Raw genomic sequence first — 44,777 nt, forward strand, 5'->3', positions numbered from 1 at the left:
GGTGCTGGACCGGTACCTGCACCACCTGCGGCCGCCCCCTGCCCCGCCCTCGGAGCAGCCGCAGACAGCCCACAACCTAACGAAGCACTACTAGGAACGGCCGGCCGATTCCAGGCCGGTGTCCGCGCCGTCCGGCTCGGCCGGCTCGACGACCGACGTCTGCCGCGGGGCGGCGGCCGCGCTACGACCCCATGCCGTGCCCGCGAGCACGAGGAGCGCGCCCAGCAGCCCCAGCCATCCCGGCCGATCCCCGGCGAGTGCGATTCCGAAAACGGCGGCCCACACCGGCTCGGTGCCGAGGAGCAGGCTGACCCGGGAGGGCGACGTCCGGCGTACGGCCCACATCTGCACGAAGAACGCGAACAGGGTGCAGAACGCCGACAGGTAGAGCAGCCCGAGCCAGTCCCCCGCGCCGAAGTCCGCCGCGGCCGCCCACGGGGTGCTGCCGGTACCGGGGGCCGCGAACAACAGCGCGAACACCATGACCGCGCTGCCCAGTTGAGCCGTGGTCATCGACAGCGCGTCCGCACCCTGCACCGACCGCATGCGCGACATCGCCAGGACGTGCACGGTGCGGGCCACGGCCGCGCCCAGCATCAGCAGATCACCGAGGGACGGTGCGCTGAACCCGGCGCCCTGGGTGAGCAGCAGGACACCCAGCACCGAGAGCCCCGCGGCCGCGGCGAACGACCGGGAGGGCCGGGTGCCGGTGAGCCGGCTCTCCGCGAGCGGCGTGAAGATCATGGTGAGGCTGATGATGAGCCCGGCGTTGGTCGCGGAGGTGTGCACGACGCCGTACGTCTCCAGGAGGAAGATCCCCGACAGGATCAGCCCGAGAACGCCGGCGCCCCGCATCTGCGTTCCGTCGAGCGCCCGCAGCTTGCGCCACCCGGTGACGACCAGGACCGGCAGCACCACCCCGAATCGCAGGAGGAGCACGGCCAGGACGGTCTGGGTCGTGGTGATGTCCTTGGCGGCGAGATAGCTGGAGCCCCACACCACCGCGACCAGCAGGACGGGCAGATCGGTCAGCCAGGCGCGGCGGGCCGCGTTGACGGTCATGGGGGACTCCTAGGGCGGCGGACGATGAGGCGTGGGGTGGGAGCGGCGGCTCAGCGCGCGGTGCAGGCGATCACCAGGACGTCGCGGTGAGCGGCGAGTTCAGGGTCCACCGGCCGCACCGGGGTCACCGAGTGCGGCGTGCGGCGGTCGTGGCCCGGCAGGTCACAGGGCTGGGACAGGGTATCCGTGAGCAGGTGTTCGCCCTCGCCGGTGTGGTGCCTCAGCCGACGGAGCTGGTCGAGCGGCCGGTGTTCGGATCCGCCGCGGGGGACGACCGGCGCGCGGCGGCGGTGGTCGCCCGAGGGCCGGACAGCAGATACGTCAGCGCGAAGCCCGCCCCGACCACCACCGCTCCCCCGGCCGCGTCCAGCACCCAGTGGTTGGCCGTCACGACGATCGCGGTGCCGGTGAGCAGTGGGTGCAGCAGGCCGAGGGCCTTCATCCACCACCGGGGTGCCAGCACGGCGATCACGACGCCGCACCACAGCGACCAGCCGAAGTGCAGGGACGGCATGGCCGCGTACTGGTTGGTGACGTCCGTGAGGGTGCCGTAGTCGGGGCGGGAGAAGTCCTGGACGCCGTGGACGGTGTCGATGAAGCCGAGCGTCGGCATCAGGCGCGGCGGGGCGAGCGGGTAGAGCCAGAAGCCGGCCAGGGCTAGCACGGTGGCGAAGCCGAGGGCGGAGCGGGCCCAGCGGTACTCGGCGGGGCGGCGCCAGTACAGGACGGCGAGGACGGCCAGCGGGACGAAGAAGTGGAACGACTCGTAGTAGAAGTCGAAGAAGGCCCGCAGCCAGTCGGTCCGCACCACGGCGTGGTTGGCCCAGTGCTCGATGTCGAGGCGCAGGGCGCGCTCCAGGCCGAGGATCTGCCAGGCGTGCTCCTCGGCCTCGGCCCGGCCTGCCGAGACGCTGCCGCCGGTGGCGGCGAGCCGGACCTGGGAGTAGGCGGCGTAGGCGACCCGGAGGAGGAGAAGCTCCAGGAGGAGGTTCGGCCGGGTGAGGGCCCGGCGCAGGAAGGGCAGCAGCGGCACGTGCCGGAAGCGGGCCGGGGCGTCGGGCGCGTACTCGGCCGGGATCGGGGACCGGTAGTACGGCGAGGCGCGGGACAGGAACGGGACGGCCACGGCGGCGGCCAGAGCGGCGAGCAGGACGAGTTCGGCGCGCAGCGGGTCCAGCACCGCCATGTCGGGGAGCAGCAGCCTGGTCGGCAGGGTCATGACCAGGATGACGGCGACCGGCCACACGTACCGGTCACGGGCGCGTCTGCCGACGCGGCCGACGACCGCGAGCAGCACCCACAGCAGCTGGTGCTGCCAGGCCGTGGGGGCGACGACGATGGCGGCGCAGCCGGTGACCGCGACGGCGAGGAGGAGCTGACCGTCGGCGACGTAGCGCACGGCGCGGCGCAGGGCGAGTACGGCGACGGCCGCGCCGAGGGCCAGGAAGAGCGCGACCTCCAGGGGGCCGTGCAGGCCGAGCCGCAGCAGGGCGCCGTGCAGGGACTGGTTGCCGAGGTCGTCGGCCCGGCCGCCGAGGCCGGCGCCGGCCAGGTGGTGGACCCAGTAGACGGAGGAGTCGTGCGGCATCGCCGCCCAGGCGAGCGCGGTGCAGGCGGCGAAGGTGACGCCGCCGGAGAGCGCGGCGCGTCCGCGGCCGGTGCACCACAGCAGGGGTGCGAAGAGCAGCAGGGTGGGCTGGAGCGCCGCCGCGACCCCGATGAGCAGCCCGCTGGTCCGCTGGCCGTGGGCGACGAAGCAGCCCAGCAGGACGAGCAGGACCGGGATGATGCTGGTCTGGCCGAGCCACAGGGTGTTGCGGACCGGCAGGGACAGCATGAGCAGGCCGATGGCGACGGGGGCGGCCAGCAGCGCCGTGCGACGGCCGACGGGCTGGGGCAGGGCGCGGGCGGCGATCAGGCCGAGGGCGGCGACCAGCAGCAGCGTGCCGAAGGTCCAGCCCCAGCCGAGGGCCTGTTCGGCCGAACGGGTGAGGGGCTTGAGGACGAGCCCGTTGAAGGGGGTGCCGGTGAAGCGGGTCGAGTCGTAGAGGGAGCCGTTCACGTGCAGGACGCCGTTCGGCCCGACCCAGGTCTCCAGGGCCGTCAGCCGCTCCCCGCGCGGGGAGCCGAGGACGACGGCCACCTGCCGTGCGGCGAGGACGGCGACGATCAGCCACAGTCCGGGGCAGGCCAGGCGCAGGCGTGCGTGAGGTCTGCCGACGGCGGTCGCTCCGAAGGCTTCCGTCGGTCGTCCGCCGCGCTCCGCATTCGTCACGCCTGGTCGGCCTTCTACGGTGTATGACCCTGTATGACTCTTACGCCCCCTTCATCCGGTTGATGATAGTGCGCGGGTCGCGCGGCCGCCTCCTCTGGACGCGAGAAGGATCACATCAAGATCACGTGGGAACCGTTCGCGAACGGGAAGGCGTGCCTGCACAGCCGGTGTTTAGATGCACCCTGCAACGAAAGGCATACCGCCCGTGAGCGGGCACTCTCCGCCTATCGTCGCCTTTTCGGCCCGTTCGACAGCGCCGCCGCGCGGACCGCGTTCCTGTCCCCGATGAAAGGTAGGCGAGCGAGTCTTGTGACTGCCTCAGTCATTGCTCCCACGTCCGCGCTCAAGAGCCGCACGGCGAAGGCCCAGGACCCCACCGTCACCGACCCCGCGCTCGTCAAGCGCGCCGTGAAGGCGGCCGCGCTGGGCAACGCGATGGAATGGTTCGACTTCGGTGTCTACAGCTACATCGCGGTCACCCTGGGCAAGGTCTTCTTCCCGTCGGGGAACCCCACCGCGCAGTTGCTCTCCACGTTCGGCGCCTTCGCCGCGGCCTTCCTGGTCCGCCCCCTCGGCGGCATGGTCTTCGGCCCGCTCGGCGACCGCGTCGGCCGCCAGAAGGTCCTCGCGCTCACCATGATCATGATGGCCGCGGGCACCTTCGCGATCGGTCTGATCCCGTCGTACGCGACGATCGGTGTCGGCGCGCCGATCCTGCTCCTCGTGGCCCGCCTCGTGCAGGGCTTCTCCACCGGCGGCGAGTACGCGGGCGCCTCCACCTTCATCGCCGAGTACGCCCCCGACAAGCGGCGCGGCTTCCTCGGCAGCTGGCTGGAGTTCGGCACCCTCGCCGGCTACATCGGCGGCGCGGGCCTGGTCACCCTGATGACCGCCCTGCTCTCCGCCGACGACCTGACCTCCTGGGGCTGGCGCCTCCCGTTCCTGATCGCGGGCCCGATGGGCATCATCGGTCTCTACCTGCGGATGCGCCTGGAGGAGACCCCGGCGTTCGCGGCCGAGGCCGAAAAGGCCGAGCACAACCGGCCCAAGGTGCCGCTGCGCGAGATGATCACCGGCCAGTGGCGCGCGCTGCTGCTCTGCGTCGGCCTGGTGCTGGTCTTCAACGTCACCGACTACATGCTGCTGTCGTACATGCCGACCTACCTGACCGGTCAGCTCCACTACGACGAGACGCACGGCCTGCTCGTCGTCCTCGCTGTGATGGCGCTGATGATGGTCGCCCAGCCGTTCATGGGCGCGTTGACCGACCGCGTCGGCCGCCGCCCGGTGATCGCCGCCGGCTGCGCGGGCTTCCTGCTGCTGTCCGTCCCGGCCCTGCTGCTGATCCGCGAGGGCAGCCTGCTCGCCGTCGGACTCGGTATGGGCGCGCTGGGCATGCTGCTGGTGTGCTTCACGGCGGCGATGCCCTCGGCGCTCCCGGCGCTCTTCCCGACCCGGGTCCGCTACGGCTCGCTGTCGATCGGCTTCAACGTGTCCGTGTCGCTGTTCGGCGGTACGACCCCGCTGGTGGTGACAGCCCTGATCGGCGCGACCGGGGACATGATGATGCCCGCGTACTACATGATGGCCGCGGCCGTGATCGGCGGTTTCGCGGTGTGGCGCATGGCGGAGTCCGCCGGGCGTCCGCTGCCGGGCTCGGCACCGTCCGTGACCGAATAAGACACGCCGGGTGAAATCCCCCTGGCAGCGGCCCGCCGCACCAACTATCTTCGACCACGCCAGTAGTTAGGGAAGCTAACTATGCGTACGAAAGGTAGTGGCGCATGAGCGAGTCGCACGTCTGGGACGAGGTCGACGCCTACTTCACCACCCACCTCGCGCCGGACGACGAAGACCTGGCGGCGGCGCTGCGCGACAGCGACGCCGCCGGGCTTCCGCACATCAACGTCGCCGGGAACCAGGGCAAGCTCCTCCAGCTCCTCGCCCAGATCCAGGGCGCCCGCCACATCCTGGAGATCGGCACGCTCGGCGGCTACAGCACCATCTGGCTGGGCCGCGCCCTGCCCGCCGACGGGCGGCTGGTCTCCCTCGAGTACGACCCCGTGCACGCCGAGGTCGCCGTCCGCAACATCGCCCGCGCGGGCCTCGACAAGCTGGTCGAGGTGCGGGTCGGCCCGGCCCTGGAGTCGCTGCCCAAGCTGGCCGACGAGAACCCGCCCCCGTTCGACCTGGTCTTCATCGACGCCGACAAGGCCAACAACCCGCACTACGTCGAGTGGGCCGTGAAGCTCACCAGCACGGGCAGCCTCATCGTCCTCGACAACGTCGTCCGCGGCGGCCGGGTGACCGACGCCGGGAGCACGGCGGCGGACGTGGTGGGCACCCGCGCCGCGATCGAGCTGATCGGCAGCCATCCGAGGCTGAGCGGGACGGCGATCCAGACGGTCGGCACGAAGGGGTACGACGGGTTCGCGCTGGCGCGGGTGCTGGCCTGAGCCGGATGAGATCGGCGGTCGCTGTCAGACCTCGTGGTAGAAGCCCACGTTGACGCTGCGCGGGGCGGTGCGGTCCTGGATGATGATCTCGCCGCTGCCGCCCCGGGGAAGCGGGACGGTGCCCCCGTAGGCGAGGGGCTGGGCGTACTCCCCGACCGTCAGCCGGACTTCGGAGGACGGGTCGGGCTGGGAGCCGCGCAGCCAGGTCAGCTGCCAGGTCCCGTCGGGGCCGCACAGGAACTCCAGATGGACACGGGAGACGAACAGCCAGTCGTCCGGCGTCGAGAGCCGGCACACCGACTTGTCGCGGCCCACCCGCAGCACGGCACCCGGCTCGCTGGGCGCGTCGGCCATGAGCATGCCGGCCGTGGCACCCTCCTCCGCCGGGGACACGGCGGCCATGGTGAGTTCGAGCACGTGCGCTCCTCCTGAGACGTCCTGGTGGGTCTGCCGGAGCCTGCGTGTCAGACAGGTCCTGGGCCCGCCGCATGATAGAACGCCCGACCGCGCGCTGTCCGGCACAATGGCCTCATGACCGAGCGAAAGCCACCCGGCGTCGACTTCGAGTCCTGGGTCGACAAGCAGATCCGAGACGCGGAGACCCGCGGCGAGTTCGAACGGTTGCCGGGGGCGGGCAAGCCGCTGCCGGCCGACGTGGACTCCACCTACGACGAACTGTGGTGGATCAAGCGGAAGATGGCCCGCGAGGGCTTCTCCGTCCTGCCGCCGGCGCTGGCGCTGCGCAAGGAGGCCGAGGACGCACTCCTCGCGGCCCTCGCGGCGCCCTCGGAGAGGATCGCGCGGAAGATCATCACGGAGGTCAACGACAAGATCCGCGAGATGATGTTCAAGCCGCCGCCCGGCCCCCCGCTCGGAAAGAAGCCGTACGACGTCGAGGACGTCGTACGGCAGTGGCGGGAGCGCCGGACGGACCGGTGAGCGTCTCTCACGCGTGCAGGAGCCGCTCCGCCAGCTCGCGGTAGTCCTTCAGGGCCAGCCGGAGCTGCTCGGTGTCGGAACTCGACACCGGTTTGCCCTCGCCGCCCTCGACGGACTGCCAGGAGTGGCGCAGGGTACGGCGACGCTGCGCCACGGCCTCGGTGAACCGGGCCGCGATCTCCTCCAGCACATGGTCGGCCTCCTCGACGGAGGCCCGGGGCCCGTCGACGAACCCGGCGACCGCGTGCTGCAACTGCAGGCCGAGCTTGTCGGACTCGTCGTGGGGGAAGAGGTGGGCGTGCGTGCCCTCCCGGGTGGCGCCCTCCCGGGTGGCGCCCTCCCGGGTGGTGCCCTCCCGGGTGGTGCCCTCCCGGGGAGTGCCAAGGGGGCCGGTGTCCTTGGGGACGGTGAGCTTGTTCGTGGCGCTCGTGGCGCTCGTGGCGGTGGCGCTTGCGCCGGTCGCGCGCTCGGTGCCGGCTCCGCGCTGGGTGCCGGTGCCGTGGCCGGTGCCCAGGGCGCTCTCGCCTCGGGCGTCGGGGGCGGCGGCGGTGTTCTCGCCGGGCGGTCGGGTCACGTCGGACATTTCCTCAACTCTCCTTCGCCTGACGTCGGTTGAGCGCCCACGGCATGTGCCCGCCGCGGGTGTTCGCGGCCTTGCGGCCGCCGTTCTGTCCGGCACGGCGGTGTCCGTCCTCGTGCTGTCCGCCCTCGTGCCGTCCGGCGCCACCGTCGTGGCGGCCCGGCCGTACCAGTTCCTCGAACAGGGCGCGGGCCGCCACCATGGCCTCCCGCATGTCTTCCGTACCGGTGCCGCCGTCGCGGGCGTCCGTCTCGCGCAGATGTGCCGCACGGTGCACGCGGCGGTAGCCGTCGACGTGGTGAGCGTGGTGCACGGACAGCGCCGCGAGCTGTTCCTCGTACTGGCCGCCGTCCGGGAAGCCCCGGGCGCCGGCGAGTTCGGCGAGCAGCCGGTCCGCCTCGGCGACCGCCTCCCGCGGCGAGTCGACGAACCGCTCCTGGGCGGCCGTCCAGCGCGCCTCGTACCGCTCGCGCTGCGCCGGCTCCAACGACCGCTCGCGCAGGTCGCCGTGGCGGTGCACACGCTCGGTGAGCTCGCGCTCGGCGGCCTTGGCGTCGCCGTCGTGGCGGGCGACGGCCCGGTCGTACTCGGGTCCGAAGCGCCGCTTCAGGTTCGGGCCGCGACGAGGCCCGCGGGCGCGCAGGGTCATGGCCGCCGCGATGATGACGACGACCGCCGCGATCACGATCAGAGCAATGATCAGGCCAGTGGACATGGATGCCTTCCGGGTTCTCGGCCCAACCGGCCCTCCTCGCGGACCGGTTCGCCACATCGGGTAGCCCGGAAACCCGCCCCCAAACGGCACACGGCGGTCACACGAAATCCGGTTGCGGGCGCGGTACGGCACTGGCCGAGAATGCGCTCATGACCTGGACCGTGACCCCGGAGCCGTACGACTCCCCCGTCGCCGCCGCTCTGTGGCGGGCGTACTACACCGAGGTCAGCGACCGCTGGTACCTGCTGCACGAGGGCCGCCGGACCGACCCGGAGGAGCTGGAGCGGGAGATCGCCGCCCAGCCGGGTGCCGATCTCGCGCCGCCGCACGGTCGGTTGCTGGTCGCCCGGTACGACGGTGAGCCGGCCGGCACCGCGGGCGTACGGCGGTACGACGGCACGACCGCCGAGCTCAAGCGGGTCTTCCTGCGCCCGCCGATGCGTGGCAGGGGCGGCGCCCCGCTCCTGGTCCGGGCCGCCGAGGACGCCGCCCGCGCGCTCGGCGCCGCACGGCTGATCCTCGACACCCGAGGCGACCTCGTCGAGGCCCGGGCCCTCTACGCCCGGCTCGGCTACACGGAGACCGAGCCGCACAACGACGACAAGTACGCCGAACACTGGTTCGCGAAATCCCTCACCTGAACCACCGCACGTACGTCTCCCGTTTCAGGCCATCGTTTCAGGTCATCCACTCCGCCCGCCGCTCCTCGTAGGGCCGGTCGTCGTACGGCCGCTCGCGCCGGGACCCGCACAGTTCGCCGTTCAACTCCCGCACGAGTCGGACCAGATCCGTCGGCCGGTCGGGACCCCACCAGTCGCCGAGCAGCTCGGCGAGGGACTCCTCGCGGACCTGGGCCAGCCGCTCGGCGACTTCCCGCCCCCGGTCCGTCAGGACCAGGCCGAGGCCCTCCCGCACGGCGAGCCGCCGCTCCTCGACCTGGCGGGCGGCCTCGATGACCACGGTCAGCGGCACCGGCATGCTGTCGGCCAGCACGGCGGGCTCCACTTCGCCGTATCTGCGGATCCGCAGCAGCAGCCAGCTCGCCGCGGGCTGGAGGTCGTAGCCCGCCCGGTCGGTGATCTTCCGGTAGATCTCGCGCCGCCCCGCGCGGGTGCCGAGCACCGACAGCGCGCGGCACACCTCGTCGTACGAGGTCCGCTGGACGGGGTTGCTGGCCAGGGTCTCGGTGACGTCGGGCGCGGTGACCGAGCCGCGCAGCCGGTCCTCCTTGAGGAACCAGGCCAGCACGAAGCCGAGGAGCGCGACCGGGGCGGCGTACAGGAAGACGTCCGTGATGGAGACGGCGTAGGCGTGCAGGGCCGGTGGCCGCAGGCCGGGCGGCAGGGCGGCGATGCCGCGCGGGTCGGCCTCCAGCGCGTCCACGGAGATGCCGGGCGGCAGCCGCGCGCCCCGGAAGGCGTCGGTGAGCTGCTCGCCGAGCCGGCCCGCGAAGATCGTGCCGAAGACGGCGACGCCGAAGGAGGCGCCGATCGAGCGGAAGAAGGTCGCGCCGGAGGTGGCGACGCCGAGGTCCTCGTAGGGGACGGCGTTCTGCACGATGAGCACGAGGACCTGCATCACGAGGCCGAGGCCCAGTCCGAAGACGAGGAAGAAGCCGCTCAGCTGGACGGTGGAGCTGTTCTCGTCGAGCTGGTGCAGCAGGAGCAGGCCGATCGTGGTGACGCCGGTGCCGGCGATCGGGAACACCTTCCAGCGCCCGGTACGGCTGACGATCTGGCCGGAGGCCGTCGAGGCCACCAGCAGGCCCACCACCATCGGGAGCATGTGCACTCCGGACATGGTGGGGCTGACGCCCTGCACGACCTGGAGGAAGGTCGGCAGGTAGGTCATCGCGCCGAACATGGCGAAGCCCACGACGAAACTGATCACTGCGGCGAGCGTGAAGGTGCGGACGCGGAACAGCTTCAGCGGCAGCACGGGTTCGGCGGCGCGCCGCTCGACGGCCACGAAGGCGACGGCGAGGACCACACCCAGCACGGCGAGCCCGATGATCTGGGCCGACCCCCATCCCCAGGTCGTCCCGCCGAGGGAGGCGACCAGCACCAGACAGGTGGCGACGGCCGCGATGAGGAAGGTGCCGAGGTAGTCGATGACGTGCCGTTGCGAGCGGCGCGGGAGGTGCAGGACGGCCGCGATCACGACGAGCGCGACGACGCCGACGGGCAGATTGACGTAGAACACCCAACGCCAGCTCAGATGCTGGGTGAACAGCCCGCCGAGCAGCGGCCCGAGCACACTGGTCGCGCCGAACACGGCCCCGAACAGCCCCTGATAGCGCCCGCGTTCCCTCGGCGGGACGAGATCCCCGACGACGGCCATCGACAGCACCATCAGCCCGCCCCCGCCCAGCCCCTGCAGGGCCCGGAAGGCGATGAGCTGGGTCATGTCCTGCGCCGCCCCGCACAGCGCGGAGCCGATGAGGAAGATCACGATCGCTGTCTGGAACAGCCTCTTGCGGCCGTACTGGTCGCCGAGTTTGCCCCACAAGGGCGTCGCGGCGGTGGCGGCCAGGAGGTAGGCGGTGACGACCCAGGACAGGTGGTCCATGCCGCCGAGGTCGCTGACGATGGTGGGCAGCGCGGTGGACACGATGGTCTGGTCCAGTGCGGCGAGCAGCATGCCGAGGAGCAGGGCGCCGATGGAGACCAGCACGTTCCCGGGAACCTGTTCCGGGGCGAGGGTTTGCGCAGGTGAGGGTACGGGTGACGGTGTCGTGTCGTGCACATCCCCGGCCATGAGACCTCCCGAGGGTCCTGTGACATTTTCCATCGTGACCGGTGTGACGGGGTATGGCCTGCCGAGTCCTTTTGGAAGCCATCATTCCGGGAGCTCCTCGACCGCACTGTGGAGAAGATCTGGATAATCTCTGGAGTTCGCGAGGGGAGGGAGGAACGCGTGGAACCGCCTAATGGACACCCGTGCCCGGAGTGCGGCGCGCCCAGACAGCAGGACAAGTCCCCTTCCTGCACCTGCGCCCACCGAGCCGCCCAGGCCCTGCGCGACGCCCGGACCGCCCAAGCGGCAGCAGCGGAGGACTTCGACCCGCTGCGGATACGCCCGTACGTCGAACTCGCCGGCGGGGCGGGGCTTTCGGAGGCCCAGGGAACGGTCCCGCAGGACACGCCGGCGCCGAAATCTCCCCAGCCCGAGGACACCCGACGGGGGCCCTTGACGGACCCTGCGGGGGTCCGGGGCACGGGGGCTACGCCTCCGGGGGTTCCGGGCACGGGGGCTTCGCGTACGGCGGCCTCGCACCCGGGGGTTCCGGGCTCGGAGGCTTCACGCAGGGCGGCCACGCACCCGGGAGTCCCGGGCACGGAGGCTTCGCACAGCGCGGGAGCGGTGCAACCGCCCTCGCCGGACACCCCGCCCACGCGGGCCCCGCGCACGGGAAACCCCGCGCAGGCGCCCGACGGAGCACAGCGACACGCCCGGACGGACCCAGCGAAGGCCTCGCGCACCGCGGGAGCCGCGCAACCGCCCCCGTCGAGCACCCCGGTCGTCCGCCCGCTCGCCGAGACCTCGCACCCGGGAGGCCCCGCGCAGGCGCCATACGACGCCCCGCGACGGCCGCTCACGGACCCTGCGGGAGCCACCACCCCGGCCGCACACCCGCAGCCTCAGGCCCCGCACACCGGAGACCCCGCACAGGCGCCCGCCGGCACCCCGCGGCAGCCCCGGACAAGCCCGGCGGAGGCCCCTCGCACCGCAGGCGCCGCGCAGGCGTCCGACAGCACCCCGCACCAGCCGCTCGCGGACCCGACTGACCTCCCGGCCGCGCCCCCGCACGCGCAAGCACCCCGCCCCGGAAACCCCGCGCAGGCGGCCGACCGGGCCGAGCAGCGCCCCTTGGCGGACCCTGCGGCAGCCTCGCACGCTGCGGGAGCAGTCCCGCGACCGCCCGCGTCCAAGGCCCCGCGACCCGGGAAGGCCGCCCCGCCGCCCTCCCCCGCCGACACGACCATGCCCCTGCGTCCGGTGGACCCGGAAGCGACCACCGCGCTGCCGGTCACCCCCAACTCGGACCCGACCACCGCGCTGCCCACCGTCTCAGCGACCCCCACCCCGGACGCCACCACCGCGCTGCCCACCGTCCCAGCCACCCCCACCCCGGACGCCACCACCGCGCTCCCGAAACCCCTGGCCCACGACGGGGCCGAGCCGCGTGTCACCGATCTGCGGAGGTTCGACGGTGCCGGGACGGCGGCCGGGGCGCCGGGCAGGCCGGAGCCGGGCGGGTCCGAGACCGGTGGCCGGTCCCGGCGACGGCGTCATGTCGCCCTCCTCGCCGCGGCCGGGGCGTGCGTCGCCGTGGTGACCGCGGCGGGGTACGCGAGCGGACTGTTCTTCTATGAGGGGCCCTCCCGGGACACCGCGCTGCCGGACGGCATACGGGCGAGCGTGCCGGACGCCCCGTCGAGCAGCGCGGCGTCCTCGTCGCCGTCGGAGAGCACACCGGCCGCGCCCTCGGCCCCCGCGGCACCACCGCCGGCCCCGTCCCGCACCAGCAGTCCGTCGGCCTCCCCGTCGCCGTCCAGGACGAGCGCCTCACCGAGCCCGTCTCAGACGGCCTCCCCGTCGGCGCCCGAGGCGTCCGCGACGGCGTCCGGCTCCGCGAAGAAGCCGCCGGACAACTCCCGCCAGAACGGCGAACCAACCGTCCTGCGCCTCGGCGACCGCGGCCCGGAGGTCTCCGAACTCCAGTCGCGCCTGCGCCAGTTGTTCCTCTACGACGACGACACCGACGGCACCTTCGACAACCGGCTCCAGGACGCGGTCCGCAACTACCAGTACTCACGCGGCATCCAGGCCGACGACCTCGGCGTCTACGACCGGGACACCCGGACGAGACTGGAGTCGGAAACCCAGGAGCCGTAGCGCACCCGGTCACCGTACGGTGGCGCCGTGACCACCCAAGTGATCGTTCTCAACGGCGGCTCCAGCTCCGGCAAGTCCGGACTCGTACGGTGCCTGCAAGAGGTGCTGCCCGATCCGTGGCCGGCCTTCGGCGTCGACTCGTTCGTCGAGGCGCTGCCCGCGCGGATGAAGGGCTCGGACGGCGGGATCACCTTCGCGCCCGACGGCGGCGTGAACGTGGGCGCGGACTTCCGGACCCTGGACGCCGCCTGGACCGAGGGCATCGCCGCCATGGCCCGCGCCGGCGCCAAGGTCATCATCGACGATGTCTTCCTCGGCGGCGGGGCGTCCCAGCAACGGTGGCAGAAGGCCCTGGCCGGACTCGACGTGCTGTGGGTCGGCGTCCGGTGTGACAGCGCGGTCGCCGCGGCCCGTGAGATCGCCCGGGGAGACCGGGTCCGGGGCATGGCCGCGGCACAGGCGCGACTGGTGCACGAGGGCGTGAGCTACGACCTGGAGGTGGACACGACACACACCGAGTCCCTGGAGTGCGCCCGCGCCATCGCCGCCCACATCGGCTGACCTGCCGGCCCGGGGCGTCAGGTCACCTACGGCCCTCCTCCGGTGTCCGCGACGACGGCCAACCGGTCGGCGATCCGGCCGCACGCGTGGGCGAGTTCGGGCGGATGGAGCTCGGTGAGTTCGGTGTCGAAGGTGGCGAGGATCCCGGCGACGCCGGCCCAGGACCACGCGCCGAGGGTGAGGCGGCAGTGCTCGGCGTCGAGGTGCTCGACGACCGAACCGCCCGGTGCCCAACGGGCGACGACACCGGCCGGCAGGTTGAGCCGGGCCTTGCCGGTGCACGGCCAGGCGGCGGGGGTGTCGCCGCGATCGTGACTGCTCATGACGAAGTGGGCGAGGTCCTCGCAGGGGAGTTCGCGCGGACCGAAGCGGTGTGTCGTGGGGCGGGGGCGGAGCCGGTCGACACGGAGCACTCGCCACTGGTGGTCTTCGAGGTCGTAGGCGACCAGGTACCACCGGCCGGCCCAGACGACCAGATGGTGGGGCTCGATGCGGCGGGCGGGCAGGAAGTCGTCGTCACCGGTTCCGGGGCGAGAGCCGTCGGCGCGCAGCGTCTCGGTGACGAGTACGTGGCGGTCGCGCGCCGCGGCCCCCACGGCGGTGAGCGCGGCCGGGTCGATGGGGGCTCCGGGGAACTCCCAGTAGTTCCGCAGCCTGGTCAGGCGCAGGGACTTCATCGCTTCCCGCAGCGCGGCGGGCATGGCCTGTTCCAGGGTGACCAGCGCCCGCGCCGCGTCGTCCCGCAGGCCGAACACCGTGCTGGGCGCGGCCTGCAGGGCCACGGCGACCGCGAGGGCCTGATCGTGGTCGAACACCAGTGGCGGGAGGGTGTGTCGGGCGCCGAGCCGGTAGCCGCCATCGGGTCCGTGGACGGTGTTGATCGGGTATCCGAGCCGGCGCAGGGTCTCGATGTCACGGCGGACGGTGCGTTCGCTGACCTCGAGTCCGGCGGCGAGTTCGCGCAGTGGCCACAGCCGGCCCGATCCGAACAGGGACAGCAGCCGCAAGGCCCGTTCCGAGGTGTTCGCCATCGCCCCATCATGCCTCGGTGGTGGCCACTCGGTGTCCACTACCGGTGTCACTGTTGACTGCCCGTGCGGGCGATAGGTGGCAGAAGAGGACGGATCGGTATGCGTGTTGTCGTGGTCGGTGGCGGGATCGGTGGACTCGCGCTCGCTGCGGGGTTACGCCGCAGGGGGTTCGAGGTGGCGGTGTTCGACCGCGACACCGACGTGGCGGCGACGGGCGGTTACCACATCACCCTGGACGAGCGGGCCCAGTCGGCGCTGCGGAAGCTGGTGGCGCCGGAGACCATGCGGCGGCTGCTGGCGTCGGGTTCGGCGCTGCGGCTACGCGACCGCGACGCGTTCTGGGACCGCCGCGGCCGGCTGCTCGGGCGCGGCCCGGATCTCAGCGGCGATGCCGGCATCGATGTCGACCGGATCACCCTGCGCATGCTGCTGGCCGAGGAGGTCGGCGACGACCTGCATCTGGGGCGGACGGTGTCCGGCGTCGATCAGGGCGAGGACGGCGCACCCCGGGTGCTGTTCCCCGACGCCGTACCCGTCCCGGCGGATCTGGTGGTGGGCGCGGACGGCACCCATTCCCTGGTCGCCCAGCACCTGGCGGGAGGCCGGACCAACAGCCCGGCGGGCATCATCGGGTTCTCCGGCCGTACCCTCCGCGCCGATCTGAGCCCTGGTGAGCGGCGACGGCTCGGACGACGGTCGGCGCTGGCGATCGGCCCACGGGGTGCGGCGCTGTACGTCGGCTTCCTCGACCCGGTCGGCAACGCCGCGCTCGACGCCCCCGAGCTGCGGATGTCCGTCACCACCGGACCCACCTACATCTGGGGCGCCATGTTCCCCGAGTCCCCCGCGACCGACTCCCTGCGTGCCTTGCGCGAGGGCGAGTTGCGGGCCGCGCTGTCGAGACGTTTCCGTGAGCAGGGCTGGGCCGGGCACACCCTTGAGGTCATCGCCCGCGCCGACCCGCACAGCGTGGCCGCGTACCGCTTCAACGCCGCCTCGACCCGCGCCGCCGAGCTCGCGCCCTGGCCCGCGGGCCGTATCACCGCGCTCGGCGACGCCGTCCACGCGACACCGCCCACCGCCGGAATGGGCGCCGGCGCGGCGATCCGCGACGCCGCCGCCCTGCTTGAGCACCTGGGCGACGTCGAGGACAGCGGTACGACGACGGCCGAGGCCGTGCGCGACTTCGAGGCGGGCATGCGCCGGCGCGGCAGCGAGGTCCTCGGCCTCGCCATGAGAACGGTCCGCTTGATCCTGGCCACCGACACCACCCTCGGCGCCGCCGCTACCGCCGCGACCACCCCGGTCCTGGCCGCTGCCGCCCGGCTGCGTCATCGATGACCAGGTGTCAGAACCAGTGCAGGCAGTGCGGGGAGCGCTCGGCGCGGAAGAGCGCGTCGGCGAGGCCGGCCGCGCCCGGGTGGTGGGCACGGATGTGTCCGGCACGTACGAGCGTGCTCGGGGCGGTGCCGCCGAGGTAGACCGAGCCCAGGTCGCGCACGTCCAGGGACAGGTCGGCCTCCCGGTCCGTCGGGACGCAGTCGGCCTTGCCGTCCCGGACGGTCAGCAGCCAGCGGTCGCGCTCGCCGAGGAACGGGTCGTCGACGTCGAGGACGAGGTCACCGTCCGAGGACCAGCCGCGCGCTGTCAGCGCACGCGGGACGTCCAGCAACCGCACCCAGAGCCAGTCCATGACGCCGCTCACCTCGCCGGCGCGGATGTCCGCGAGCTGCCAGCGCAGCGGGTGTTCGGGCGGGACGTGCTTGAACACGACCTGGGAGACCAAGTCGTGTTCAAGCACGAACCGGGCCAGGGCCGTGAAGACGTCGTCGTCGGTGGCGACGGTCTCGTCGACCGTGAGGGTGCCGGACTCGATCGAGTAGCTGGCGTACCCGTCCGGGGCGCCGTCGGCGTCCCGGTGGACGGCGACGTAGCGCGGCGCCGGCGATATCGGGGGCTGCCCCGCGCGCAGGGCCCACCAGCGGTGCGGCCGGGACAGCGCGCCGGGCTGTGCGCGGCGGTACTGGTCGTAGACCTCTTCCAGGATGTCGCCGCACTCGGCCCGCCGCAGTACCTCGACCGAGCCGGCCGCGCGGGCGTCGGCGGCTCCGCCCGCCCGGGGGAGGGCGGGGGCGGCCCGGTGGCGGGACACCTTCAGTTCCGACGTGTGGGTCGCCGGTCCGTAGCCGAACCTGCCGTAGATCGAGGCCTCGGAGGCCAGCAGCACGGAAAGGAAGTCCCCGCCGGCCCGCAGTCCGGCGAGCTGATGCCGCATCATCGCGGTGAGCACGCCCTGGCGCCGGTGCGAGGGCAGGACACCCACCGCGGTCACCCCGGAGACCGGGACGAGGGTCTCACCGGGCAGGGTGAGCTCGAAGGGGTACGTGGCAGCGGTGCCGACGGGCCGCCCGTCCGCCGTCAGGGCGAGCAGGCAGCGGTCCGTTTCGAGCGCCGACCACCAGAGCCCGCCGCCCTCGACCGGGGTTTCCGGGAAGAGGCCGAACGCGGCGTGCAGGGTGTCGACGAAGACGTCGAGATCCTTGTCGGTCGTAGGACGGATCTCCATCGCTGCCGCTGCCTCCTCGCGATACCGGCACCACGCCTCGTGGCGCCTGGCCACAGTGCAGCGTCGCCCCGCGACAGGGGCAAGCGAATTACGACCGCCGCCGGTGGGAGGAGGGCGCACCTACCCGACGTGCAGACGGATCGTCCCGTCCCCGGCCGCCTCCACGCGCACCTGTGTGAGGTCCTCCACCACGACGTCCGGCTCGTGGACCGCGGCCCGGGAGCCGACGCCCACCACGGTCATCCCGGCCGCGCGCCCCGCCGCGATCCCGGCTCCGGAGTCCTCGAACACGACACAGTCCGCGGGCGCCACGCCCAGTTCGGCGGCGCCCTTCAGGAAGCCCTCGGGGTCGGGCTTGCTCGCTCCGACGGACTCCGCCGTCACTCGCACCTCGGGCTGGTCGAGGCCGGCCGCGGCCATCCGTGCCGTCGAGAGCGGCACATCGGCCGAGGTCACGAGCGCGTGCGGCAGTCCGCGCAGCGAGGCGAGGAACTCCGGCGCCCCGGGGATCGCGACGACACCGTCGGTGTCGGCCGTCTCGTCGGCGAGCATCCGGGCGTTGTCGGCGTAGTTCTGCTCCATCGGCCGGCCGGGCAGCAGCAGCGCCATCGACGCGTAGCCCTGCCGCCCGTGGACGACCTTCATGACCTCGTCCCCGTCGAGCCCGTGCCGCTCGGCCCAGCCCCGCCAGACGCGTTCGACCGCGGCATCGGAGTTGACGAGGGTGCCGTCCATGTCCAGCAGGAGGGCGCGGGCGGTGAGCACGGCGGTGGCCGTCATCGGCTGCTCCAAGGCTCGGGCGCGGGTCGCGGGTCCAGCGCGGGAGGGGGCGGACGGCGGGTTCGCCCCGCACCCCGGAGGGACAAGGCGGCCCCGCCCGCCGGTCAGGGAAAACGGGCGAGGGCCACTTTGTTCCCCCACGGTACAAAACAATCCCCGCTTCGCGCCAGACCCCCCGGCAGACGTTCACCCACCGTTCAGTTCGCTTCCGGGCTCACCCGAGCCCACCGAGCCGCCCCCGCTCACCCGGCCACGGCCTCCCACAGGCTCCACACCCCGAGCGCCAGCATCACCAGCGCCGCGATCTGCGTGATCAGCCGCAGCGGCACCTTCTTCATCAGCGCCTTCCCGCCGACGATGCCGATCCCGGCCACCGCCCACAGCGCGAGCACCGCGCCCAGGCCGACGGAGAGCGGGTCGTCGTAGCGGGCGGCCAGGTTCGCCGTCATGATCTGGGTGAGATCGCCGAACTCGGCGACCAGGATGAGCATGAAGCCGGCGCCCGAGACCTTCCAGAAGGACTGGTTCTCCGGCTTGCGGACCTCCTCCTCGTCCTCGCCCTTCCTCAGCAGCAGCACCGCCGCCCCGCCCAGGAAGAGCACGCCCGTGAGCGCCTGCACGATCTGCTGTGGCAGCAGCGTCAGCACACTGCCCGCCGCGACGGCGAGCACGACGTGCAGCGCGAAGGCGGCGGCGACACCGGCGAAGACATAGGAGGCGCGGTAGCGGGTGCCGAGGACGAGGCCGGCGAGGGCGGTCTTGTCCGGCAGTTCGGCGAGGAAGACGACGCCGAAGACGACGGCCGTCACGGTCAGGCTGATCAAGGGTTCCTCAATCGGTCGGGGCTGCCCCACCGAGAGTGCTGAACCTTCACGCGACACACCTCGGCACGGCAGCACACACGGCACCCATGCCGGAAGGCACGGGCGTGCACTGCTTGCCGAAGGTCTCGCTGGCGGGTCCGTGGACGAACCACGAAGCCGCCTCCGGGCGCCGGCTCAGGCGAGCTGAGCAGTATGTCGACGGTCCGGCGAAGAGCTACTCCCCTTCTGCGCCGCCCATCGTACGCGATGCCCTCGAACCGACGGTTCCGCCTCGAACTCTTGTCATGTCATGAACTCATCACTACCTTCTCACCTCACGCACATCTCCCCGCAACACGGCGCGGCGAGCATTCTCCCGCTCGCTGCCCAACGCCCCCACCCCACAAGGGAGTTCGTATGCCGAAGTTCTACGCGCGTCGACGGCTCAGCATGCTCGCGGGCCTCACCGGCCTCATAGCCTCGGCCGGACTGATCAACTCTCCGGCCGCCTCCGCCGCCCTCCCCACGCCCGTCAGCGCGGCCACCGCCCGCACCTACCTCGCCTCGCTCACCGTCGCCACCGAGGACCGCACCGGCTACGACCGCGACCTCTTCCCGCACTGGATCACCCAGTCCGGCGCCTGCAACACCCGCGAGGTCGTCCTCAAGCGCGACGGCTCCAACGTCCAGCAGGACTCCTCCTGCGCCGCCACCAGCGGCAGCTGGCACTCCGTCTACGACGGCGCGACCTGGTCCGCCGCCTCCGACGTCGACATCGACCACCTGGTCCCGCTGGCCGAGGCCTGGGACTCCGGCGCCGACTCCTGGACGACGTCCCGCCGCCAGTCCTTCGCCAACGACCTGACCCGCCCGCAGCTCATCGCGGTCACCGACAACGTCAACCAGGCCAAGGGCGACCAGGACCCCGCCACCTGGATGCCCTCCCGGACGGCGTACCGCTGCACCTACGTCCGCGCCTGGGTGCAGGTGAAGTACTACTACGACCTCTCGGTCGACTCCGCCGAGAAGTCCGCGCTGACGAACTACCTCGCGAGCTGCTGACACCCAGGTATTTTCCGGCCGGGATCTCCCCGCTGACATCGGTCGTTCCGTACCGTACGGGGCGACGGAGAGGGGACCATCATGGCCGGACTGCGCCTCGGACCACTGCTGAGGTACACCGACGGCTCGTCCGCGACCGTATGGGTCGAGACGAGCCGTCCGTGCGCCGCCGAGGTGCGCTGCGCCGACGGCGCCGGGGGCTCGGCCCGCACCTTCCAGATCGCGGGCCACCACTACGCGCTGGTCCCGGTGACCGGCCTCACCGCCGGTACGACCACGACGTACGAGGTCCTCCTCGACGGCACCCGCGTGTGGCCGCTGCCCGGCTCGCCCTTCCCGCCCTCGGCGATCCACGTGCCGGGCCCGGAGGAGGGCCTGCGCGTCGCCTTCGGCTCCTGCCGCTGGGCCTCTCCTCCGGCCGGTGGCCACGATCCCGTCGGCCCGGACGCCCTGGACGCGCTCGCCACCCGTCTCGCGGCCGGCCCGGAGGGCGAGCGGCCCGACGTCCTGCTGCTGCTCGGCGACCAGGTGTACGCCGACGAGACCTCCGACGGCACCCAGCGCTGGCTCGCGGCCCGCCGCGACCTGAACGACCCGCCGGGCGACGGGGTCGCCGACTACGAGGAATACACACACCTCTACTACGAGTCGTGGCTCGACCCCCGCATCCGCTGGCTGCTGTCCACCGTGCCCAGTTTCATGATCTTCGACGACCACGACGTCATCGACGACTGGAACACCTCCGCCGCCTGGCTCGCCGACATGCGGGCCACCGGCTGGTGGCAGGAGCGGCTGCTGAGCGGTCTGATGTCGTACTGGGTCCACCAGCACCTGGGCAACCTCTCCCTGGAGGAGCTGGCGGCCGACCCGGTGTACGAGGCCGTCCGCGAGGTCCCCGACGGCACCGACGCGCTGCGCGCCTTCGCCGCGCGGGCCGACGCGGACGCGACCACGGTCCGCTGGAGCTACCGGCGCGACTTCGGACGCGTACGCCTGCTGATGGTGGACAGCCGGGCGGCCCGGGTCCTCGCCGAGGACGGCCGCGCGATGCTCGACCCGGGCGAGGAGGCCTGGCTGCGCGAGCAGGTGCGGGACACCCCCGGGGCCTACGACCACCTCCTCATCGGCACCTCGCTGCCCTGGCTGCTGCCGCATCTGGTGCACGACGCCGAGGGGTGGAACGCGGCGCTGTGCCGGGGTGAACGGGGCGAGCGCTGGGCGCGGTTCGGGGAGAAGGTGCGGCGGGCCGCCGATCTGGAGCACTGGTCGGCGTTCCCCGAGTCCTTCGCCGGGCTGGCGGAGCTGATCGCCGAGGCGGGCTCGAGGCGGGACGCGCCGGCGACGGTGTGCGTGCTGTCCGGGGACGTGCACCACGCCTACATCGCCGAGCCCTCGTGGCGCGGCTCAGAACCCGACGCGCGGGTGGTGCAGCTCGTCTGCTCCCCCGTCCACAACTCCGTCCCGCTGTCGATCCGGATGGGCTTCCGCATCGGCTGGACCGCGGTGGCGCGCGCCCTCGGACGCGGCCTGGCCCGGCACGGCCGGCTCCCCCGTCCGCCGGTCACGTGGCGCAAGACGGGCGGCCCCTGGTTCGGCAACCAGCTGATGACCCTGACCCTGCGCGGCCGTTCGGCGCGACTGCGGCTGGAGCAGGCCAAGGCCCGTCAGGGAGCGGGCCCTGGTCTGACGACGCTCCAGGAGTCCGAACTTGCCCCGTGACACGCCTGTTCCACCCCTTTGTGACCGGCGTGTCCCGTGATGCTTGTGACGCATCCCACAGTGAGTGTCAATCCTTCCCCACGGACATCGGTTCCCGCTCCCGGCGACGGCATGATGAGGCGAACCGTCCGCTTCCCGACCGGCGGACCGCCGACACGCGCCCCACACGCCCGGGAGTACCACCCTTGTCTGCGTCGACCGAGGAACCCGTACCGGCCGAGCCACCCCCACCGGTCTCCGTCGCCCTGGTCGGCGCCGGGCCACGGGGCACCAGCGTCCTGGAGCGCCTCTGCGCCTCCGCCCCGGAACTCATCCCTCCCGGTGCCCGGCTGACGGTCCACGTGATCGACCCGGACCCGCCGGGACCCGGCCGCGTCTGGCGCACCGCCCAGCCGTCCGAGCTGCTGATGAACACCGTGGCCTGCCAGGTGACCCTGTTCACCGACGACAGCGTGGACTGCTCGGGCCCGATCCGCCCGGGCCCCAGCCTGTACGAGTGGGCGCGCGGCGCGCTGGACCCGGACGAGTACCCGACCCGGGCCGACTACGGCCGCTATCTGGAGTGGGTGTTCGCCAGGTCCGTACGGGACGCGCCGCCGAACGTGCGTGTCGAGACGCACCGGGCCCGCGCGGTCCGGCTGGACGACACCCCTGGCGGCCGACAGGCCCTCACCCTCGACGACGGCCGCGTCCTGACCGGCCTGTCCGCGGTGGTCCTGGCGCAGGGCCACCTGCCGGCGACCGCGGACCCGGCCCAGCGGCGCCTCGCGGCCCACGCCGCCCGGCACGGCCTGCGCCACATCGCGCCCGCCAACCCGGCGGACGTCGACCTGTCCTCCATCCCCGCGGGCGAGCCCGTCCTGCTGCGCGGCCTCGGCCTCAACTTCTTCGACCACACGGCCCTGCTGACGACCGGCCGCGGCGGCCGTTTCGTCCGGGACACCCGGGGCGGCGGACTGCGCTATCTCCCCTCCGGCCGGGAACCGCGGCTGTACGCCGGTTCGCGGCGCGGCATCCCGTACCAGGCGCGCGGCGACAACGCGAAGGGACCGTACGGCCGGCACGTCCCGCTCGTGCTCACGCCGGAGACGATCGCGGGCTTCCGCAAGCGCGCGGACTCCGGGGAGGCGCCCGACTTCCTCGCGGAGATATGGCCGTTGGTCGCGAAGGAGGTCGAGACGGTCTACTACTCCGCGCTGCTCGGTCGCTCCGGGATCGCCGCGCGACAGTGCTCGGAGTTCACCGGTCGCTTCCTGGCCGTACCGCACGGAGACCCCCGGGAGGCGGAGCTGCTGGGCGAGTTCGGGGTGCCCGGCGCCGACCGCTGGTGCTGGGAGCGGGTGTCCCGCCCGCACGCGGGGCGGGATTTCGCGCACCCCGGCGAGTGGCGCGACTGGCTGCTGTCGTATCTGCGCGAGGACGCCGCGCAGGCCGCCCTGGGCAATGTCCGGGGCCCGCTGAAGGCGGCCCTCGACGTGCTGCGCGATCTGCGCAACGAACTCCGGCTGATCGTCGACCACGGGGGCCTCGCCGGTGCCTCCCGCCGGGACCACCTGGACCGCTGGTACACGCCGCTCAACGCCTTTCTCTCCATCGGCCCGCCCCGGCGCCGTATCGAGGAACTCGTGGCCCTGATGGAGGCGGGCGTGGTGCGGGTGCTCGGGCCACGCCTGGAGGTGACGGAGGAGGACGGGGCGTGGGCGGCGCACTCACCCGAGGTGCCGGGCTCTGCCGTCCGTGTGACAACCCTCATAGAGGCCCGACTCCCGGAAGCCGACTTGCGGAGCACCGCCGACGGGCTCCTCGCCGAGCTGCTGCGGACGGGCCAGTGCCGCCCGCACACGGCCGACGGTTACGAGACAGGCGGACTGGACGTCACACCCCGCCCGTATCGCCTGATGGATCGTCAAGGTGTTGTACACGAAAGGCGGTTCGCGTTCGGAGTGCCGACGGAAGGTGTGCACTGGGTGACCGCGGCGGGGGCCCGCCCGGGTGTGGATTCGGTCACGCTTTCGGACGCGGATGCGGTCGCCAGAGCCGCTCTACGTGCGGCTGCGACCGAAAGCGACACCCAAACAGAGGTAAACCAGTGGCCAAATGTTGAACTTGCAAGCATCAATTAGGCACACCTAACGTGGGCTACTCATCGGTTCTGTCCCCCGACCGGCCTCGCCCTGGCCGGCCGCCCGAAGGAGTCCCCCACATGACCGCACGCCTCAACGGCGCCCAGCCGTACGCTCTCGGACTGTTCCGGATCGTCATAGGCCTGCTGTTCGCCTGCCACGGCGCCGTCGCGCTCTTCGGTGTCCTCGGAGGTGTGGACGGCAAGGGCGGTACCGCGGCGACCGGCGCCTGGCCGAACTGGTACGCGGCCGTCATCGAGCTCGTCGGCGGCATCCTGGTCCTGCTGGGCCTGGGCACCCGCATCGCGGCCTTCATATCCTCCGGCGCCATGGCCTACGCGTACTTCAAGGTCCACCAGCCCGAGGGCCTGTGGCCCATCGAGAACAACGGCGAGGGCGCGGCCATGTACTGCTGGGCCATGTTCCTGCTGATCTTCACCGGCTCCGGCGCGTTCGGCGTGGACCGGCTGCTGGCGCGGCGCACCTCCGCGCAGGGGCAGCGCTCCACGGAGCAGACGCCGGTGACCGCCTGAGCCACCCGGACACCAGCACGGCGAACGGCGCCTTCCCGCCCCGGGGAGGCGCCGTTCCGCTGCCCCGCGGCGCGTCCTACTCGTCCCGGTCCACCGGCTCGAACGGCACCGTGAAGCAGGCCGCCCGCTCCCCCGCGCCGCCCGGCACGTCGTGGATCACGACCGAGGCCGCCTCGCCCGGCCGGAAGCCCCAGTCGTGCCGGGCACTCGCCGCGCCCGCGCCGCGCCGATCGGCCGTGAAGTCCAGCCAGACCTCGTTCTCCGGGCTGACATGGTGCGGATCGCTCGACGGCCGGTGCTGGTAATGCCCGCCGGCGGCCTCCGGGTCGGCGCCGCAGGGCTTCTGGTGCACATGGACGCCGTACGCGTGGCCGGGCTTCACGCCGGCCACCTTCAGCCGTACGGTCGTCGCACCGCCGGGCACGGTGAGCTGACGGACCTCGATCCACGAGCCCACGGGCACGAGACTCCTGTCGTACGTCAGCGCCGTCGCCCGGTCCGCCGCCCCGGGCGCGACGAACCGGGCCTCCGCCCGCACCGAGTAGCCCTCGACAGCCCCGGCACCGCCCGGACCACCGGCGAACAGAGCGGCCGCGACGGCGCTCGCGCTTATCCCTGCCAGCATGATGTGTACCGTTCCTCGCCTTGTGTCTGATTCAGCCCCTTCCGTTGCTACGGGACACCCGCGCCCACCGCCCGCCGGGACATGGCAGCCGGGTGACGACCAGGAGCGCACCCCGTGAACGGACCGTCACACCCCAGGCGTACGCTGTATGGCTGTCATGGCCATTCCTGCCGCCCCCCTCGCGACACCGCGGCACGGTCTGGCCCACGGGGGATTCACGGGGAGTCGCGGTGCTGGAGCAGGTGGGGTCGCTGATCGGCAGCCCATGGATCTACGCGGTGGTGGCCCTGTCCATCCTGCTCGACGTCTTTCTGCCGGTACTGCCCAGCGGCGTCCTGGTGATCACGGTCGCCACGGCGGCGGCCGCGAGTTCGGCGACCGATGTGCCCGACATCCTGGCGCTGATCCTCTGCGCGGCCACCGCCTCCGTCCTCGGTGACCTGGTCGCCTATCGCCTCGCCTGGCGCGGCGGCGCCCGACTGGACCGGGCGATCTCCCGCTCCCGGCGCCTGACCACCGCGCAGGAACGTCTCGGCGCGGCCCTGGCCCGGGGCGGCGGCGCGCTCGTCGTCCTCGCCCGCTTCGCTCCCGCCGGGCGCTCGGTCGTCTCCCTCGGCGCGGGCGCCGCCCACCGCCGCGCCCGCGACTTCCTCCCCTGGTCGGCCCTGGCCGGCCTGACCTGGGCCGCGTACAGCGTCGCCCTCGGCTGGTTCGGCGCCCACTGGCTGGGCGCGAGCTGGCTGGCGACGGCGGTGTCGGTGGGGGCGTTGTTCGCGGCGGGGGCGGGGGCGGCGTACGTGATGCGCAGGGGGCCACGGGCGTCGGAGGCGTCGTAGGAGCCGCCTTCGCGACGGCTGGGGCCTCAGCTCGCGCGGCGCGTGGCGGCTCCGCGGATCTCCAGCCCGTCCAGCAAGTCCTCCGTGGCCTGCGCGACGGCCTCCACGGCGCGGTCGAACACCTCCTGGTTGTGAGCGGCGGGGGCCCGGAATCCCGAGACCTTCCGCACGTACTGCAACGCGGCAGCCCGAATGTCGTCCGCCGTGGCCTCCTCGGCCATCGCGGGGGGACGCAGTGTCTTGATGCTCCGGCACATGCCCCCAGTCTCACCCTTTCGGCCCCCGGACGACAGCGACCACTGCCATGATCTCCACGAGGCGGCCACCACTGTGGGGCCGACCGACGAGAGGAACCCGACATGGGGAACGAACTCACCGTGGCCGTCCTGGGCCCCGGCGGCGTGGGCGGTCTGCTCGCCGCGCTGCTCTCCCGCGCCGGCCACCGGGTGATCTGCCTGTCCGGCGAGGAGACGGCCCGGACCCTGCGCACGGACGGCGTCCGGGTCCGCAGCGCGCACTTCGGCGACTTCACGGCCCCGGTCGAGGCCGACACACTCCTGCGCGAACCGGTCGACGCGTGCCTGGTCACCGTCAAGCACACCGCCCTCGACGCCGCCCTGGCACGCGTCCCCGCACCCGTACCGGCCGACGGCCTGCTCGTGCCGCTCCTGAACGGCGTCGAACACCCGGCGACCCTGCGCGCCCGCTACCGCCCCGGCCTCGTCGCCCCGGGCGTCATCCGCGTCGAGTCGACCCGTCTGGCCCCCGGCGTCATCGCACACGGCAGCCCCTTCGCGGAGATCGACCTGACCGGTACGACGGTGCCCCGCGCCCGCCTCGACACCCTCGCCGAGGCCCTCACCGCCGCCGGGCCGGTCACCCGCGTCCAGGACGACGAGACGGCGACCCTGTGGGCGAAGATGTCGTTCCTGGCCCCGTTCGCGCTGCTCACCACCGCCCGCGCCCTTCCCCTCGGCGAGATCCGCACCCGCCACCGCGACGAACTGACGGCCCTGGTGGAGGAGACGGCCGCGATCAGCCGCGCGTGCGGCGGCCCGGCCGACCCGGCCCAGGCACTCGCCCGCTACGACGCCTTCCCGCCCTCGACGAAGTCGTCGATGCAGCGCGACGCCGAGGCGGGCCGCCCTCTCGAACTGGACGCCATCGGGGGCGCGTTGCTCCGCGCGGCCGAGCGGCACGGCGTTCCGGCTCCGGTGACGGCCCGGGTGGTGGGGGAACTGGAGAGGGAGCACTCATTCGCCTGACGGCGCAAGCCGTTGAGCCGACTTCGCCTCGGCAGCGGGCGATGAGCGACGTCGATTCGAGGCAGGGCGAGGGCGCTTCACCGCTGTCGCCCTCGCCCTCGCCCTGAGCCGCCTCGGCTCAGCCCAGCGCGTCCATCAGGGCGGTGACGTAGGCATCCAGCCGCCCCTCCACCGTCCGCGTCGTCAACTCGGCCCTCCCCGCCTCCCGCCACGGCCGCGCCACATGCCGCACCTCCGCCGCGAACGCCAGCCCGTCCAGCAGCCGCCAGTACAACCGCTCGCTCGCGGCCGCTGCCAGCACCCCGCCCGCCTCCTCGTACGCCTCAGCGAACCGCAGGCCCCATGCCGGGCCGTGCAGGAGCGCGAGATTGGTGGAGCAGTGCGCGACATCGAGGTCCGCCGGGCCCCAGGATGTCTGGACCCAGTCGACGACCCCGGTGATCCGGGGACCTGCCCGGCCCGGGGGCGGCACATGGAACAGGACGTTGCCGGGGTGGAAGTCCCGGTGCAGGAAACGGCCCTCATAGGGCGGCGCGGGCTCGCGGATGACGTCGATCGCCGCGCCCCACGCCGCCGCGTCGGCGTGGTCCGGCGGGACGACGGCGTCGGCGGCCGTCCACGCCTCGTACTCATGGGGCCGTTCGGCGGGCCGCAGGGTGTGGATCGCCACGAGCTGCCGGGCCAGCAGAGGGACGCGCGCCTCCAGTCCCTCGTCGTCGAGGACCGTCCGGCCCGGCAGATGCGTCATGAGCAGGGACGGGTACTCGCAGTGGGCGGCGGTCGGGTCGACCGCGATCCTCCCGGGCGCCGGGATGCCGGTGCCCGCAAGCAGAACAAGGGCGTCTGCCTCGCGGTTCAGCAGGACCTCGGCGTGCTCCACGAAGTACGGATCGGTGAAGGTCCGCAACACCAGACGCCGGGTGCCGCCGGCCGGCCCGGCGACGGTCAACCGCCGCATCTCGGCGGTGATGCCGCCATGCAGCGCCTCGACTCCGGTGATCCGTTCGCCCGTGTCGAGCTGCCGCCCGACCCAGTCCAGGGCACGTGACCGGACGCCCCCGCCCTCGTCGCCATCGCTCATCACGCCAGCCCAGCATCCGAACGCCGGCTCGCGCAACGGACTTTGCCCGTGCGGCGACGCCGGGACGGTCCGGCGCCTCGGCAGCCCACACCTCGGTGTGCGCTGTGGGGAAAGGGCCTGGGCGCCGCCTTCGCCACGCTGCAACAGTTGATCGCATACGCGTTCTACACGGAACTGGTCAGCGGGTCCCGCCCCCGCTGACCTCCGGCATCACACTTCGCGCGATCCCCGGGAAGATACTCGCCACTCAAATTCGAACAGGCGTATCATTGGGTCGTGGCTACGACCTATGACTTCCCGAGTGACCTCCTCGCCGGTCAGGAGGAACTCCATCAGGTCCGGGCCGAGCTGTCGGCCCTGCTGAAGCGGCTGCCCTGGTCGGTGGAGCCGGTGGACGGCTTCAGCGACGACAACGGCTGGCGCAAGGTCGAGCGCCCCGCCTCCCCCGGCTGGAGCGCCGACGAGCAGGCCGAAGTGGAGAAGCTCCGCCGACGGGAGCACGAACTGGCGGTGTTCGTCAGCACGCACCGCTACTGGTCCGAACTCACCGGCCCCGAGCGGGTGTCGGCCCGCTCCCAGCTGAAGCACGCGCACGAGGCTCCGCCGGAGGAGACCGGCGGAGCCTCGTAGCAGGGCGGTTGTCAGCCGCGACTCCTGCCCAGGAGCTTGTTCATCTCGCCGATCTCGGCCTTCTGCGCGGCGACGATGTCCTCGGCCATGGCCTTGGCAGGCCCGTAACGGCCCTTGTTCCTCTCCACGGCGGCCATCTTCACGGCACCCTCGTGGTGCTCGACCATCAGGGCCAGGAACTTCGTGTCGAACGCCTTGCCCTCGGACTTCTCCAGCTCGGCCATGTCCGCGCCGCCCATCATCCCGGGCATGCCGGAGTGACCCGCGGCGGAATGATCCATGCCGTCCGCCGGCCCGGGGACGTCCTCACCCCACCGCTCCAGCCACCCGGTCATGGTCCTGATCTCCGGGTCCTGGGCCTTCTCGACCCGCGCCGCCAGGTCCTCGACCGCACCGGAGGCGGCCCGGCCGTCGGCCAACCGCGCCATCTCCAGGGCCTGCCGGTGGTGCGGGATCATGCCCTGCGCGAAGGAGACGTCCTGGGCGTTGTGGGCGGCGGCGCGGCTGTCGCCGCCGTCACCGTCGCCGCCGCACGCGGCGAGGAGGAACGCGCCGGCACCGGCCGCAATGACGAGGACGGATCGGCGCGTGAGGCTACGGACGTTGTACGCGCTGCTCGTGCTGTTCATGCTGTTCAACGTGAACTCCTGCTTCTGCGAGGAGGAAAAGGGGATTCCGGACACGACGACGCACCACACCGGCAAGGGCGTCCGCCCCCGGCGCGATGCGTGCGCGGTGTCTAGATCCGCAGAAGCTGAAGCTCGGCGAGAGAAGGCGGAGCACGCGCACCATCCGCCTCCGCGACCGCCAACACCCGTGGATGGCCGCCCTCCACGCCCCGGGAGACCGGGTCGGGAACAAGCGGGGACAGCATCGGCCCACCACTCAAGGCACCCGAAGCACAGGTCGCGTCGGCGTGCTGAACAGCCCCGCCGCCACAGTGCCCGTACGCCATACCCTCGGAGTGGGTCCGGGCCGCGTGGCTGTGAGGCGAGTGCGTCTGCCGAGCGTGCGTCCCCGGCCCTTGCATCCCCGGCCCATGCGTCCTTTGCGGGACACCACCCCCGGGCGCCAGCCCGTGCATCCCCAGCAACCCCGCCAACAGCCCCAGCACACACCACATGCGCCACCGCCGGACGACGGGGCGCGAGGCGCGAGGGAGGGGGCCGTTCACGCACCCCATCGTAGAGAAGGTGTACGACTGCTCATGCCCCGATCGGGCGAACTCGTTCAGCCGCCTACAACCGCACCGCCCCTCGCACAGGTCATGTACTCGCACGACACGAATGACCCCGAGGGGAAACCATGAGCCAGCAGTACCCGCAGCAGCCCAACCAGCCCTATCCGCCCCAGCAGCCGGGCTACGGCGCCCCAGCGCCCCAGCAGCCGAAAAAACGCGGCGCCGGCAAGATCGCGGGCCTCGGATGCGCGGGCATCATCGCCCTCTTCGTCATCGTCACCGTCGCCACGGGCGGCGGAAGCAGCGAGAGCAAGGACACCTCGAACAAGGACAGGGCCGTCGCCGCCGCCGGAAAGCCCGGGACCGACGGGAAGGGGCAGGGCAGGGCCGAACCGGCCGACAAGAAGACCCAGGCCGAGCAGTTCCGGAGCTGCGTCGCCAAGAACGGCACGGACACCGAGAAGGCCGCGGTCGAGCACGTCACGAAGGTGACCGGCGCGGACAAGCGCAACGACATCCTCGACTCGGCAGAAATCTTCACCGACTACACCGGCGGCATCATGGGCCCCCACCAGGGCGAGGGCAAGCTCATCGCCTCCGCGTTCACGTCCTGCTACGAGTCCGAGAACGGCCTCGTGACGGTCTACGACAAGGACGGCGAACTGCTCGCCAACGCGAACTACTGATCCCTGATCACACGAAGAGGTCTTCCGGGAATCTCTCCGGAAGATCTCTGGCCCGCTGACTGATCCGGTGGGCGCGGACGGTTTCGAACCGCCGACATCCTGCTTGTAAGGCAGGCGCTCTACCCCTGAGCTACGCACCCGGCTCCCGGGCCAGGTGCCCAGGACGAGTCGACAGCCTACATTGCCCGGGGGGCGGACCGGCAATCCTCTTTCCGTGGGGCGGTCCGGGGGTTATCCCCCCTGAGGATCCGGGAGTGGCCCGGATCCTCCGGCCGGCCCCGGGTCCATACGGTCGTAGAGCGCTCAGGGAGCGCTCGTCGTCCGTCCAGGGGGAGATCGCCATGGCCCGCACCATCCGCACCACCGGCACCACCCGCACCGCCGCCGCCCGCGTGATCGCCGTCGCCGGTGCCGTGGTCGTTCTCGTCGCCGGGCTCAGCGCCTGTGGGGCGTCCGCCGGGGACGACACCGAGCCCGAGCAGCGGTCCTTCGAGCTGCAGGGCCGCACCCTGACCGTCGACTCCGACGACTCCGCGCTCGAGATCGTCGCCGCGGACCGGAATCCGGCGGGCAGGATCGAGGTCACCCGGTGGTTCCAGGGCTCGGTCGTCGTCGGCAAGGAGCCCGAGGTCACCTGGTCGATGCGGGACGACCGGCTGGTGCTGCGGCTGAAGTGCTCCGGCGTCGTCGCCGACTGCGCGGCCAAGCACCGTATCGAGGTGCCCCGGGGCGTCTCCGTGCAGGTCCGGGAAGGCGACGGCGGCGTGCGCGCCCGGGGCTTCCGGGACCCCCTGAGCATTCGTACGGGCGACGGCTCCGTCCGCGTCACCGACACCACCGCGCCCCTGGAGCTGCGCACCGGCGACGGATCCATCCGGGCGGACGTCTCCTCCCGCGACGTGCGCACCCACACCGGCGACGGCTCGGCCAGCCTGGAGCTCGGCGTCGTACCGGACCGTGTGGAGTCCCGCAGCGGCGACGGTTCCGTGACCATCGCGCTGCCCGAGGCGGCCTACCGCGTGACCACCGAGACCGGCGACGGCGGTGTGGACGTGTCGGTGCCCCGCGACGAGAGCAGCGCTCATGTGGTGTCCGCCCGGACCGGCGACGGCAAAGTGACGGTCCGATCAGCGAACTGACCGGCCCGTGTGTTCGTCCTTAACCGGTGGGAGAATGACACCGGGCAGGGCGGACCACAGCACGGGAGAGGGATGTGACGGCGACACCAGGGCAGCCGGATTCGCCGTCGGTGCCGCGCGCGCCCGGACCGCGCCGTCCGCTGCGGGACGCGCTCACCCTGATGGCGCTGCCGCTGGTGGCCGCGCTGGCGCTGCCCGCCGCCTTCGCGGGCGGGGGCACCCGGCGGTGGTTCGGCGGCCGTGCCGAGAACCAGCGGGCCGAGGCCCAGGCCGCGAAGGACGCCGCGGCCGCCGCCTTCTACGAGCTGGACACCGCCCAGCGCGATCTGCGCATCTCGATAGAGACGATCACCGCGGTCGACGACTCCCCCGCCGCCCGGCGCGCCGTCGCCGATTTCGGTGCCCTGGGCAGCCGTATCGACGAGGTCAGCCACCGGTACATCAGCGCCGTCGACGCCCACGACCTCGACCGCGACGACCTGGAGGCCTCGACCGCCTCCCGTGCCCGCGCCGAGCTGACCGCGGCCAAGGAGGAACTGGGCCGGGTCAAGCAGGAGCTGGACCGGTTCGCCGACGGCCTCGGCCCCCTGCTCGGCAAGGCCGAGACCCAGCTCGCCCGCCTCGCCCCCGCCGTCGAGCGCGCCCGCCAGGCCCTGCTGGGCGCCTCCAACGCGCTCGACTCCGTACGAGCGTCGAACCTGAGGGCGGACGACCTCGCCGCCCGGCTGGCCGCCCTCTCCCCGGAGCTGACCAAGCTGAACCAGGGCGCCGGCCGGCACGGCGTGCCGGAGACCCTGGAGCGGGCCGAGCGGGTCACCCGCGAGGCCGAGGCGATCCGGGTGGAGGCCGAGCGGCTGCCGGACCGCGCCGCCGAGATCGACCACCGGCTGGTCTCCCTGCGCACCCGCGCCCACGCCCTCACCACCCGCTCCGAGCAGGTGGAACCGATCCTGAGCGAACTGCGCCGCCGCTTCACCGCGGCCTGCTGGCAGGACCTCCAGCGCGTCCCCGACGACGCCGCCGAGCACGTCCGCCGGGCCGAGACCAAGCTGGCCGAGGCCCGGACCGCCCGTGCCGAGCAGCGCTGGGCCGACGCGACGGCCCTGCTGTCGACCGTACGGGCGCTGCTGAACAGCACCGACGAGGCCGTCTCGGCGGCAGGCGACCGCCTGCACCGGCTGAACGCGGTACAGAAGGACCCCCAGCGGGAGATCGAGCGCACCCGCTTCGCCATCCGCGACGCCCAGCGCCTCGCCATGGCCGGCCGCAACACCCCCGACCCGCAGCACGCCCGCCCCCTGGACGACGCCGTGTCCCGTCTGGATCGTGCGGTCGCGGGGCTGGAGGGCCGGCACCCCGACTACTGGCACTTCCTCACGGAGACGGAAGGCATCCGGCGGACGGTGGCCCGGGTGGTGGACGGGATCCGCGAGGAGCGAGGGGCCGGACACTGAGCCCGGCCCCGGCCGGGCTCAGGTGCGGTAGGCGTAGTAGTACGCGTTCGGGTCCGACGCGACGAGGCTCGCCACCGACCTGCGGAGCGTGTTGGTGGAGTGGTAGGTCAGGTAGGGCACGCCGCGGCTCTTGGACGTGACGATCATCGTGTGGTCCTTGGACCCGTCCCGGTCGAAGTCCATCTGGAGGACGTCACCGACCTCGAGCTGGTAGACGTTGGCGAGCGGCTTGGTCCGCTTGGAGTTCTGGGCGAACCAGGACCACTCGTTGACGCCGACGAACGAGTGCGACTGGATCTCGGCGTTGCCGAACCACTTGGTGTAGTCGTACACGTAGCCGGGGGCGTGCTTCCAGCCGCCCGCCTTCAGGGACTGGCTGACGAAGTTGGTGCAGTCGCCGCCGGCGCCGCGGCCGCTGAAGTCCGGGTAGTCCTTGTTGTAGACGTTCCAGTGCTTCTCGGCGTAGGCCGCCATGGCCTTGTAGTCGTACGTCGTGCCGGTCTTCGGGGCCGCGGCCGGGTTGCGGGTGGTCGCCGCGCGCGGGGCGTTCGGCATGGTGTCCTCGGCGGCGGTCGCCTTGACGGGGGCCGGCTTGGAGAGTGTGTTCACCGCGAGAGCGCCCTGGTCGGTGTCGCGGATGCCGGTGAGCCGCCAGTCTCCGCGCCGGTCGGCCTTGAAGGTCAGCTCGTGCCGGGACTGGAAACCGGTGGTCCTCGGCGCGTCGCCGCGGGCCCCGGCGTAGGTCAGGGTCGTGGTCTCCGTGACCGCCGCCTTGGCCGTACGGCCCGTCACCCGTGTGGCGTCCAGGGTGACGGTGGTGCCGGCTTCGCGGTACGTCTCACCGGCCCGCGCCAGCCTCTCCTTGCGCTGCTTCAGCGCGGACAGGGTGGCGTCCTCGGTGCGGGCGGCGCCGGAGGACAAGGTGACGGCGCCGGAGAAGCCGTCGGTCAACTGCTTGTCCCGGTCGGCCCGTCCGCCGTCGACCAGGGCGTTGGTGCGGTCGGTGAAGACCGCGTCCGCCAGCCGCTGGAAGGTGGCCTTGGTCCGCGCGTCCACCGTCGGGTCGTCGAGGACCGTCGCGCCGGCGCTCCAGTTGGGCAGCAGGGCGACTCCGGCGACGACCGAGGTCGCTGCCGCCCCGATTATCGTTACGCGGCGTCGCGTCCCGTTCAGCTTCCTTGAATTCACTGGTGTGTTTCCCCTCTTGCCCCGGCCAGGATTGCCGGGGTAGGAGATCTTTGCATGAATTGTGTGGCTGTTGTGAAGGGGGTTGCCCTCGCTATTTCACGACGGTCGACCAGTCGGGCGACTGCGCCGGGTCCAGGCCGCGCAGCTGCTGCAGCGTCTCGGGCTTCTGCGCGTCGAGCCAGTCGGCCAGCTCCCTGAAGGACACACACTTGACGTCCTTCTTGGTGCACACGCCCTTGATGACCTCGTCGACGGCCCGCATGTAGATACCGCCGTTCCAGTCCTCGAAGTGGTTGCCGATGAACAGCGGGGCCCGGCTGCCGTAGTACACGCGGCTGAAGCCGGACATGTAGGACGCGACGGTCTCCTGTTCCCACTCGGGATACTTCGCCGGGTCGCCCTCGGTCTCGCCCTCGGACTGGTTGTAGAGGAAGTTGAAGTCCATCGAGAGGCCCTGGTACTTGCCGCCCTCGTACGGAAGCATCTGCAGGGGGAAGTCCCAGATGCCGTTCTTCTTGCGGGGCCATATCTGGAAGTCGCCCGCGGAGCTGGCGTCGTAGCGCCACTTGTAGTTTTCCGCGGCCTCCAGCAGGTTCTTCTGGCCCTCCAGGCAGGGCGCGCGGCCGCCGGTGACCTCCTTCCTGATGTCGAACGGCAGCGGGTCCACGTCCTTGAAGCCGGTGTTGGTCTTCCACTTCTCGACGAACGAGTAGAACTGGTCGATCTCGCTCCGCCACTCCGCGACGCTCCAGTCGCCGCCGCCCTTCTCGCCGCAGAAGTGGCCGTTGAAGTGGGTGCCGATCTCGTTCCCGCCCTGCCACGCCTTGCCGAGCTGCTCCAGCGTGGTGCGGATGTGCTCGTCGGTGGCGAAGCTGATCGCCGCCGAGCCCTTCGAGTGCTGGGGCGGGGAGTAGAGGTCCTTCTTGCTCTTGGGCACCAGGTAGATGCCCGTGAGGAAGAAGGTCATGTGCGCGTCGTACTCCGCGGCCAGCTCCCGGTAGTGCGAGAAGAGCCCGTCGTCGCCCTGCAGCGCGCCGTCCCAGGAGAAGACCACGAACTGGGGAGGCTTCTCGCCCGGCTTGAGCGGCACCGGCTTCAACTGCCCCTTCTGCGGGCCGGTGTAGGAGGTGGAGCCGTCCCCGAGGACCTTCGTCCTGCCGTCCCACGGGGGTTCCTGATCCGGCTTCGCCTTGGCTCCCTCACCACGGGCTCCGGAGGAGGCGGTCGGGGTGGTGCTGTCGGAGCCGGTGAGGGCCAGATAGCCCGCGACCAGGGAGGCGACGACGAGGAGGGCCGCCAGGGTCAGTATCCCGGGGGGTGCGGCGCGGCGGGCTGCGCGGGGTCGGCGGCGGCGGCCGGAGGGTGACTTCATGCGCGGGCTCATTCTGCGAGGCGGGGTGGAGGTGCGATGCGGGGGCACGGGCGTCAGCCGATGCCCCGGGCACCGGACCAGATGCGGTACGGGACGCTGTCACCCAAGGAGCCCGCGATCCCGTCCAGCGGCAGTGGTTCGAGGCTCTTGGTGAGGTCGATGCGATAGGCCACGACGGCCGTGGACACGGAGTCGGCCGTGCCGACGTACCAGGCCGCGGTGTCGTTCTGCACGGTGCCGGCCTTCCCGGCCACGGCGGAGGCCTTCCCGGCCACCGTGGAAGCGGAGCCCGCCCCGGGGTGTGCGGTGCGGAAGGCGTCCTCGAGGGCGGACTGGACCGCCTCGGCCACCCCCGCCCGCACCGCACGCCGTGAGGCGGGCTTCGCCAGCGTGACCTTGGAGCCGTTGCGGGTGATCCGGGCCACCGAATACGGCTCTACGTGCGTGCCGGCGGCGGCGAACGTGGCGTAACCGCTCGCCATGCGGATCGCGCTGGGCGTGGCGCTGCCCAGGGACATCGCGGGCACTTGCCGGCCGAAGCTGGAGGAGAGCAGGCCGGCCCGCTGGGCGGTCTCCCGCACCCGGTCCAGGCCGGTGTCCATGCCGAGCTGCATGAACGGGGTGTTCACCGACAGGGCGAGCGCCCGGCCCAGGCCGATCTGCCCGTAGGACTTCCCGCCGTCGTTGCGGGAGGTGACCTTCTTGCCGCCGCGATCCCAGTAGGGGCCCTCGGGTGTCGTGACGGCGATGCCGTCGTCCCCGTCGTACAGCGTCTGCGGGGTGACCTCGGTCGTGGCCCCGTCGCGGGTCTTGCGCACTCCGTTCTCCAGGGCGGAGGCGTAGACGAACGGCAGGAAGGCCGAACCGGCGGGCACGGTGGTCGCGTTCGACTCGTTGTAGCCCTGCGTGCGGTGGTCCGGGCCGCCGTGGACGGCGAGGATCCGCCCGTCGGTGGCCACCGAGGCGGCGCCGAAGTGCAGGGCCTTCGCCTTGGCCGCGTCGGTCTTCCGCGCCTTCTTGCGGGCCTTGGCCACGGCGTCGGTGAGCGCGGTCTCCTGCTTGCGGTCGAAGGTCGTGTAGATCTGGTAGCCGCCGAGGTCGAACTCCTTGGCCGAGAGGCGCCCGGCCTTCCTCGCGTACCGCGCGGCCAGCTCTACCAGGTAGTCGCTCTGCTTGCCGGTGTCGAACCCGGGGGACCGCTTCAGCGGATCGGGGAACTCCTTGTAGCGGGCCCGCTCGGACTCCGACAGCGTGCCGAGGTCGACCATGCGGTCGAGGATCCACGACCAGCGCTCCACCGCCCGGTCGTGGTTGGCCTTGCTCAGCGCCGGGTCGTAGAGTCCCGCGCCCTTGAGGAGGGATGCGAGGAAGGCGGCCTCGCTGACGTCCAGTTCACCGACGTCCTTGGCGTAGTAGGCCTGGGAGGCGCGCTGCATGCCGTAGGTGCCTCGGCCGAACCAGCTGGTGTTGAGGTAGCCCTCCAGGATGTCGTCCTTGCTCATCTGGTTGTCGAGCTTGAGGGCGATCATGGCCTCGGTGAACTTGCGGCCGACCGAGCGGTCCTGGTTGAGGTAGACGTTCTTGACGTACTGCTGGGTGATGGTGGAGCCGCCCTGGGTGTCTCCCTGGCCCACCGTGCGCCACAGGGCGCGGGTCAAGCCGCTGACGGAGATGCCGGGGTCGCTGTAGAAGCTCGCGTTCTCCGCGGCCAGTACCGCGTCCCGGACGTCCTCGGGTATGTCCTTCAGCGGCATCTCCTGCCGCCGCACCCAGCCGGTGCGGGCCATGGGTGTCCCGTCGGACCAGTAGTAGACGTTGTCCTGCTGGGTGGCGTACGAGTTGAGGTTCTCCGGGATGTCGGTGGCGGCGTAGGCGACACCCAGGAACCCGGCGGTCAGGCCGGTGAAGGTCAGCACGACACCGAGCCACTGCCGCCAGGAGGGCGCCCAGCGACGCCAGCCGGTGCGGTCGGCGTGCGGATAGCGGGGCCGGAGGCGGAGGAGCGGGTTCAGCAGGGGGCCCACTGCCGCGTTGAGACGGGACAGGGGGGCAGGCCGGGGGGCCCTGCGCCGGCTGCGCGGCCCGCCGGGTCCCCTGCTGCCCGGGACCGCACGCGAGCGCGCGGCCTCGTCCACATGTCCCGAATGTTCCCGATATTCCGGATGTTTCGGATCCAGAGAAGCGGGAGCCTTCAACTGCATGGTCTCTTCCGGCTCCCACCCAGCCTTGGTCACGGCTGCGTCTCCCTCCCCGCTCACTGTGGTGCTCGCGCGGAAGGGCATGGCCACCGCGGTCAACCGCAGTGCGCCCCGCGTTCCCCCCTGGCCTCACGGCTTTTCGCGACGATCGAAAGTTACCAGTGGCCTTTACAGCTTCTCCACAGTGGTGCGCCAGAAATGGTCGAACGGAGTCCTGAAGAGCGGCCCTTCCGCCATCGCGGACTAATCTGTCCCCATGCCTCGCTACGAGTACCGCTGCCGGACCTGCGGCGACACCTTCGAACTGAGCCGTCCCATGGCGGAGTCCGCCGCTCCCGCGGCGTGCCCGTCGGGTCACGACGACACGGTGAAGCTCCTCTCCACGGTCGCGGTGGCCGGCTCGGCCTCCGCCCCGGCACCTCGCGCGGGCGGTGGCGGTGGCGGCGGCTGCTGTGGAGGCGGCTGCTGCGGCTGACCCCGGCGGCGTCCGGGACGCGAGCTTCCTCAGGAAGCCTTCAGGTCCGGTTTTCTAACGTGGTCGGCATGACAGCCATCGCCGCCGCCCCGGATGCCGGACCGCAGTGGGTCAACGATCTCATGGACGCGCTGGGCGCACCGGGTGCCGGTCTCGCCATCGCTTTGGAGAACCTGTTCCCGCCCCTGCCCAGTGAGGTGGTCCTGCCCCTCGCCGGGTTCGCCGCGAGCAGCGGGCGGATGAGCCTGCTCGCCGTCCTGCTCTGGACGACGGCCGGCTCGGTGGTCGGCGCGCTCGCGCTGTACGGGATCGGTGCGCTGCTCGGCCGCGACCGGACGGTGGCGATGGCGGGCCGGCTGCCACTGGTGAAGATCTCGGACATCGAGCGGACCGAGGCGTGGTTCCTGCGGCACGGCACGAAGGCCGTGTTCTTCGGCCGGATGATCCCGATCTTCCGCAGCCTGATCTCCGTACCGGCGGGTGTCGAGCGCATGCGGCTGCCGGTGTTCCTGGGGCTGACCACGCTGGGCAGCGCGATCTGGAACACGGTGTTCGTCCTCGCGGGCTACACCCTCGGCGCGAACTGGCACCAGATCTCGGACATCGCCTCCGCCTACTCGAAGGTGGTCATCGCCGGGGCGGCGCTGGCGGTGGTGGTCTTCGCCGGAGCACGGCTCCTACGACGCCCCAAGGGAACACGCCCTCAAGGGGCGCGGGGAACTGCGCGAACGGCCACGACGGCGCCGCACCCGCACCACGACCAGGACACCCGAGTCCTCATGCGCCCCGTACTGCCTCCAGAAACTCCCGCAGGATCCGCTCCCCGGCAAGGACGCCCCGGTCGGGAAGCACCCTGACCGACGGCGCCGTGAAGCCGGTGTCGGCCAGCTCCCCGTGCCCGGGCCGCCACCCCTGGTCCGCCGCGAGGAGCAGGTCCGCGTCGAGCAGTGAGTCCCCTGCGGCGAGGGTGAGCTCGGCCCCGGTCCGCCGGGCGACCTCACGCAGCGCCGCGCTCTTGGTGAGCGGCTTGGGCACCGCGTAGATCTTGCGGCCCTGCAGGGACACGGTCCAGCCGCGGTTCTCGGCCCACACCGCGAGTTCCTTCACCCAGTCCTCGTCGAGCAGTTCCCGCTCGACGACCAGGTAGGCGAAGAGGTCGTCGGCGACGCGGTGCTTGCGCACCCAGACCGGGTCGGCGGCCCTCAGCAGGTGCTCCCGCACCTCGGCCAGGGGCGCGCACTGCTCGGCCAGCCGTGCGGTCACCCGGGCGTGCCAGTCGGGGTCGGAGACCCCGTCCACCAGGAGGTGGCCGCCGTTCGCGCAGATCGCGTACGTGGGCTCGGGACCCGGCAGGTTGATGCGCTGGTACTGCTTGCGCGTCCGGGTCGTCGTCGGCACGAACACGGCCGCGTCGCCGAGGTCGGTGAGAAGCCGGGCCGCCGTCTCCGTCATGTACGACAACGGCTTGCTCTCGTGCACCTCCACGCACAGCAGCCGGGGCGCCCGGGCGTCCGGCATGGTCAGCGCCAGGGCGGCGGCCGAGTAGATCAGGGTGCGATCGAGGTCGCTGGCGACGAGTGCGCGCATCAGGCCGACACCGCCTTGCCGTCGGCGCCGGTCGCGCCCCGGGTGTACTTGGGGTGGATCAACCCGACGCAGGTGTACGGCAGTCCGTCGACCTCCTCGACGGGCACGCCGCGCTGCTCGGCCAGCAGGCGTACATGGTCGAGGTCGCTGCCCGCTCCGGCACGGGCCAGGATCTTCCAGGGCACGCGGCGCAGCAGCACCCGGGTGGTCTCGCCGACGCCGGGCTTGACGAGGTTCACGTCGTGGATGCCGTACTCCTCACAGATGCGCTCGACGGCGGCCCAGCCCTCCCAGGTGGGCGAGCGGTCAGCGGCGAGCAGTTCCTTGGCCTGGGCGCAGGCCCCGTCCTCGACCTCCGGGAAGCGGGCCGACACGGCGTCCAGGAAGGCCACCGAGACGTCGGTGCCGGCGAGTTCGCGGTAGAACTTCGCGCCGTGGAAGTCGTGCGGGCCGACCATGTCCGCCCGCAGCACGGTCCGCGAGATCAGGCCGGAGACGGTGGAGTTGAGGCAGGCGGAGGGGATCAGGAAGTCCTCGCGGGTGCCGTAGGTCCGTACGCAGGAGCCCGGGTCGGCGAGGACCGCGATCTCGGGGCTGAAGCCGGTGACGCCGTCGGACTTCTCGAACTCCTCCAGCGCCTGGGCCAGTTCCCGGGTGATGGCGCCCTTGCCGGTCCAGCCGTCGACGAAGACGACGTCCCGCGGGTCGTGGTGCGCGGCGAGCCAGCGCAGCGCGTTGGCGTCGATGCCGCGCCCCCGGACGATCGAGACGGCGTAGTGCGGCAGGTCGAGGCCGTGCCGGTGTCGGGCCCAGCGGCGCATGAGGATGCCGACGGGGGTGCCCGCGCGGGCCAGGGAGACCAGGACGGGGCGCGGACCGCGCTCGGCGAGGACCGTCTCCGTGACCACGCCGGCCGCCTGGGCGATACGGGCCGCCGAGTCGTCCAGCGCGGCGTGGAACAGCTCCTGGTACCGCTCGCTCGGCTGGTACTCCACGGGCAGCGACTCCGCGTAGTGGGCGCCGCCGCTCTGGATGGCCTCCTCGCGCTCCTCGGTGGGCGCCTCCAGCGTCACGTCCGAGAGGTCCCGGAGCAGCCAGCCGACCTCCTCGGGCGCGTACGAGGAGAACGCGGGGCCGCGCAGGGGCTCAGGCAGCATGGAGGGCCTTTCGGGGGCGTACGACGGTATGACGGCGAGCAGGACCCGCGGCGTGTGCGCGGCGAGCCGGGCCAGCAGTCCGTCGGGCGCGTGCAGCGCGGGGGTGTCCCCGGCCGAGTCGACCACCACGACGACGGCGTCGAATCCGGCGCCCGCGACGTTGTAGGCGTACCGCTCGCCCGGGCCGTCGGCGGGGTCGTCGTGGGCGGGGAAGGCGAGGCGGGTGCGTATCGCGTAGCCGGGATCGTCGACGGCCAGGACGGGTGAGCGGGTGGTGGTGGAGTAACGGACCTCGATGTCCGTCACACGTTCCAGCTCGCAGGCGAGCCTCAGCGGGGCGTACATCAGCTCTTCGAAGCCGAGGATGTGCACGCGGCGGGCGTCGACGGGCAGCGCGTCGGCTATGCGGGCCGCCATGCCGGGCAGGGCGGCCCCCAGACGCTCCCGATGGGCTGGGGTGAACCCGTGCCGGGCGCCGTCCGGCAGGTTGGCGGGCCAGTGCAGGTCTATGCGGTTGTCGTCCGGCTCCGGGCCGGTGGGGGTTGTTCGCGCAGTTCCCCGCGCCCCTAGGGGGGTGGCCTCCTGGTCGGCTTCGACGGCGACGCCGTTGTTTGGGGGCGCGGGGAACCGCGCGACCGGCCACGACGGCGCCGCACCCGCCGACGCGGTCTCGGCCTCGTACCGCGCCACCAGTTCTTGCCCCTTCTCCAGCACCCCCTCGGGCAACCGCACAGTCCCCGAAGCCGCGGCCACCAAATCCACCCGCGCCCCGATCTCCCGCGCGAACGCCTCCAGCCGCCCGGCGTCCACCGCCGACCGCATGTCCACCAGCGCCACCACGACATACCTTCGCCGCGGATACCGCCCATGAAGATCCCGCACGGTGTTCAGCACCGTGTTCCCCGTGGAGAACTCGTCGTCGACCAGGACCAGCGGCCCGTCCCCGGACAGCAGCGCGGGATCCTCCGGCAGGAGCAGATGCGAGGTCGCGTGCGAGTGGGCCTCCTCGAAGCCGCCGGCCGCCATGACGCCGGCGACGGGGCGGCGGGTGGAGTGCAGGTAGGGCGCGAGGGCGAGCCCGTCGGCGACGGAGTGGCCGAGGCCGGTCGCGGTCTCCGCGTAGCCGAGGACGACCGCCCGGGCCGCCTCCTCGTCGCCCAGCAGCTCCCGCACCCGGCGGCCGAGCTCGACGCCGTGGCCGTGGACGACGGACGGCGACTGCGGCACGTGCTTGCCCAGCACGTTCGACACCAGCAGATGGGCCCGCTTGGGGTTGCGCCGCAGCGCCAGCCCCAGCAGGTCGGTCAGCCGGTCCTCGCCGACCAGCTCGACGCCGAGCCGCTCCGCGACCCAGCTGCCGGACCAGACGCCGTCGGCCTCGTCGCGCACCTGGTGCTCCCCCTCGTTCACAGCCTTCTCCGCCTTCTCCATCTTCAGCCGGGCAGGCCCGCCGCCAGCAGCTCCACGAAGCCGATGTCCTCGTTCGCCACGCCGAAAACCTCGGCACGCAGCAGGGTCCGCTCGGCCCAGGCCCGGTGCGGTTTCACCTCGTTCATCTTGTTCGTGTACGACGATCGAAGCACACCCCCGCCGCCCCGCTCGGGGTGCAGGATGTCCTGGGCGTCCGAGAACTCCTCGTGGCTGACGACCGACAGGGCGTGCACCGGGAGCACGTGGGAGGGGTGGATGCAGGTCTTGCCCAGCAGTCCGTTGGCCTGGTCCAGGGAGATCTCCCGCAGCAGGCCGTCCATGGCGTGCTCGATCAGCTTCTCGCGCAGTTCCGCGGCCTGCACCTCAAGGAAGGGGCTCTGCCGCAGCAGCGGCTTGAACATGCGCTCCTGGACCCGGAAGTACTCCCACACCGGCCCGGTCACGGTGAAGCCGGTCCCGTCGGCGCGGCCCAGCATGTTCACCACGTCGGCGATCACGGAGGCGACGATCTGCACGTCGTACGCCGTCATGTCGGGGCCTCTGCGCAGCCCGTAGGAGGAACAGAAGTCCGTCACGCCGAGGCGCAGGGCGAGCACGCGGTCGCGGTACTTGTCGACGGCGCGGGAGATGCCCTCAAGGGTCTCCACTCGGGACTCGCGGTAGAGCAGCTCCGGCGACTCCAGCACCGGCATGGCGAAAAGGCGACGGCCGCTTTCGGCCTCGGCGGTCGCCATCGCCTCCAGGAAGGGGATGCCGCGTTCCTCGGTGAACTTCGGCAGTACGAATCCGGACAGCAGCCGGGCGGAGGTGCCGAGCCGTCGTACCAGGTCGGGGATCTGCTCGGGGACGCGGACCCGGATGAACAGCAGGGGCAGGTCCGCGTCCGGGAGGGCGTCGAGGGTCCTGAACTGGCGGACGAGGTTCTCCTCGCCCGGGCCGACGTCCGCGTCGTCGATGGAGTCCTCCAGGCACAGCACCATCGAGACGACACCGCGCCCGGCCTGTTTGAGGACGTCGTCGGCGAGGCGGGGCCGGGTGGCCGGACTGTAGAGCGTGGCGCCCAGGGCCGCCGCGAGCAGCCGGGCCGGGGATTCCGGCGTGAAGACACACGGCTCGCGGTGGAAGAGACGCTTCCGGACCTCAGGGGCGATGTGCCCGAAATGACGCATGGAACTCCCCCGTGGTTGTCGTGCGGCCTGCGAATCGTCGAAAGGTGGCCGGTAATAGTACGTAGAAGTCCATGTCAGAGGTTCCCATCAGGCATGAATTTCAGGTAACGCGGGCAAGCACAGCCAGGCCCGGCCATGACGACGGTAGTCCGCGACGGCCGTCGGCGCCGCTCGTGGCGCCCGGCCCCGCGTTGTCGTGAGCAGGACCGAGAGGGCAGGATGACCGCATGACGCACGCGATGCTGAAGGGGTCGAACGTCCCGCTGGAAGCCACCACGGTGCGCGCCGTGCTGCGCTGGACACCCGGACAGGGGGTTCCGGACGTCGATGCCTCCGCGCTGCTCCTCGGCCCCGACGGTCGTGTGCGCTCCGACGAGGACTTCGTCTTCTACAACCAGCCCCGGCACCCCTCGGGGAAGGTGTGGCGCCTCGGCAAGAAGCGGGCCGCCGAGGGCCTGACCGACACGATCCAGACAGAGCTGACCGGTGTCGAGTCGGGAGTCAGCCGGATTCTGCTGGTCGCTTCGGCGGACGGCATCCCGTTCGACCGCGTACAGGCGCTGCGCATTCTGCTGTACGACGCGGCGGGCACCGAGTCGGAAGCGCTGGCGTACTTCGACGTCAAGCCGGAGACCGGCGAGGAGACCGCACTGATCTGCGGCGAGCTGTACCGGCGCGGCGAGGGTTGGAAGTTCCGTGCGCTCGGCGAGGGCTATTCGAACGGGCTGCAGGGGCTCGCGACCGACTACGGCATCTCGGTGGACGAGTCGGAGGCCGCGCAGGAGACGACGGCCCTGCCCACCACGGCCGCGACCACACAGCAGCCCGCTCCCGAGGTGTCGAGGCCGCTGCCTCCGGAGCAGCCGACCGTCGTCCCCGCGCAGCCCGCGTACGGCTATCCGCCCGAGCAGCCCGCGACGACCCAGCCGGCCTACGGCTACCCGCAGCCCGCGAGCCGGCCCTCCTACGGCTACCCCCAGGCACCGGCCGCGGCGGGCGTCACGGGGGCGCAGACCGGCTACGGCTATCCGCCGCCGGTCACCGCGGCCCCCGACCCGGACTTCCGCCTGCCTCCGCAGGGCCCGCAGTTCATCGGACGCTAGGCCCTGTCGTTTGGATCACGCCGCAGACGCGGGGCCTGGCACGCACATCTGCCGCGTTCTCGTCGGTCGCCGACTCCCCCACGCTCGGCTTCGCTCG

At 72.2% G+C, this 44,777-nt stretch carries 42 protein-coding genes and 1 tRNA gene; 20 read left to right on the forward strand and 23 right to left on the reverse strand.

Annotated elements, in window-relative coordinates:
* Positions 1-90: 90 nt before the first annotated feature.
* From ACFZBT_RS38535 to ACFZBT_RS38545, 3 genes are read right to left on the reverse strand one after another with little or no spacing between them, the layout of a single operon-like run.
* Positions 91-1,062: an EamA family transporter gene (locus tag ACFZBT_RS38535; RefSeq protein ID WP_391114447.1), complete on the reverse strand. Its 972-nt coding sequence runs from the start codon at positions 1,060-1,062 to the stop codon at positions 91-93.
* A gap of 50 nt (positions 1,063-1,112) precedes the next feature.
* The gene (locus ACFZBT_RS38540) at positions 1,113-1,286 is read right to left on the reverse strand and encodes a 2OG-Fe dioxygenase family protein (protein ID WP_391114558.1); all 174 of its coding nucleotides are present in this window, start codon (positions 1,284-1,286) and stop codon (positions 1,113-1,115) included.
* Entirely contained in the window at positions 1,283-3,337 is a 2,055-nt protein-coding gene (locus ACFZBT_RS38545) for a phosphatase PAP2 family protein (RefSeq protein ID WP_391114450.1), read from the reverse strand. Before ACFZBT_RS38545 ends, ACFZBT_RS38540 begins: the two co-directional genes overlap by 4 nt.
* A gap of 285 nt (positions 3,338-3,622) precedes the next feature.
* Between ACFZBT_RS38545 and proP the strand changes: the two genes are divergently transcribed.
* Together proP and ACFZBT_RS38555 are read left to right on the forward strand one after the other, a co-directional pair.
* On the forward strand, positions 3,623-5,017 hold the full coding sequence (proP, locus tag ACFZBT_RS38550; RefSeq protein WP_391114453.1) for a glycine betaine/L-proline transporter ProP: 1,395 nt from the start codon (positions 3,623-3,625) through the stop codon (positions 5,015-5,017).
* A 104-nt stretch (positions 5,018-5,121) separates the two neighbouring features.
* Positions 5,122-5,793, forward strand: a complete 672-nt coding sequence (locus ACFZBT_RS38555) for a class I SAM-dependent methyltransferase (protein WP_391114455.1) — start codon at positions 5,122-5,124, stop codon at positions 5,791-5,793.
* A 24-nt stretch (positions 5,794-5,817) separates the two neighbouring features.
* Here the strand turns inward: ACFZBT_RS38555 and ACFZBT_RS38560 are convergent, their stop codons facing one another.
* Entirely contained in the window at positions 5,818-6,210 is a 393-nt protein-coding gene (locus ACFZBT_RS38560) for a hypothetical protein (protein WP_382492868.1), read from the reverse strand.
* A 114-nt stretch (positions 6,211-6,324) separates the two neighbouring features.
* Here ACFZBT_RS38560 and ACFZBT_RS38565 point away from each other — a divergent pair, with 114 nt between their 5' ends.
* Entirely contained in the window at positions 6,325-6,732 is a 408-nt protein-coding gene (locus ACFZBT_RS38565; protein ID WP_391114459.1) for a DnaJ family domain-containing protein, read from the forward strand.
* A gap of 7 nt (positions 6,733-6,739) precedes the next feature.
* On the opposite strand, the gene ACFZBT_RS38570 is transcribed toward ACFZBT_RS38565, so the two are convergent.
* Positions 6,740-7,315, reverse strand: a complete 576-nt coding sequence (locus ACFZBT_RS38570) for a hypothetical protein (RefSeq protein WP_391114462.1) — start codon at positions 7,313-7,315, stop codon at positions 6,740-6,742.
* 4 nt (positions 7,316-7,319) lie between these two features.
* On the reverse strand, positions 7,320-8,027 hold the full coding sequence (locus tag ACFZBT_RS38575; RefSeq protein WP_391114465.1) for a hypothetical protein: 708 nt from the start codon (positions 8,025-8,027) through the stop codon (positions 7,320-7,322).
* Positions 8,028-8,176: 149 nt separating this feature from the next.
* Between ACFZBT_RS38575 and ACFZBT_RS38580 the strand changes: the two genes are divergently transcribed.
* Entirely contained in the window at positions 8,177-8,668 is a 492-nt protein-coding gene (locus ACFZBT_RS38580) for a GNAT family N-acetyltransferase (protein ID WP_391114467.1), read from the forward strand.
* Positions 8,669-8,705: 37 nt separating this feature from the next.
* Here ACFZBT_RS38580 and ACFZBT_RS38585 read toward each other — a convergent pair whose 3' ends face one another.
* Complete coding sequence (locus tag ACFZBT_RS38585) at positions 8,706-10,784, reverse strand: DHA2 family efflux MFS transporter permease subunit (protein ID WP_391114470.1); 2,079 nt, start codon at positions 10,782-10,784, stop codon at positions 8,706-8,708.
* A gap of 1,227 nt (positions 10,785-12,011) precedes the next feature.
* On the opposite strand from ACFZBT_RS38585, the gene ACFZBT_RS38590 reads away from it, so the two are divergent.
* Positions 12,012-12,926, forward strand: a complete 915-nt coding sequence (locus ACFZBT_RS38590; RefSeq protein ID WP_391114474.1) for a peptidoglycan-binding protein — start codon at positions 12,012-12,014, stop codon at positions 12,924-12,926.
* Between the two features lie 27 nt (positions 12,927-12,953).
* Entirely contained in the window at positions 12,954-13,487 is a 534-nt protein-coding gene (cpt, locus tag ACFZBT_RS38595; protein ID WP_391114477.1) for a chloramphenicol phosphotransferase CPT, read from the forward strand.
* Positions 13,488-13,513: 26 nt separating this feature from the next.
* On the opposite strand, the gene ACFZBT_RS38600 is transcribed toward cpt, so the two are convergent.
* Complete coding sequence (locus ACFZBT_RS38600; protein ID WP_391114479.1) at positions 13,514-14,518, reverse strand: WYL domain-containing protein; 1,005 nt, start codon at positions 14,516-14,518, stop codon at positions 13,514-13,516.
* A gap of 99 nt (positions 14,519-14,617) precedes the next feature.
* Here ACFZBT_RS38600 and ACFZBT_RS38605 point away from each other — a divergent pair, with 99 nt between their 5' ends.
* A complete protein-coding gene (locus ACFZBT_RS38605; protein WP_391114482.1) occupies positions 14,618-15,859 on the forward strand; it encodes an FAD-dependent monooxygenase in 1,242 nt (413 codons plus the stop codon).
* Positions 15,860-15,866: 7 nt separating this feature from the next.
* Here the strand turns inward: ACFZBT_RS38605 and ACFZBT_RS38610 are convergent, their stop codons facing one another.
* The 3 genes from ACFZBT_RS38610 to ACFZBT_RS38620 form a co-directional block, all read right to left on the reverse strand.
* Positions 15,867-17,084, reverse strand: coding sequence for a GNAT family N-acetyltransferase (locus tag ACFZBT_RS38610; protein WP_391114484.1), 1,218 nt, complete (start codon positions 17,082-17,084; stop codon positions 15,867-15,869).
* Between the two features lie 120 nt (positions 17,085-17,204).
* Positions 17,205-17,864, reverse strand: a complete 660-nt coding sequence (locus ACFZBT_RS38615; RefSeq protein WP_391114487.1) for an HAD-IA family hydrolase — start codon at positions 17,862-17,864, stop codon at positions 17,205-17,207.
* A 242-nt stretch (positions 17,865-18,106) separates the two neighbouring features.
* The gene (locus ACFZBT_RS38620) at positions 18,107-18,688 is read right to left on the reverse strand and encodes a TMEM165/GDT1 family protein (protein ID WP_215121739.1); all 582 of its coding nucleotides are present in this window, start codon (positions 18,686-18,688) and stop codon (positions 18,107-18,109) included.
* A 396-nt stretch (positions 18,689-19,084) separates the two neighbouring features.
* On the opposite strand from ACFZBT_RS38620, the gene ACFZBT_RS38625 reads away from it, so the two are divergent.
* From ACFZBT_RS38625 to ACFZBT_RS38640, 4 genes are all read left to right on the forward strand, one after another.
* Positions 19,085-19,729, forward strand: coding sequence for a DUF1524 domain-containing protein (locus ACFZBT_RS38625; protein WP_391114491.1), 645 nt, complete (start codon positions 19,085-19,087; stop codon positions 19,727-19,729).
* 81 nt (positions 19,730-19,810) lie between these two features.
* Positions 19,811-21,448, forward strand: a complete 1,638-nt coding sequence (locus tag ACFZBT_RS38630) for an alkaline phosphatase D family protein (RefSeq protein ID WP_391114494.1) — start codon at positions 19,811-19,813, stop codon at positions 21,446-21,448.
* A 185-nt stretch (positions 21,449-21,633) separates the two neighbouring features.
* Entirely contained in the window at positions 21,634-23,571 is a 1,938-nt protein-coding gene (locus tag ACFZBT_RS38635) for an FAD/NAD(P)-binding protein (RefSeq protein WP_391114497.1), read from the forward strand.
* A gap of 80 nt (positions 23,572-23,651) precedes the next feature.
* Positions 23,652-24,104 (forward strand): DoxX family membrane protein, encoded by a 453-nt coding sequence (locus ACFZBT_RS38640; RefSeq protein WP_391114499.1) that lies wholly within the window; start codon positions 23,652-23,654, stop codon positions 24,102-24,104.
* 76 nt (positions 24,105-24,180) lie between these two features.
* On the opposite strand, the gene ACFZBT_RS38645 is transcribed toward ACFZBT_RS38640, so the two are convergent.
* Entirely contained in the window at positions 24,181-24,729 is a 549-nt protein-coding gene (locus tag ACFZBT_RS38645; RefSeq protein ID WP_391114501.1) for a superoxide dismutase family protein, read from the reverse strand.
* A 230-nt stretch (positions 24,730-24,959) separates the two neighbouring features.
* Between ACFZBT_RS38645 and ACFZBT_RS38650 the strand changes: the two genes are divergently transcribed.
* Entirely contained in the window at positions 24,960-25,565 is a 606-nt protein-coding gene (locus tag ACFZBT_RS38650) for a VTT domain-containing protein (protein ID WP_391114504.1), read from the forward strand.
* Positions 25,566-25,591: 26 nt separating this feature from the next.
* On the opposite strand, the gene ACFZBT_RS38655 is transcribed toward ACFZBT_RS38650, so the two are convergent.
* Positions 25,592-25,822: a DUF2277 family protein gene (locus tag ACFZBT_RS38655; protein WP_391114507.1), complete on the reverse strand. Its 231-nt coding sequence runs from the start codon at positions 25,820-25,822 to the stop codon at positions 25,592-25,594.
* Between the two features lie 102 nt (positions 25,823-25,924).
* Here ACFZBT_RS38655 and ACFZBT_RS38660 point away from each other — a divergent pair, with 102 nt between their 5' ends.
* On the forward strand, positions 25,925-26,830 hold the full coding sequence (locus tag ACFZBT_RS38660; protein ID WP_391114510.1) for a 2-dehydropantoate 2-reductase: 906 nt from the start codon (positions 25,925-25,927) through the stop codon (positions 26,828-26,830).
* Between the two features lie 118 nt (positions 26,831-26,948).
* Here the strand turns inward: ACFZBT_RS38660 and ACFZBT_RS38665 are convergent, their stop codons facing one another.
* Positions 26,949-27,911 carry a phosphotransferase gene (locus ACFZBT_RS38665; protein WP_391114513.1) on the reverse strand — a complete coding sequence of 321 codons (963 nt, stop codon included), beginning with the start codon at positions 27,909-27,911 and terminating at the stop codon, positions 26,949-26,951.
* Between the two features lie 276 nt (positions 27,912-28,187).
* Between ACFZBT_RS38665 and ACFZBT_RS38670 the strand changes: the two genes are divergently transcribed.
* Complete coding sequence (locus tag ACFZBT_RS38670; protein ID WP_391114517.1) at positions 28,188-28,541, forward strand: hypothetical protein; 354 nt, start codon at positions 28,188-28,190, stop codon at positions 28,539-28,541.
* 11 nt (positions 28,542-28,552) lie between these two features.
* Here the strand turns inward: ACFZBT_RS38670 and ACFZBT_RS38675 are convergent, their stop codons facing one another.
* Together ACFZBT_RS38675 and ACFZBT_RS38680 are read right to left on the reverse strand one after the other, a co-directional pair.
* Entirely contained in the window at positions 28,553-29,170 is a 618-nt protein-coding gene (locus ACFZBT_RS38675; RefSeq protein WP_391114520.1) for a DUF305 domain-containing protein, read from the reverse strand.
* 110 nt (positions 29,171-29,280) lie between these two features.
* Positions 29,281-29,724, reverse strand: coding sequence for a DUF6153 family protein (locus tag ACFZBT_RS38680; RefSeq protein ID WP_391114522.1), 444 nt, complete (start codon positions 29,722-29,724; stop codon positions 29,281-29,283).
* A gap of 122 nt (positions 29,725-29,846) precedes the next feature.
* Between ACFZBT_RS38680 and ACFZBT_RS38685 the strand changes: the two genes are divergently transcribed.
* Positions 29,847-30,407 carry a hypothetical protein gene (locus ACFZBT_RS38685; protein WP_391114525.1) on the forward strand — a complete coding sequence of 187 codons (561 nt, stop codon included), beginning with the start codon at positions 29,847-29,849 and terminating at the stop codon, positions 30,405-30,407.
* A 68-nt stretch (positions 30,408-30,475) separates the two neighbouring features.
* Here the strand turns inward: ACFZBT_RS38685 and ACFZBT_RS38690 are convergent.
* Positions 30,476-30,547: transfer RNA gene (locus tag ACFZBT_RS38690), tRNA-Val, on the reverse strand.
* 201 nt (positions 30,548-30,748) lie between these two features.
* Between ACFZBT_RS38690 and ACFZBT_RS38695 the strand changes: the two genes are divergently transcribed.
* A complete protein-coding gene (locus ACFZBT_RS38695) occupies positions 30,749-31,546 on the forward strand; it encodes a DUF4097 family beta strand repeat-containing protein (protein WP_391114528.1) in 798 nt (265 codons plus the stop codon).
* Between the two features lie 74 nt (positions 31,547-31,620).
* On the forward strand, positions 31,621-33,000 hold the full coding sequence (locus ACFZBT_RS38700; RefSeq protein ID WP_391114531.1) for a hypothetical protein: 1,380 nt from the start codon (positions 31,621-31,623) through the stop codon (positions 32,998-33,000).
* 18 nt (positions 33,001-33,018) lie between these two features.
* Here the strand turns inward: ACFZBT_RS38700 and ACFZBT_RS38705 are convergent, their stop codons facing one another.
* The 3 genes from ACFZBT_RS38705 to ACFZBT_RS38715 form a co-directional block, all read right to left on the reverse strand.
* Positions 33,019-34,188 (reverse strand): amidase domain-containing protein, encoded by a 1,170-nt coding sequence (locus ACFZBT_RS38705; RefSeq protein WP_391114533.1) that lies wholly within the window; start codon positions 34,186-34,188, stop codon positions 33,019-33,021.
* A 91-nt stretch (positions 34,189-34,279) separates the two neighbouring features.
* Positions 34,280-35,560: a hypothetical protein gene (locus ACFZBT_RS38710; protein ID WP_391114536.1), complete on the reverse strand. Its 1,281-nt coding sequence runs from the start codon at positions 35,558-35,560 to the stop codon at positions 34,280-34,282.
* Positions 35,561-35,613: 53 nt separating this feature from the next.
* Complete coding sequence (locus tag ACFZBT_RS38715; protein WP_391114561.1) at positions 35,614-37,761, reverse strand: transglycosylase domain-containing protein; 2,148 nt, start codon at positions 37,759-37,761, stop codon at positions 35,614-35,616.
* 253 nt (positions 37,762-38,014) lie between these two features.
* Here ACFZBT_RS38715 and ACFZBT_RS38720 point away from each other — a divergent pair, with 253 nt between their 5' ends.
* On the forward strand, positions 38,015-38,233 hold the full coding sequence (locus tag ACFZBT_RS38720; protein WP_391114539.1) for an FmdB family zinc ribbon protein: 219 nt from the start codon (positions 38,015-38,017) through the stop codon (positions 38,231-38,233).
* A gap of 68 nt (positions 38,234-38,301) precedes the next feature.
* Positions 38,302-39,090 carry a VTT domain-containing protein gene (locus ACFZBT_RS38725; protein WP_391114542.1) on the forward strand — a complete coding sequence of 263 codons (789 nt, stop codon included), beginning with the start codon at positions 38,302-38,304 and terminating at the stop codon, positions 39,088-39,090.
* Here the strand turns inward: ACFZBT_RS38725 and ACFZBT_RS38730 are convergent.
* From ACFZBT_RS38730 to ACFZBT_RS38740, 3 genes are read right to left on the reverse strand one after another with little or no spacing between them, the layout of a single operon-like run.
* On the reverse strand, positions 39,011-39,820 hold the full coding sequence (locus tag ACFZBT_RS38730) for an HAD family hydrolase (protein WP_391114546.1): 810 nt from the start codon (positions 39,818-39,820) through the stop codon (positions 39,011-39,013). The two genes, ACFZBT_RS38725 and ACFZBT_RS38730, sit on opposite strands and share 80 nt — an antisense overlap.
* The gene (locus tag ACFZBT_RS38735) at positions 39,820-42,408 is read right to left on the reverse strand and encodes a phosphoribosyltransferase domain-containing protein (RefSeq protein WP_391114549.1); all 2,589 of its coding nucleotides are present in this window, start codon (positions 42,406-42,408) and stop codon (positions 39,820-39,822) included. The genes ACFZBT_RS38730 and ACFZBT_RS38735 overlap by 1 nt, the downstream gene beginning before the upstream one ends.
* Positions 42,409-42,410: 2 nt before the next feature.
* Positions 42,411-43,577, reverse strand: a complete 1,167-nt coding sequence (locus ACFZBT_RS38740; RefSeq protein ID WP_391114552.1) for an HpcH/HpaI aldolase/citrate lyase family protein — start codon at positions 43,575-43,577, stop codon at positions 42,411-42,413.
* 227 nt (positions 43,578-43,804) lie between these two features.
* On the opposite strand from ACFZBT_RS38740, the gene ACFZBT_RS38745 reads away from it, so the two are divergent.
* Entirely contained in the window at positions 43,805-44,680 is an 876-nt protein-coding gene (locus tag ACFZBT_RS38745; RefSeq protein WP_391114554.1) for a TerD family protein, read from the forward strand.
* Positions 44,681-44,777 lie beyond the last annotated feature (97 nt).

The organism is Streptomyces sp. NPDC008137, from assembly GCF_042957035.1.
GTDB lineage: Bacteria > Actinomycetota > Actinomycetes > Streptomycetales > Streptomycetaceae > Streptomyces.

Bases quoted from the DNA above. Each gene is read 5' to 3' on its own strand.
- ACFZBT_RS38715 (WP_391114561.1), bottom strand. From the start codon at position 37,761: ATGCAGTTGAAGGCTCCCGCTTCTCTGGATCCGAAACATCCGGAATAT.
- ACFZBT_RS38585 (WP_391114470.1), bottom strand. From the start codon at position 10,784: ATGGCCGGGGATGTGCACGACACGACACCGTCACCCGTACCCTCACCT.
- ACFZBT_RS38695 (WP_391114528.1), top strand. From the start codon at position 30,749: ATGGCCCGCACCATCCGCACCACCGGCACCACCCGCACCGCCGCCGCC.
- ACFZBT_RS38645 (WP_391114501.1), bottom strand. From the start codon at position 24,729: ATGCTGGCAGGGATAAGCGCGAGCGCCGTCGCGGCCGCTCTGTTCGCC.
- ACFZBT_RS38745 (WP_391114554.1), top strand. From the start codon at position 43,805: ATGACGCACGCGATGCTGAAGGGGTCGAACGTCCCGCTGGAAGCCACC.
- ACFZBT_RS38555 (WP_391114455.1), top strand. From the start codon at position 5,122: ATGAGCGAGTCGCACGTCTGGGACGAGGTCGACGCCTACTTCACCACC.
- ACFZBT_RS38735 (WP_391114549.1), bottom strand. From the start codon at position 42,408: ATGGAGAAGGCGGAGAAGGCTGTGAACGAGGGGGAGCACCAGGTGCGC.
- ACFZBT_RS38680 (WP_391114522.1), bottom strand. From the start codon at position 29,724: ATGGGGTGCGTGAACGGCCCCCTCCCTCGCGCCTCGCGCCCCGTCGTC.
- ACFZBT_RS38720 (WP_391114539.1), top strand. From the start codon at position 38,015: ATGCCTCGCTACGAGTACCGCTGCCGGACCTGCGGCGACACCTTCGAA.
- ACFZBT_RS38630 (WP_391114494.1), top strand. From the start codon at position 19,811: ATGGCCGGACTGCGCCTCGGACCACTGCTGAGGTACACCGACGGCTCG.
- ACFZBT_RS38725 (WP_391114542.1), top strand. From the start codon at position 38,302: ATGACAGCCATCGCCGCCGCCCCGGATGCCGGACCGCAGTGGGTCAAC.
- ACFZBT_RS38565 (WP_391114459.1), top strand. From the start codon at position 6,325: ATGACCGAGCGAAAGCCACCCGGCGTCGACTTCGAGTCCTGGGTCGAC.
- ACFZBT_RS38575 (WP_391114465.1), bottom strand. From the start codon at position 8,027: ATGTCCACTGGCCTGATCATTGCTCTGATCGTGATCGCGGCGGTCGTC.
- ACFZBT_RS38655 (WP_391114507.1), bottom strand. From the start codon at position 25,822: ATGTGCCGGAGCATCAAGACACTGCGTCCCCCCGCGATGGCCGAGGAG.
- ACFZBT_RS38625 (WP_391114491.1), top strand. From the start codon at position 19,085: ATGCCGAAGTTCTACGCGCGTCGACGGCTCAGCATGCTCGCGGGCCTC.
- ACFZBT_RS38615 (WP_391114487.1), bottom strand. From the start codon at position 17,864: ATGACGGCCACCGCCGTGCTCACCGCCCGCGCCCTCCTGCTGGACATG.
- ACFZBT_RS38535 (WP_391114447.1), bottom strand. From the start codon at position 1,062: ATGACCGTCAACGCGGCCCGCCGCGCCTGGCTGACCGATCTGCCCGTC.
- ACFZBT_RS38660 (WP_391114510.1), top strand. From the start codon at position 25,925: ATGGGGAACGAACTCACCGTGGCCGTCCTGGGCCCCGGCGGCGTGGGC.
- ACFZBT_RS38710 (WP_391114536.1), bottom strand. From the start codon at position 35,560: ATGAAGTCACCCTCCGGCCGCCGCCGCCGACCCCGCGCAGCCCGCCGC.
- proP (WP_391114453.1), top strand. From the start codon at position 3,623: ATGAAAGGTAGGCGAGCGAGTCTTGTGACTGCCTCAGTCATTGCTCCC.
- ACFZBT_RS38610 (WP_391114484.1), bottom strand. From the start codon at position 17,084: ATGGAGATCCGTCCTACGACCGACAAGGATCTCGACGTCTTCGTCGAC.
- ACFZBT_RS38570 (WP_391114462.1), bottom strand. From the start codon at position 7,315: ATGTCCGACGTGACCCGACCGCCCGGCGAGAACACCGCCGCCGCCCCC.
- ACFZBT_RS38605 (WP_391114482.1), top strand. From the start codon at position 14,618: ATGCGTGTTGTCGTGGTCGGTGGCGGGATCGGTGGACTCGCGCTCGCT.
- ACFZBT_RS38740 (WP_391114552.1), bottom strand. From the start codon at position 43,577: ATGCGTCATTTCGGGCACATCGCCCCTGAGGTCCGGAAGCGTCTCTTC.
- ACFZBT_RS38600 (WP_391114479.1), bottom strand. From the start codon at position 14,518: ATGGCGAACACCTCGGAACGGGCCTTGCGGCTGCTGTCCCTGTTCGGA.
- ACFZBT_RS38675 (WP_391114520.1), bottom strand. From the start codon at position 29,170: ATGAACAGCACGAGCAGCGCGTACAACGTCCGTAGCCTCACGCGCCGA.
- ACFZBT_RS38730 (WP_391114546.1), bottom strand. From the start codon at position 39,820: ATGCGCGCACTCGTCGCCAGCGACCTCGATCGCACCCTGATCTACTCG.
- ACFZBT_RS38590 (WP_391114474.1), top strand. From the start codon at position 12,012: ATGCCCCTGCGTCCGGTGGACCCGGAAGCGACCACCGCGCTGCCGGTC.
- ACFZBT_RS38685 (WP_391114525.1), top strand. From the start codon at position 29,847: ATGAGCCAGCAGTACCCGCAGCAGCCCAACCAGCCCTATCCGCCCCAG.
- ACFZBT_RS38640 (WP_391114499.1), top strand. From the start codon at position 23,652: ATGACCGCACGCCTCAACGGCGCCCAGCCGTACGCTCTCGGACTGTTC.
- ACFZBT_RS38580 (WP_391114467.1), top strand. From the start codon at position 8,177: ATGACCTGGACCGTGACCCCGGAGCCGTACGACTCCCCCGTCGCCGCC.
- ACFZBT_RS38665 (WP_391114513.1), bottom strand. From the start codon at position 27,911: ATGAGCGATGGCGACGAGGGCGGGGGCGTCCGGTCACGTGCCCTGGAC.